This is a genomic window from Flavobacterium psychrolimnae, assembly GCF_003312425.1.
Lineage (GTDB): Bacteria > Bacteroidota > Bacteroidia > Flavobacteriales > Flavobacteriaceae > Flavobacterium > Flavobacterium psychrolimnae.
In genome coordinates this window covers 1-57,671 of the sequence record NZ_QNUX01000014.1, presented here as the reverse complement: position 1 = coordinate 57,671, position 57,671 = coordinate 1, and the positions used below count along the sequence as shown (strand labels likewise).

General features: G+C 34.4%; 36 protein-coding genes (1 of these 36 running past the window's edge). 16 read left to right on the top strand and 20 right to left on the bottom strand.

The genetic code is table 11. The features are described from left to right. On the bottom strand, positions 1-331 hold the 5' portion of the coding sequence (locus tag DR980_RS13805) for a SusC/RagA family TonB-linked outer membrane protein (protein ID WP_113637156.1). Its footprint begins 2,849 nt before the window's first position; only the first 331 of its 3,180 coding nucleotides appear in the window; its start codon is at positions 329-331; its stop codon lies beyond the left edge, outside the window. 319 nt (positions 332-650) lie between these two features. Next, entirely contained in the window at positions 651-1,529 is an 879-nt protein-coding gene (locus DR980_RS13800) for a helix-turn-helix domain-containing protein (protein ID WP_113637154.1), read from the bottom strand. 262 nt (positions 1,530-1,791) lie between these two features. On the opposite strand from DR980_RS13800, the gene DR980_RS13795 reads away from it, so the two are divergent. The 6 genes from DR980_RS13795 (at position 1,792) to DR980_RS13770 (ending at position 9,444) form a co-directional block, all read left to right on the top strand. Then, the gene (locus DR980_RS13795) at positions 1,792-2,937 is read left to right on the top strand and encodes a glycoside hydrolase family 26 protein (RefSeq protein ID WP_113637151.1); all 1,146 of its coding nucleotides are present in this window, start codon (positions 1,792-1,794) and stop codon (positions 2,935-2,937) included. Positions 2,938-2,969: 32 nt separating this feature from the next. Further along, entirely contained in the window at positions 2,970-4,361 is a 1,392-nt protein-coding gene (locus DR980_RS13790; protein ID WP_113637148.1) for an MFS transporter, read from the top strand. Between the two features lie 24 nt (positions 4,362-4,385). Further along, positions 4,386-5,579, top strand: coding sequence for a glycoside hydrolase family 130 protein (locus tag DR980_RS13785; protein WP_113637146.1), 1,194 nt, complete (start codon positions 4,386-4,388; stop codon positions 5,577-5,579). Between the two features lie 2 nt (positions 5,580-5,581). Continuing rightward, the gene (locus DR980_RS13780) at positions 5,582-6,784 is read left to right on the top strand and encodes an AGE family epimerase/isomerase (protein WP_113637143.1); all 1,203 of its coding nucleotides are present in this window, start codon (positions 5,582-5,584) and stop codon (positions 6,782-6,784) included. Then, positions 6,777-8,018, top strand: a complete 1,242-nt coding sequence (locus DR980_RS13775; protein ID WP_113637141.1) for a glycoside hydrolase family 26 protein — start codon at positions 6,777-6,779, stop codon at positions 8,016-8,018. The genes DR980_RS13780 and DR980_RS13775 overlap by 8 nt, the downstream gene beginning before the upstream one ends. Before the next feature lie 136 nt (positions 8,019-8,154). Further along, entirely contained in the window at positions 8,155-9,444 is a 1,290-nt protein-coding gene (locus DR980_RS13770) for a glycoside hydrolase 5 family protein (RefSeq protein WP_113637139.1), read from the top strand. Positions 9,445-9,878: 434 nt separating this feature from the next. Here the strand turns inward: DR980_RS13770 and DR980_RS13765 are convergent, their stop codons facing one another. The 16 genes from DR980_RS13765 to DR980_RS13685 form a co-directional block, all read right to left on the bottom strand. After that, the gene (locus DR980_RS13765; protein WP_113637136.1) at positions 9,879-11,021 is read right to left on the bottom strand and encodes a glycoside hydrolase family 26 protein; all 1,143 of its coding nucleotides are present in this window, start codon (positions 11,019-11,021) and stop codon (positions 9,879-9,881) included. A gap of 552 nt (positions 11,022-11,573) precedes the next feature. Beyond that, the gene (locus DR980_RS13760; protein ID WP_113637134.1) at positions 11,574-12,530 is read right to left on the bottom strand and encodes an aldo/keto reductase; all 957 of its coding nucleotides are present in this window, start codon (positions 12,528-12,530) and stop codon (positions 11,574-11,576) included. Between the two features lie 125 nt (positions 12,531-12,655). Further along, on the bottom strand, positions 12,656-14,950 hold the full coding sequence (gene bglX / locus DR980_RS13755; protein WP_113637131.1) for a beta-glucosidase BglX: 2,295 nt from the start codon (positions 14,948-14,950) through the stop codon (positions 12,656-12,658). 139 nt (positions 14,951-15,089) lie between these two features. Beyond that, the gene (locus tag DR980_RS13750; RefSeq protein ID WP_113637129.1) at positions 15,090-16,469 is read right to left on the bottom strand and encodes a sialate O-acetylesterase; all 1,380 of its coding nucleotides are present in this window, start codon (positions 16,467-16,469) and stop codon (positions 15,090-15,092) included. After that, positions 16,459-17,553: an SGNH/GDSL hydrolase family protein gene (locus DR980_RS13745; protein ID WP_113637127.1), complete on the bottom strand. Its 1,095-nt coding sequence runs from the start codon at positions 17,551-17,553 to the stop codon at positions 16,459-16,461. Before DR980_RS13745 ends, DR980_RS13750 begins: the two co-directional genes overlap by 11 nt. A gap of 1,244 nt (positions 17,554-18,797) precedes the next feature. After that, a complete protein-coding gene (locus DR980_RS13735; RefSeq protein WP_113637257.1) occupies positions 18,798-20,864 on the bottom strand; it encodes a glycoside hydrolase domain-containing protein in 2,067 nt (688 codons plus the stop codon). A 9-nt stretch (positions 20,865-20,873) separates the two neighbouring features. Next, positions 20,874-22,136, bottom strand: coding sequence for a YdcF family protein (locus tag DR980_RS13730; protein WP_113637122.1), 1,263 nt, complete (start codon positions 22,134-22,136; stop codon positions 20,874-20,876). Positions 22,137-22,191: 55 nt separating this feature from the next. After that, on the bottom strand, positions 22,192-23,856 hold the full coding sequence (locus DR980_RS13725) for a RagB/SusD family nutrient uptake outer membrane protein (protein WP_113637255.1): 1,665 nt from the start codon (positions 23,854-23,856) through the stop codon (positions 22,192-22,194). Between the two features lie 11 nt (positions 23,857-23,867). Next, positions 23,868-27,269, bottom strand: a complete 3,402-nt coding sequence (locus tag DR980_RS13720; protein WP_113637120.1) for a SusC/RagA family TonB-linked outer membrane protein — start codon at positions 27,267-27,269, stop codon at positions 23,868-23,870. Between the two features lie 76 nt (positions 27,270-27,345). After that, positions 27,346-27,954, bottom strand: a complete 609-nt coding sequence (locus DR980_RS13715) for a sigma-70 family RNA polymerase sigma factor (RefSeq protein ID WP_113637118.1) — start codon at positions 27,952-27,954, stop codon at positions 27,346-27,348. After that, on the bottom strand, positions 27,944-28,867 hold the full coding sequence (locus DR980_RS13710) for a FecR family protein (protein ID WP_167400568.1): 924 nt from the start codon (positions 28,865-28,867) through the stop codon (positions 27,944-27,946). Before DR980_RS13710 ends, DR980_RS13715 begins: the two co-directional genes overlap by 11 nt. 475 nt (positions 28,868-29,342) lie before the next feature. After that, entirely contained in the window at positions 29,343-30,650 is a 1,308-nt protein-coding gene (locus DR980_RS13705) for a serine hydrolase domain-containing protein (protein ID WP_113637113.1), read from the bottom strand. A gap of 6 nt (positions 30,651-30,656) precedes the next feature. Next, positions 30,657-33,161, bottom strand: a complete 2,505-nt coding sequence (locus DR980_RS13700; protein ID WP_113637111.1) for a beta-N-acetylhexosaminidase — start codon at positions 33,159-33,161, stop codon at positions 30,657-30,659. A gap of 446 nt (positions 33,162-33,607) precedes the next feature. Next, the gene (locus tag DR980_RS13695) at positions 33,608-36,523 is read right to left on the bottom strand and encodes an FAD-binding and (Fe-S)-binding domain-containing protein (RefSeq protein ID WP_113637109.1); all 2,916 of its coding nucleotides are present in this window, start codon (positions 36,521-36,523) and stop codon (positions 33,608-33,610) included. Positions 36,524-36,694: 171 nt separating this feature from the next. Next, on the bottom strand, positions 36,695-38,620 hold the full coding sequence (gene nagB / locus DR980_RS13690; RefSeq protein ID WP_113637107.1) for a glucosamine-6-phosphate deaminase: 1,926 nt from the start codon (positions 38,618-38,620) through the stop codon (positions 36,695-36,697). Positions 38,621-38,753: 133 nt separating this feature from the next. After that, positions 38,754-39,503: a DeoR/GlpR family DNA-binding transcription regulator gene (locus DR980_RS13685; RefSeq protein WP_113637105.1), complete on the bottom strand. Its 750-nt coding sequence runs from the start codon at positions 39,501-39,503 to the stop codon at positions 38,754-38,756. A gap of 244 nt (positions 39,504-39,747) precedes the next feature. Here DR980_RS13685 and DR980_RS13680 point away from each other — a divergent pair, with 244 nt between their 5' ends. From DR980_RS13680 to DR980_RS13635, 10 genes are all read left to right on the top strand, one after another. Next, on the top strand, positions 39,748-42,816 hold the full coding sequence (locus DR980_RS13680; RefSeq protein ID WP_113637103.1) for a SusC/RagA family TonB-linked outer membrane protein: 3,069 nt from the start codon (positions 39,748-39,750) through the stop codon (positions 42,814-42,816). Between the two features lie 12 nt (positions 42,817-42,828). Continuing rightward, a complete protein-coding gene (locus DR980_RS13675) occupies positions 42,829-44,427 on the top strand; it encodes a SusD/RagB family nutrient-binding outer membrane lipoprotein (RefSeq protein ID WP_113637101.1) in 1,599 nt (532 codons plus the stop codon). 26 nt (positions 44,428-44,453) lie between these two features. Continuing rightward, the gene (locus tag DR980_RS13670) at positions 44,454-45,389 is read left to right on the top strand and encodes a DUF4397 domain-containing protein (RefSeq protein WP_113637099.1); all 936 of its coding nucleotides are present in this window, start codon (positions 44,454-44,456) and stop codon (positions 45,387-45,389) included. Between the two features lie 201 nt (positions 45,390-45,590). Next, positions 45,591-46,787, top strand: coding sequence for an exo-beta-N-acetylmuramidase NamZ family protein (locus DR980_RS13665; protein ID WP_167400567.1), 1,197 nt, complete (start codon positions 45,591-45,593; stop codon positions 46,785-46,787). A gap of 102 nt (positions 46,788-46,889) precedes the next feature. Next, a complete protein-coding gene (gene murQ, locus DR980_RS13660) occupies positions 46,890-47,717 on the top strand; it encodes an N-acetylmuramic acid 6-phosphate etherase (protein WP_113637097.1) in 828 nt (275 codons plus the stop codon). 64 nt (positions 47,718-47,781) lie between these two features. Next, entirely contained in the window at positions 47,782-49,290 is a 1,509-nt protein-coding gene (locus DR980_RS13655) for a sodium:solute symporter (RefSeq protein ID WP_113637094.1), read from the top strand. Positions 49,291-49,344: 54 nt separating this feature from the next. Then, the gene (locus tag DR980_RS13650) at positions 49,345-52,344 is read left to right on the top strand and encodes a glycoside hydrolase family 3 N-terminal domain-containing protein (protein ID WP_113637092.1); all 3,000 of its coding nucleotides are present in this window, start codon (positions 49,345-49,347) and stop codon (positions 52,342-52,344) included. Positions 52,345-52,428: 84 nt separating this feature from the next. After that, positions 52,429-53,700: an acyltransferase family protein gene (locus DR980_RS13645; protein WP_113637250.1), complete on the top strand. Its 1,272-nt coding sequence runs from the start codon at positions 52,429-52,431 to the stop codon at positions 53,698-53,700. Between the two features lie 197 nt (positions 53,701-53,897). Then, the gene (locus DR980_RS13640) at positions 53,898-54,728 is read left to right on the top strand and encodes an SDR family NAD(P)-dependent oxidoreductase (protein ID WP_113637089.1); all 831 of its coding nucleotides are present in this window, start codon (positions 53,898-53,900) and stop codon (positions 54,726-54,728) included. 9 nt (positions 54,729-54,737) lie between these two features. Continuing rightward, positions 54,738-55,649 (top strand): helix-turn-helix domain-containing protein, encoded by a 912-nt coding sequence (locus tag DR980_RS13635; protein WP_113637087.1) that lies wholly within the window; start codon positions 54,738-54,740, stop codon positions 55,647-55,649. A 249-nt stretch (positions 55,650-55,898) separates the two neighbouring features. Here the strand turns inward: DR980_RS13635 and DR980_RS13630 are convergent, their stop codons facing one another. Both DR980_RS13630 and DR980_RS16540 read right to left on the bottom strand, forming a co-directional pair. Next, positions 55,899-56,723 carry an IS3 family transposase gene (locus DR980_RS13630; protein WP_244199314.1) on the bottom strand — a complete coding sequence of 275 codons (825 nt, stop codon included), beginning with the start codon at positions 56,721-56,723 and terminating at the stop codon, positions 55,899-55,901. Next, positions 56,681-56,926, bottom strand: a complete 246-nt coding sequence (locus DR980_RS16540) for a transposase (protein WP_244199313.1) — start codon at positions 56,924-56,926, stop codon at positions 56,681-56,683. Before DR980_RS16540 ends, DR980_RS13630 begins: the two co-directional genes overlap by 43 nt. Positions 56,927-57,671: the final 745 nt, after the last annotated feature.

Here is a 57,671-nt window from a genome sequence, read left to right as displayed (position 1 = left end):
TTTGCGAAGTTGACTTTAATGACACATTGATTTTAGATTTCCCTTTTACTGCAATATTTTGGGTTTCAAATCCAATAAAAGAAAATGACAAAGTAGCATCCACGGGAGCATCAATTTCATATTTACCATCAATATCTGTCGATGCAGATTTGCTTGACCCGATGACTAATACATTCACACCAGGTATGGTAAGACCCTTTTCATCAGTTACAACACCTTGAACTTTTGTTTGGGCTGTAATAAAATTGCTTGTAAGCAGTAAAAATAATACCAAAGGAATTGCTCTGTGATTGCCGTTCCAATGAATTAAATTAGACAATAGTTTTTTCATAATAAATGTTTAGTTAGTTAAGATTGTTTATTTCTGAAAAGCATATTTCAGAAATAAAATGCATATTAATTATTTTGATTTATAATTAACAAATCTATAACACATGTAAACATTAAATTAATAGTATTATATCATTTAATGATAATATTTTTACTTTAGAGACAAATAGTAAAACATATCAAAATAATAACCCAAATAAATTATACATAACGTAATTTTATTGACTAAAAAATGACATAAAAGAAATTAATAGATGAGCAACAGTAACATATATTTCAATTTCAAACGAAGTAGTAATAGGAAAACAAGAACAAATTACTTATAGAATTCTTTTCAAACCAGAAAAATCCTCTCTATACTGACTTGGAGTACATTTTTTTATAGACTTAAAGCTTCTATTGAAATTTGCAATATTATTAAAGCCTGATTTAAAAGCTATTTCTGAAATACTAAGATCTTTTTCTACCAACCATCTGGCAGCATAACCAATTCGAATATCATTGATGTAATTAACAAACGTTTTTCCAGTTCTCTTCTTAATAAATCGATTGAACGATATACTAGTCATACTCGCTACATTCGATACATCATCCAGAGATATTTTCTCCGCAAAGTTTTTTTGAACATACTCATACACTAATTTCATTTTATCATAATCGTCGAAAGTGTCGTAATCGACAGTAAATGTTGACAATAACCTTTGATTTCTTGAATTTGCTAAATCATAAAGTATTGATGTGATTTCAAGAAAATAATCCATACCATCTAACTTTGAAATTTTAATCAATCTTGAAGAAAGCTCTTCTGCAGTTTTTTTTGAAAATAAAATACCATGAATAGATCGATTAAACATGTCTTTTATGGGATTCATTATACGTCTTGACAATAAAGTCTCATCAAACAAATCATTATGAAATTGTATGGTAATTTCATGAATTTGCTTGTTTGTACACTTATGTAATTCCCATCCATGGTATAAATTGGGGCCAATTAATACCAATTCAATATTATCAATTTCTTCTATATTATCACCCACAACTCTTTTAACTCCTTTACCATTTTGTATGAAATTTATCTCAAATTCAGGATGATAATGAACCGGAAAGTCAAAATTGTCTTTTACTCTGTCAAATACCAAAAAACTATCGCCTGACGATAATGGTGGAATTTCTCGGTAAAAATTCTTTAAATTGCTCATATCGTTCTTTTTTACCTGCAATAATATGATATATAATTGATAAAATAATATTAATTAAATGCGAGTCTTGCAATTATCTTTGAAAATACAATTATCATTTTTTTTAAAAGAATATGAATATTAAATATGAATCATTTTTATTACACACTATTTTTATAGTTTTAGCAGTTAAAGTACTAAAAATAATTTTTACATATTTTAGCGCTGATTGTATTGTAAAAAACCAAGTATCTAAAAAAACAACCCTCCCAACTGACTACTAATGAAAAAAATATTTTATTTGATTCTTATCTGCACTAGCATTGCGACATCCTGTTCTTCAAAAGTGCAAAATATTGATACAAAATCGTCTCTCACTGATAGAAATGCGACAGCAGAAACCAAAATACTATACAAAAAATTGATATTAAATGTAGAAAAAGGAATTCTTTTTGGGCATCAAGACGACCTAGCTTATGGAGTAAACTGGAAATACAAAACGAAAAGAAGTGATGTAAAAGATGTTACCGGAGATTATCCTGCAGTTTACGGATGGGATCTGGGCGGCTTGGAAAAAAAATCTACAACTAATATTGACGGTGTTCCTTTTGACAAAATGAGGCAATTTATAAAAGATGCTCACACAAGAGGCGGCGTTGTAACACTAAGTTGGCATTTAGACAATCCTTTAACTGGAAATAACGCATGGGATACCACTCCAAAATCCTTAGTCTCTGCTTTACCAGGAGGAGAAAGCCATGAAAAATTCAAATCTTGGCTTGATGAAGCTGCAAAATACATTTTAACGTTAAAAGATAGGAAGGGTAAACAAATTCCAATCTTGTATCGTCCTTACCATGAATTAACAGGAAATTGGTTTTGGTGGTGTAAGAACAACGGGAATCCTGATGAATTCAAACTTTTATGGAGATTCACCATTGATTATTTACAAAAAAAAGGAGTACATAATTTAATTTATGTCTACAATACTGCTGATTTTAAAACGAAGGATGAATTTTTAGAATATTATCCAGGTTCTAATTATGCCGATATCTTGAGCTTTGACAAATACCAATACACTAATCCTAACAGAGATAACTCCTTTGTTGAAAATTGTCAAAATCAATTTAAAATAATGAATGAAGTTGCGAAAGAGCAAAATAAAATAATGGCATTTGCTGAAACTGGTTATGAAGCGATTCCTTATGATAAGTGGTGGACTAATACGCTCATGAAAGCCATAGGTGACTACAAAATTTCCTATGTCTTAGTATGGAGAAACCACGGATGGCAGGAAAAAGAACAAAAAATGCACTACTATGCACCTTATAAAGGACAGATTAGCGAAAAAGACTTCGTAGATTTTTATAATCTTGATCGAACTTTCTTTGAAAAAGAAGCTGCAAAACAAAACCTGTATCAAAAATAAATTATTAAAACTAGACCTATAAACCCTAAAAAATGCACAATAAAATTAGTATAAAAGAAAAAGTTGGTTACGGCTTAGGAGATGCTGCTTCCTCCATGTTCTGGAAAATATTCAGTATGTATCTCATGTTTTTTTACACTGATGTTTTTGGTTTGGCACCAGCAGTTGTAGGAACTATGTTTCTGATAACTAGAATATGGGATTCTTGTTTTGATCCACTAGTAGGAATAATTGCTGACCGTACAAAAACGCGATGGGGAAAATTCAGACCCTATCTTTTATGGACTGCAATCCCTTTTGCAGTAATCGGAGTTCTAACTTTTTATACACCTGATTTTGATGAAAAAGGAAAAATAATCTACGCCTACATTACCTATTCACTAATGATGATGGTTTATTCTATTATAAATGTACCATATGCCTCATTACTTGGAGTACTTTCATCCGATAGAAAAGAACGAACTACTCTTTCATCGTATAGAATGGTTTTTGCTTTCGCAGGAAGTTTATTAGCGTTATGGCTCATCGAACCTTTGGTGAATTATTTTGGTGGCAACATGAATTCAGAAAAAGGGTGGTTGTACACCATTATAATCTTTGGAATTATCACTACTTTCTTTTTCTGGGGTTGCTTTTTTTTAACCAAAGAAAGAGTCCAACCAATTTCAGATGAAAAAACTGACTTAAAAGAAGACCTAAGAGATCTTTGGAAAAATAAACCTTGGTGGATTCTTCTTGGTGCAGGAATTGGGGCATTAATCTTTAATTCTATCCGTGATGGTGCAGCAGTTTATTATTTCAAATACTATGTCAGCAATACGGTAAATTATAGTTTTAATCTCTTTGGAGAAACCTTTGCGATGACACCAACTTCTCTTTACTTGGTTTTGGGACAAGCAGCAAATATAATTGGAGTAATTGCAGCAACGCCAATTGCTAATAGAATTGGCAAAAAGAACACCTTTTTGGGAGCAATGTCTTTGGCTGCGATTTTGAGTGTGATTTTTTACTTTTTTGGAAAAGAAGAAGTTTTACTAATTATGATTTTCCAAGTATTAATAAGCATTTGTGCGGGCTGTATCTTTCCTTTGATATGGTCAATGTATGCCGATAGTGCTGATTATTCAGAATGGAAACAAGGAAGACGCGCTACAGGACTTGTATTTTCAGCTTCTTCGATGTCTCAAAAATTTGGATGGACCATCGGAGGTGCAGCGACAGGATGGCTACTGGCATACTACGGATTCCAAGCAAATATTGAACAAACTGCGGTTACACAAAACGGAATCCAACTCATGCTTAGTATACTTCCAGCGTTAGCCGCTGTGATTTCAGTACTATTTATTGTGTTTTACCCACTAACAGAAAAAAAATTACAGATTATTGAACAGGAACTTAACAGCAAAAGAAATTTAACTAATTAATACTTTATTCTAGCACTTTCAACTATGAATACAAAAACAGTAATTACCCGTTTCCAAAAAAGAAAAGCTGAAATTGAAAATGAATTTCAGCAGCTTATCGAGCAAAAAAACGAATCTCAGTCATCTGTTGGCAACGGTATATTCGTTCGTTATAAAAATCCCATCATTACAGCAAGCCATACTCCTATTGAATGGCGATATGATTTAAATGAGAATACAAATCCATTATTACTAGAACGAATTGGCATTAATGCTGCGTTCAATTCTGGTGCTATAAAATGGGAAAATAAATTTATTCTTGCCGTTCGCGTAGAAGGTTTCGATCGAAAATCTTTTATTGCAATCGCCGAAAGTCCAAACGGATTAGATAATTTTAAATTCTGGGAGAAACCATGTGTTTTACCCCAAACCGAGGAACCAGATACTAATGTGTACGATATGCGTTTGGTCAACCATGAAGATGGTTGGATTTACGGCATTTTTTGTACTGAGAGAAAAGATCCAAAAGCCCCCGCTGGAGATACTAGTTCCGCTATTGCCAATGCAGGAATTGTTCGCACCAAAGATTTAATTAATTTTGAAAGATTACCAGATCTAATTTCAAATACAGGACAACAACGAAATGTAGTTTTACATCCTGAGTTTGTCAATGGAAAGTATGCTTTATACACACGTCCACAAGACGGTTTTATTGACATAGGAAACGGTGGCGGTGTAGGATTAGGATATGTTGACGATATGACAAATCCAATTGTACAAAACGAAGCTATCATCTACGGAAAACAATACCATACTGTTTATGAACTTAAAAATGGCTTAGGACCAGCTCCAATAAAAACAGAAAAAGGTTGGTTGCATTTAGCACATGGCGTAAGAAATACTGCTGCAGGATTGCGTTATACACTATATATGTTCATGACAGATTTAAATGATATTTCAAAAGTAATCTATAAACCTGCAGGACACTTTATGGCTCCTGAAGGAATAGAAAGAATTGGCGATGTCTCAAATGTAGTGTTTTCTAATGGTTGGATTGAAGACAGCGACGGAACTGTATATATCTATTATGCCTCTTCAGATACAAGAATGCATGTTGCCGTTTCATCCGTTGATAAATTGATTGATTATGTCATAAACACGCCCGAAGATACTTTTACATCAGCAGGTTCTGTGAATACTATTATTCGACTAGTAGATAAAAACAAAGCAATTTCATAAACGTGTCGACACCTATAAATCAATTACAGTCAGAACTTACTACTGAACTCGATTCTATCCTTTGGTATTGGTCGAAGTTTACTATGGATACCAAAAATGGAGGTTTCATTGGTCAAATTGATTCTAATGAAATTATTAATATCGATGCCGAAAAAGGCTCTGTTTTAAATGCACGAATCCTATGGACATTTTCATCAGCTTTTAAAATAACCAAAAACGAAGAACATAAAATAATAGCAAAAAGAGCTTTTGATTATATATTATCACATTTTTATGATACGGAATTTGGTGGAACTTTTTGGAGTCTTCATTCCGATGGAACTCCAAAAGACACCAAAAACCAAATCTATGCAATAGCATTTGTTATCTATGGTATGACTGAATATTATGCTGTTTCCAAAGAGGAGAAAGCACTAGAAGTAGCCATTGATTTGTACAAAAAGATTCAAGAGCACAGTTATGATCCAATAAACAAAGGATATCTAGAAGCTTTTACACGGGATTGGAAAATCATTACTGATTTACGCTTGAGCGATAAAGATGCTAACGAAAAGAAAACAATGAACACCCATTTGCATATCGTCGAAGCATATGCTAATTTGTACAAAGTGTGGAAAGATGAGACCTTACAAAAAGATATCATCGAAATATTACAGGTTATCGACACTCATTTTATAAACGAAGAAACGGGGCATTTAAAGCTATTTTTTGATGAAAACTGGATAGAAAAACCCGATGTAATTTCTTATGGCCATGACATTGAAGCTGCCTGGCTCCTATTACAATGTGCCGAGATTTCAGAAGACGCTACAATGATTGCACGTTACAAAATACACGCTATTCAACTCACTAACAGTACAAAAGAAGGAATTGATGTAGATGGCGGTTTATGGTATGAATTAGACCCAGAAAGCAATCAATTAATTGCCGAAAAACACTGGTGGCCACAAGCAGAACTGATGATAGGTTTTTTTAATACTTATCAATTAACAAGTGATAAAGCCTATTTAGATATTGTATTAAAAAATTGGGATTTTGTTAAAACATACATTCTTGATACCCTAAATGGAGAATGGTATTGGGGGATTAATGCTGATTATTCAGTAATAAAAAAAGACAAAGCTGGTTTCTGGAAATGCCCGTATCACAATGGTCGTGCTTGCATAGAAATCATTAACCGCATTAAAACAATTAAAAATGAATAAATTATATCTTTTAATCCCAGTACTTTGCTTTACATTCTTTATTTCAGGCTGCTCTTCAGGTCTTGATACTCCTGATACGATTGTATCGCCACCAGTCAATACACCAGTTTCTGATACAGATGCTTTAACTACCGTGAATGTAAAAACATATATGGTTGATGCTAGCGCTACAGCAGAAACGATTGCTTTATTTTACAATCTAAAGAAACTTGCTAAAACTAAATTTGCCATTGGACAACAAGATGCATTCAATTCTTTTTACAACAATGGCTCATCGTCAATGTCCGACATCAAAAAAACAACCGGAAATGATCCTGCACTATTAGGTTCTGACTTCATGTTTATTACCGACAAAAATAATACGGGTCAAAACGACAACTGGTTTTACCAACAAGAAAAAATGATTACGGAAGATGCCAAACAAGCTTACGCAAAAGGTATGATTAATGTTTTCTGCTGGCATTTGAGAGAGCCAAACAAAGAGGACAGTTTCTATGCTAATGACATGAGTGCAGCCGAAAAAGCTACTGCTTTCAAAAGTATTTTGCCGGGAGGCTCAAAGCATGATTGGTATAAATTAAAACTCGATAAAATAGCATCGGTAATTTCTAATTTAAAAGGAAGCAATGGTGAGTTAATCCCTGTCATCTTTAGACCTTTTCATGAGTTTGACGGAAATTGGTTTTGGTGGGGTGCTGATTATTGCTCACCCGAGGATTACAAAACTGGTTTTCAGTTTACTGTCAATTATCTTAAAAACAGTAAAGGCCTGCACAATGTATTGTATGCATTTTCTCCTGACAATACATACACAACATCAGCTAATTATTTGAGTCGCTATCCAGGCGATGCTTTTGTTGATGTTTTAGGTATGGATAATTATGGTGATTTTAACAATCAAGGACAACCCGGTTCAGACAGAGCCAATTCAAAATTGAAAATGGTCTCCGATTTAGCTAAAAGCAAGGTAAAAATTGCCGCATTGACCGAAACTGGTTACCAAGTAACAACTACAAATACTCCTATATCTGGATGGTTCTCTAATTATTTATATAATGCTCTAACTGTAAACAATGTCGAGATTAGTTTTGTAATGTTTTGGAACAATACTCGAGATGGTTATTATGTGCCAACTCCTTCTTTGTCAAATGCACCTGACTTCACAAGTTTTACCAGTAAACCAAAGTCGGTATTAGTAAATACATTGCCTAAAATGTATGTATTACCAAATTAGGCATACAAAGGAACCTATAAATATTTGACGACAACAATTGCCCTAGCCCAGATAGCAGTGTAAATCCTTTTATTTTTTTCTTTAAAAAATAAAAGATTAAAAAGTATAGCTGGAAATATCCCCTAAATAAAAAAATATGAGGAATTTAGTTTTAAAAATAATGCTACTCGCTATTTGTGCTTCTGCAACTGTTTGTTCAGCACAAAAACAAGCGCCAATAACCGTAAAAGGGACGCAATTTTTCAAAGGTGACAAACCGTATTCGTATGTGGGTGCTAATTATTGGTATGGCAGTTTACTAGGTTCCAAAAAAGTGGGTGATCGTAAACGATTACTTCGCGAACTGGATTTAATGAAGAAAAATGGTATTGACAATTTAAGAATCTTAGTGGGTGCTGATGGTGGAACCTATGATTATACCGTTAGTCCGGCTTTGCAATACGAACAAGGAAAATACAATGCCGATTTGCTGGATGGTTTGGATTTCCTGATTGCTGAAATGGGAAAACGCAACATGTATGCGGTTTTATACCTCAACAACAACTGGGAATGGTCAGGTGGTATGTCGCAATATTTAGAATGGAACGGCTTCGGCAAAATTCCGAATCCAAACATTAAACCCAACTCTTGGCCTCAATTCATGGATTATGTGAAACAGTACCACAGTTGTGAGCCTTGTATGGTGGCTTTTGAAAATCATATAAAATATATTTTGGGCCGAATAAATGCCTATACTAACAAGAAATATACTGAAGACAATGCGATTATGGCTTGGCAAATAGGCAATGAACCCCGTGTTCTTAGTATCGAAAACGAAAAAAAATTTACTGCTTGGTTGAACAAAACTGTTGATTTGATTGATAGTTTAGATTTCAATCATTTGATTTCGACAGGTTCTGAAGGTAAAGCGGGATCAAATGATGATTTGGCTACCTATGAACGCACGCATATGAATCCGAAAATTGATTATTTAACTATGCATATCTGGCCAAAAAACTGGGGTTGGTTCAACGCTGAAGACGCAAAAACTACTTTGCCAATTGCGATTGAAAAAGCTACAGCATACATAAACGAGCATGTCGAAGTAGCCAAAAAATTAGGTCGCCCCATTGTTATTGAAGAATTTGGATTACCAAGAGCCAATGAAAGCCTACTAACAAATTCCTCGGTATTGGATAGAAACGCATTTTACAATGCTTTATTTGAAAAATTAGTTTTAAGTCGCAGCAATAATGAGACTTTGCAGGGTGTTAATTTTTGGGGTTTTGGCGGCGAAGGAAAAGCTGTTAATACTTCAGGAAAATGGAATGTTGGTGACCCTTTTACTACTGATCCACCGCAAGAACCACAAGGTTTGAATACTGTTTTCTCGACAGACAAATTAACACTGGAATTGGTAAAAGAATATAATTTGAAACTTAAATAGAAAGGTAGCCCACTATTTTAAATTCATAAAATAAAAACATAGGTTTTAATGTCGTCCTTCTTATTTTTTAGCACTTCCGATTTTTAATGAAACTATAAATTATCGACCGCTATTGGCAAAAACACCTATTGCTTTTTTTAATATCTCTCGCTCCAACTCAACATTTTGAGTCTTTTCCAGTTCATGAATTTTTTATTGTTCCGGACATAGTTTTAAATTTACTTTTGCAGCAAGAATTCTTTCTCCAAAATCATTAATAAAAAGAAATATTTTTCGAATTATGACCAATGGGTTAATTTTAAAATCAAAATAAGAACTTATAACACAAAAAAACAGTAGTTAACGTTGGTTTACTACTGTTTAAAAAATTATGCTTTTTATTTTTTATTAGTCCACTATCCCTCTTTCAGCTCTGGACAGTGTATTTTGAAAAATTAGAATATTCCTAAAAATTTACGCTTGTATATTTTCTTTAAATCTTTTTCAAAAATAGTAAAGGGGTCATTATAAAATTTCAAGAAATCAGGAGCACTATCTTGCCCGGGAAATGGCGCATAATAATGTGTTGGACTTTGTGTATCATTTCTCCAAACTAACACATATGACAATTGCATGTTTTCAGACTTCAATACTTTTAGCAAAGTTTCTGTCCACCATATTGGATTTGGAATCGATTCTAATCCAGTTTCTGTTAACGCCGCTAATTTATTATTCTTAATACCGTAGTCTGAAACTATTTTAAGCTTCTTTATAGCTCTTTCAATATTATAATTCCCATCTCTTCCAAAATCACCATAATTATCCATCCCTACCATATCCACATAATCATTACCAGGAAAACGCTCTAAAAACTCCTCTTCCGTATTAAATTTGTTATCGGGTGAAAATGCGTATATGAAATTATGAATCTTTAAAGTATCTCTTAAGTAAGAAACTGTGAACTGCCAGACGGCGATAAAATCTTCACGAGAGGTATACGGTTTTCCCCACCAAAACCATTCTCCGTCAAATTCATGATAAGGCCTAAAGATTATAGGAGCCAACTTGCCATTACTCCCTTTTACAGAATTAGCAAAATCTGCAATATTCTTTAGAATTTTTTTATACTCTTCGTGTTTTGAACCTCCAGGCTTGATCAATGACATTGAAGCTAAAGATACCCCCTCTTTCCAATAAAACCCATCTTTAGAAGCTGGATTTGAAAAATGCCATGCAGCTGTAGTTACACCACCTCTATTGTAGGTATCTACAACATTTTTTCTTAAGTCTTCTTTAGTTTTTTCGATATCTGCTTCTGATCTCCCAGATAATCCGCTAAAATCGATACCTACCATTGCAGGAAATGATCCCGTAACCGATTTTACATCAGAGCGATTGGCATCACCACTCCAACCATGGCCATATTCAGTAGCATGTTGATGTGCAAAAAGTATGCTCCTTTTAGAGATATCTTTCAGGTTTTTGTATAAGGCTTTGGTTTCTTTAGTTGCATCTTTGTCGATCTGACCAGAAACAAAATTTCCTACCAATAAAAAGGTTACTGTGCATAGAATATTATAAAATACTTTTTTATTCATAATTATAAATATTTATTTGAATTGTGAAAATTAAGCTTATAAACATAAATATAATGATACTTTTTTTATCAATTGATTCTCAGATAATATCACACCTGTGGATATTATTTTTCATCTAGAATTTTTACCAATCTTACAAGCATATTACTCAAGTTAACAAGCCTGTGATACAGTCAAAAAATACAAATTTTTGGCTTTTATTTGTTTTATTTTTACTCCATTTATAAATGAGTGATAGGTAACCAAAGAAGCAATCACCGCCCCTAAATCGACAACATATTTAACTCAACTCCATACGAGGTGAAAAAAGAAAAAAACATTTAAAAACCAATCCATAATTTTTAAAACCAACTCTAATTCACATTTAAAATAAATTACCAAAATGCACTTTTTTAAAGACTAATTTTCAACTAATACAGTTGATTAGACATTAACTCAAAATTAGGTATCGTTTTAAATCAATTTACCCTAAAATTTAAAAAAGGCTCCAATTCTAAAAAACGGAGCCTTAGTTTTTGATCTTACATCTGGTAATTACGGGATAGCGTTTGTTTATTTTAAAATTTGCTCAATTTCATTCAACTCATCTGGAGTAAAAGCAAGATTTTGCAAACTATCAATATTGTTGTTTAACTGCCCTACTGAACTCGCTCCAATTAGGACCGAAGTGATTCGGTTATCTTTTAACAACCAAGCCAAAGCCATTTGTGCCAAAGATTGATTTCTGTTTTTTGCAATTTCATTCAAAGCCACTATTTTGAAAACTTTCGCATCAGATACTTCATCTAATTGTAAATGACCATTAGGATTAAAAGCACGAGAATTTTCTGGAATTCCTTTCAAATACTTATCGGTCAGTAATCCTTGTGCCAATGGTGAAAAAGCAATACATCCTACTCCTTTATCTTCTAAAACGTCCAGTAAACCTTCCTCACAGGTACGCACAAACATGGAGTATTTTTCTTGATGAATTAAACAAGGTGTCCCTAATTGTTGCAAAATTTCAGTAGCTTGTTTCGTTTGTTCTGCTGGATAATTAGAAATCCCCGCATACAACGCTTTTCCGCTTCGTACTGCATAGTCTAATGCATTCATAGTCTCTTCTAAAGGCGTATTTGGGTCATAACGATGCGAATAAAAGATATCTACATAATCGAGGTTCATTCGCTTTAAACTTTGATTCAAACTCGTTACTAAGTATTTTCTTGATCCCCATTCTCCATAAGGACCTTCCCACATTTTATAGCCTGCCTTTGTAGCAATCACCATTTCATCACGCAAATTGCCTTGGAAATTATTCTTTAAAATTTTACCAAAATTAGTCTCTGCTGAACCTGGTATTGGTCCGTAATTGTTGGCTAAATCAAAATGTGTTATTCCTTTATCAAAAGCTTCTTTGACAATATTTTCCCCATTTTCAAAATTATCTACTGAACCGAAGTTATGCCATAATCCTAAAGAAATTTGTGGCAATAATAATCCACTTTTTCCGCATCTATTGTATTCCATTGTATTAATTTAAAGATTTGCTTTTCAATTTTCTCATTCGTAAAATTCGCATTCATAAGTTTATAATACAAATAAACCCGACCTGTTTCTTAAGCTGTCGGGTTTAAATATTAAATTATATAAAATTATTTTATCTCAAAACGACTTTCTAAACCTTTGTCTGAGCTTCCACCTACCATGATTTTAAAAGTCCCTGGTTCTACAAGGTAATTTCCATTATTATCAAAGAATCCTAATTCTTTGTCTGTCAATGTTAATGTTATCGTTTTAGTTTCCCCTTTTTTCAATTCAACTAATTCAAAACCTTTCAGTTCTTTTACCGGACGAGCTAAACTTGCTACCTCATCATGAATATATAATTGAACGACCTCTTTACCATCATACTTTCCTGTATTAGTAACATCTACAGATGCTTTTACCGCTTCTCCCAAAGCAATAGCAGTTTTATCTAATTTTAAGTTTTTGTACTCAAAAGTTGTATAGCTTAATCCAAAACCAAAAGGAAATTGTGGCGTTTTCTCAACATCCGTATAGTGAGACCAAAACACATTTCCTTCTCCATTAGTTGGCCTTCCTGTACTGTAATTGTTATAGTAAATTGGTACTTGCCCTACATTTCTTGGGAATGACATTGGTAATTTACCACTTGGATTATAATCCCCATATAAAACTTGAGCTACCGCATTTCCAGTTTGAGTCCCTAAGTGCCAAGCTTCAACAATAGTAGGGATATGCGCTGCTGCCCAAGGTAAAGCTAAGGGTCTTCCGTTGTTTAAAACCAAAACAATATTTGGATTTACTTTATAAATTTCTTCTAATAATTCTTGTTGCAAACCTGGTAAATCAAGATTTGTTCTACTTCGTCCCTCCCCTGATTGAAATCCATGTTCTCCTAATACCATAACTACCACATCAGCACTAGCTGCCGCTTTTTTAGCTGAAGCAAAACCAGTTCTATCAGTTGTATTGAAAACCAATTCTTCGATAAATGCAGTTTTACCTATAGTCAAATCAGCTCCTTTTTCAAAAGTCAACTGATTCCCTTTGTATTTTTGCATTCCTTCTAATACCGAAACTGCAGTATTATCATCAGAAGCAATTCTCCAGCTTCCTAATGGACTGTTTTTATCATTTGCCAAAGGACCAATTAAAGCAATTTTTTGTCCTGATTTTTTTAACGGAAGTAAATTAGACTCATTCTTCAATAACACGATCGATTTTTTGGCCATGTCCAAAACTCCTTCATTATTGGCTTTATTACCAATTGTAGCTTTTTCACGTTTCTCGTCACAATATTTATACGGATCATCAAATAATCCCAATTCAAATTTCACTCTTAAAATTCTACGAACGGCATCATCAACTAATGATTCTTTTACTTTTCCTTCTTGAACTAATTTTGCCAATTCAACTACATACATAGAGGATTCCATATCCATATCAGATCCTGCTGTTACGGCTTTTTGTGTGGCATCTGCACCATCTTTTGCATAACCATGAATTATCATTTCACGAACCGAAGCCCAATCTGAAACCACAAATCCGTCAAAGTTCCATTTTACTTTTAAAATATCTCTTTGCAAAAAAGCATTTCCTGTAGCAGGAACCCCGTTTAAGATATTAAATGAGTTCATAAAAGTACGAACACCTGCTTCCTTAGCAGCATAAAATGGAGGCAATACTTCATTATACAATCTAGAATTACTAATATCCACAGTATTATATTCCTTCCCTGCTTCGGCAAAACCGTAAGCTGCAAAGTGTTTGGCACATGCCACAATCGTATTTACTTTTAGCAAATCAGCTCGAGTATCACCTTGAAAACCGGTAACCCTAGCTATTGCAACTTTACTTCCTAAATACGCATCTTCACCCGCTCCTTCCATTACTCGACCCCAACGTGCATCATGTGATACATCAACATTAGGTCCAAAAGTCCAGTTAATTCCCACTGCCGATGCTTCGGCTGCAGCAACCTGAGCCGATTTCTTAATCGCTTCCATATCCCAACTCGCTGCTTCGGCAAGCGGAATTGGACTCAAGGTTTTATAGCCGTGAATTACGTCAAACCCTATGATTAATGGAATCCCTAAACGGGTTTCTTCTACAGCAATTTTTTGTACCGCTTTTACTTCCTTCACTCCACGAACAGATAACATGGATCCAACTAATCCAGCGCGCAATTGTTTGTATTTCAATTCAGTATTTCCTCCCGTTGGAGCCGGTCCAGTTACTTCCCAAAAACCGTTGTATTGATTCATTTGCCCCACTTTTTCTTCTAAGGTCATTTGTTTCATCAACAAATCGATACGTTCTTCAGTAGGCTTTGTTTTATCTAAATAAGATTTATTCTGTGCATTCATAGTTCCAATGGTAATCAGGGTAAAAATCCCCGTGGTAATTAATTTTTTTGTGTTCATTATTTATTTTAGTTTGGTTTGGTTTTTTTATTGGCGTGACCCTTCGTGAAAACTTCGGGTCGGGCTATACAGCTTTATCTCTTCACTCCGTTACGGGGATATCGCCTAATATCCCTCACGCACTCATAATTTCCTATTACTATTCTGTTATAAAAGACGATGCAGGCAAATTTGCTTTATTGAATAAATCAGATTGTGCTTTGTTCTTCCATGAAAAACGAACTTTTAATGGATTTGGAACTTTGTTAGAGTTCAATAAAACAGCATTGTTTTTTATACTTGCATCTGCAACATAAAAGACATTATCAGCACCTGCAATTTCAAATTGATTTGATTTTCTATTTGAAAAATGCAATCCCTCAGCATAATCAAAAGCAATAATTACTTTATTCTTTTCTATTTTAATGCCTTTATAGAGTGGTCCATTAACTAAGTCTGAGTTGGTTTTGTATATTTTTACTAACGCTAAATTAGCCAATCGAGTTCCTACCGTTTTCTTATCTTTAGGATGTATGTCATCAATTGGTGAAATATCAGTAGTAAGTACCATTCCGGTATTAGGAATTTCTTGCAACACTTTACGTTGTGCATTTCTAATTTCTACTCCGCCAAAATGATCATCACCATATTGATAAGGAGCAATTTGTACATAATAAAAAGGAAACTCGTAATTCCATAATTTTCTCCACGAAGCAATTAAAGCCGAAAATGTTTTATCGTAAACTACAGATCCAACATTTGATTCCCCTTGATACCAAATCACACCTGCAATTTTATACCCTATTAGCGGATAAATCATTGCATTAAAAGCGCGTCCCGGTTGGTTGGGACCATAAGTTTCTTCTTTTCTTGTTTTGGCACTTTCTAGTAAAACAGCATCATTTTGAATTACTTCTTCTGGTGTCCAAATCTCTGCCGGCGTTCCTCCCCAGTTGGATGATATCAAACCAATTGGTACATTTTTTAATTCTTCTTGTAATCGCGTTGCAAAAAAGTAACCAGCAGCACTAAAATTTCTCATGGTTTCAGGAGTACTTTCGGTCCAACTTCCTGGCACATTATTTTGTGGTGATGTTGCTGTTAATTTTGGAACCGTAAAAAATCGGATGTTGGGATTCATTGCCATTTTTACTGCTTCATCTCCATTCTCAATTCCCCAAGCTGCTGACATCTCCATATTAGATTGTCCTGAACAGATCCATACTTCACCAATTAGGATGTTTTTTAATATGATTTCGTTATACCCTTTTACAATTAGAGTGTAAGGCCCTCCTTCTTTTGGAGTTGGAATTTTAATTTCCCATTTGGCTTGATTGTTGGCTTTAATTTTATATTCTTGATAATTCCAACTTGGCGTGACCACCACCTCTTCCTGTGGATTTGCCCAACCCCAAATAGTAACTTCGGTATTGCGCTGTAACACCATATTATCTGAAAACACATTTGGAAGCGTCACATTTGAGAAAACAGTATTTGACAACAGTACTATAAGAGTTAGGGCAAGAAGATTATTTTTCATCAAGTAATTTTTTAAAGTAAGGAATTAATTGGTCGGCCATTATTTTGTCATCGGCAATATCAGGATGAAAGCCACAACCGTTTGGTTTCATCGATTGAAATTCAAATAATGCAATCGTTTTATGCTGTGTGTCATGCTCAAAAGCCTCAATTACTTTTTTCAAACAACGTACTAAAACTACATTTCTATCTCCAGAAACCATAGGACTATTCAATAGAACAATTCTAGCTCTAGGTGCATGTTTGTATACCGTTTTGATAAAAGCAATATAATTTGATACGTATTTTTCTTCATTAAAAGGCAATCTTTCTTTTTTTCCATCTCCATCAGAAAGGTCATTTGTTCCCAAACAAATGCTCACTAAATCCGGCTGAAAAGCAAAATTGTACGGTTTAGAATTGTCTTTATTTAAATATAAATTTTCATAAACATCAGGAATAATAGCTTCGTCGTTATGCTCATCATTCCAGTTGCGATACATCCCAAATCCTGATACAGCACTCAATACATAATCAACATCTAAACTTCGTGACGCTATAGGTCCGTATGCCCAATACCCATTATGTTGATCATACCATTCCCCAGTTCCACATGGAATTTCAGCCGTATCATTGCCAAAACCACAAGTAATAGAATCACCTATAAATTCAATTTTCTTTTTCTTTGGCGCTATACTTTCTACTAATTTAGCGGTAGTTCCAATGAATAATACGGCTCCATTTGCCGCTTCAGTAGCTTTATATATGGTTAAATGATGCTTTTTATTTTTGTTTGTAATAGTTATAGGAATTTTTTGGGCTGTCCCTTTTTCAATTCGAACTCTTCCTATATATTCACCATCTAATTCTAATGAAACAAAATTATGATGCTCATAAGTATCGACACTTTGCAAGTTTATAATACAAGTACTTCCTTCAAATTCAAAAGAAACTGAGGAAGCAGAAGCTATTAATAATACTTTGTTATTCTCTTGTAACTCTACTCTTCCAGCATAATGAAAAGTATCGTTTATATTATCTTTTTGGGAAGAGCAGGATAAACCAAAGTATAGAAAAAAAAGTAACAAAAAATTTTTTAGTATCATTCAAAAAAAATTAAATTAAAATAAAGTAAAAATAACTTTTTAATATTTTTAGAATTGATAGTATAATAACAATTTACAATCTAATAATTGCGTATAAGTATATTAAATTCTTTCTATTTAAAACATAGCAACCACTGATACAGGCTCGCCGCCCCGAAATCGCACCGTACTGCGTCGGACTCTTTTCGAGGCGCTTTTGCTTGAATCAATTTCTATTATAACGAATATTTTTGTAAAATAATACGCAGACTGCTTCAATACATACACTTCTAATTATCCGATTTTTTTCACCGACTATTTACTTTTTATAATTACAATATTTAATGGAACGTCTGAAGCTTTAAAGTGAAGACCAGCCAAAAGTTTAAAACCGTGCAAAAGATTGCTATCGAATTTACTATACAGATCTGTAAAATGCTAGAGTGTTATTCGTCTTTATTTTTTATTTGACAAACTAAAAGCGATCATAATAATTGACACCTCGCAAATATTTCCCCTTAAGTCTTAAGAATAAAAAGTTTGAAATCAAGCAACTGCACAACGATGATTGAATAAATTTCCCATAATTAAGTTCCTAAATTCTTATACCTATTGTAGAATCAAAAATTTAAATATAGTCCAAAAAAAACTAGACTAATTAATTCAACTTCTTAGCTCACAAAATTACTCTTGCTTCTTTTAATGAAGGTGTGGCTTATGTAAAAACATAAAAAAAATTTGCGATACAATAGCCATACTAAAAATAGTATTGACTATTTATTTAAATCTCTTAATGCAAATAAATTTTCGCCTCTGAATCAAAGATCTTATTTAATACCTATATGCCTTGTACGAACACTAGTTAAAAGGATTTAAAGTTATAAAAGTCAAAAAAAAATCTATCAATAGAGTATGAAAACCCAAAACAAGAGATTGTGCATCTACCCTAAAGATCTAAAATCTATAACCAGGAAAAATTATCGTCAATGCATTAGACTACTCCAAATAATAAGAAAGGACCTAAATAAGCTGCAAAATGAGTTTGTGTCAATCGAGGAATTTTGTCAATACACTTGCCTAAAAATCAAACAGGTTAAACCATTGATAATTGGATGAAAATTGTTTTAAACCAGTCAAAAATAATTAGTTTTAATAGCTATTGCAACTAATAAATAAATGCGAGAAGCCTCTCTTTCAACTAAGCTTCTCACCTTATGGCTAGTGAATCTTTAAAAAAACTGACAAGAATTTATTAATCCATTTTATTACTCGGTTGCTGAAATCCACTGATTCTCTTTTCCCCACTTTTCATTTGGTAATGCTCCCGTTTCAATGACTAGGGTTCCACCATTGCTGATTTCTTCCTGCGTCAACCAATTTCTATTTAAAGACTGACCGTTTAATTGAACCGATTGAACATAGAAATGTTCTTTATTGTAATTGCTCACTCGAATATGAAATGATTTTCCGTTTTCCCAATTTAATTGTACAGACTCAAAGACCGGAGCTGTCAAATAGTAAATCGGGCTTCCTATGTTTGCCGGAGACAGCCCTATACTTCGAAGTACAAACCAAGAGGACATGGTTCCAGCATCATCATCCATAGTGCGGACATAAGCTTGAGACTCATTTTTATAGATCCTTCCAATATAGGAATCTATGCCTTTGCTATTGTCATTAAAATAAGTCTGAACCACGGTGTCCAACATAATATTCCGAAATAATTTTTGTGATTTCCAAGGTTGGGAACTTGCATTATATAATCCGGGAACTTGTAAATCCGGCTGATTCGCATGGTTGTAATTGTCCTCGGCAAAAAATTGATCCAATTGTTTTAAAAAAGAAACTTCTCCGCCTGTTAATTTTTTCAGTCCTAATACATCAAAAGGAACAAACCAGCGATATTGCCAAACCGTACCCTGATACATCCCGCGAGCGGGCATTTTATCAATATCTTTTTGGGATAAATCGGCAAAATCTTTTTCCCAATAGCGCTTATAGTCTTTTGCTTTATTCAAATATTTGGTACTCAATACAGAGTCTTTGGTAATTTTCAGTATTTCCGAAAGTGCCCAACTGTCATACGAAGACTCCAAAGCCTTATCAGGTGAGGTGTATTCCAGTCGGTCCACTTCTGCTATTAAGGAATCTTTGATGGTATTAAAATCTACAGGATATCCTTTTTTATAGCCGTCCAATAAAACGACAATCGCATGTTCCGTTCGCACAGTGGGTGAGGATTCGTATTTTGTGGCCCAATTATTTTTCCCATAAGGATATAAATTAGCAATAGATTTTACAATGGGACCAAAACGCTCCGGATAAGCCAGCGAAAGCATGGGTAATTGCTCGCGATAATTATCCCAAATGGCCCAACCGTTGTATATAGGACTTGTAGCTTTTTGAATGGAACCATCAATAGCTTTGTAAGTTCCATCAGTTTCCGAAACTAAAAACGGAGCTTGTAATCCTCGATATAAGAGCGAATAGAATAAATCTTCCCGATCTTTTTCGCCATTAACTTCAATTCTGTTCAAATGGTGATTCCATGCTGCAGTGGTTTGCACAGACAAGTCGTTTATGGATATCGTTTCTATTTTTGCTTTGGCTAAATCCGTACTCACGGAAGAAAAACCAACACGAACTTCCATTTCAGTTGCATCTTCAATGGCTGCAATACGATACTGATGATCTGCAGTTTTTGTTATTGTTGCTAAATTAGAGAATTCCAACTCATAATAAATACGGTATACTCCCTTATCACAAGTAGTTTGGGTATCAATCCAACCGCTGATGCTTTTGGTGCCAATTTCGTGCGCTTCGGCAACAAATCGATTGACGAAAGCGTGGGATAAATCAATATGAAGGCCTGCTCCTTTTCTTGGAAATTTGTACTGATGAATGCCAAAATTATGTTTGACACTCATTTGAGCCTGAATTCCATTTTCGAATGCAACCTGATAAAAACCTGGGCTAGCTGATTCTTGTTTTTTGAGCAATAGCGTTTCGGCATCGCTGTCCAAAATAGGTTTGATCAACAGATTGCCTCCACTTCCCATACAGCCCACTCCTTCAATACGGCTGTGGGTAAACCCCAGGAATTTCTTTGCCAGATACTCGTAACCCGAATGAATGTGAGGATAAGTTTGTGGCCCAATACTCATCATATTGAAGGGTGAAGATGCAGATGGGGACATTTGGCCATGATCGCCAGAAGTACCCAAAAAGACATTCACTTTTTCCACTGCCGACCTTTCATTGGCAACATTATTTTTTAAAGTCTGGCAGGCTGCAGCTAAGATTGCAAGTCCCAAAATAAATATTTTTTTCATGGTACACATTTACGGATCTAAGGGATCAATTGGATTTTGATGCAAGGAATTCACATTGGGAAGGAATTCTAATGCTGTCGAATTTAGTCTTTTTAAAATAATTGCTGGCAAATAACCCAATTCCTCCATACAACGCGCATTAAAATTTGGATTTCCTACATAGTCGCTATGGCTCACATTCGTAACGACTATACTTTTTTTGTCAAGTGGCATTTTATACTCAATCATCAATCTGGTTGCATTGCGCAAATTGGTTGTGGTATGCCGGGCAAAAGGATCAATCAGGATATTTTCTTCAGGAATATTGTAGATGTTCATTAATTCTTTTTTCATTTCAATAGCCTCACAATACGCCGCTCTAAAAGGATGGGCATGACCTCCAGAAACAATAATTAACGGGGCTTTCTTAGCTTCATATTCCAATACTCCCAATTGTAAGTTTAATTTTCCAATAGCGGACAATCGGTCTTGATAATTTTCCGGACCGTTACCCAAAATTAGAATAGACGCATACTCAAAAGCATTAAAATTGATTTTTTTTATAAGGGCAATTGCTTTTTTATTCTCCTTTTCCTCCAAAGGTTCATAGCGAGCCACCTCATCGCGATGGTTCATGTACAAAAGCGATAAACTGAAATCCAGGCTTTCCTGAAAAAACAACGCATTTATTTTAGGCTTTTTATTATGTAAAAAATCTGACCACATAAAAACAGAACCTTTATAAAACTGAGACTGAACATCATAAGAAACAGAATCTATTGTTGCATATTGGGCCCTTTCGCCAAGACCATAAACCTTCATAATGCGATTCATTCCTTGAGCACAAAGTTGCCATGCTTTTACGAGCAATTCGGTATCGGTACTGTTTTTAAAATTCTCGTATTTTCCAGACGGACGCAAATTGTTTTTTACAAAATTTTGCAACTCCTTTTTATCTTTCATCAAAATCCGAAGTTCCTCTTCAATACTAACGAGTTCATTTTCCTTAAATTGATACCCATTAACCAAGCAGGAAAGACTGTCTTTGCAAGACTTTAGTTTGGAACCAATCTCTTGTTGCTGATTCTTAAAAATGGTTTTGAAAACAACATTGTTCTCCATTAATTCAGTGACGGCTTTTTCATTTTGAATAGCCGTCAACAAATAAAAATTCTTGTCCTGAATCAACGAACCTGATTTAGAAGAGGAATAATCCAGTTCAAACCCATTCCCTTTTTGGCTATAGCTTGAAACAAATACAAGCGCAATTAGTATGTAAATTATTCTTTTCATCTTTTTTTAATAAAAAATTGGGCAACCATTTCGATTGCCCAATTTAGTTTAATTTCTAAAAGCCACTGTTTTGGGTTACTGTACCCGCCGGCAAAGCGTCAATATAACGTTGTGGTATTGGAAAATATTCGTTTTTGCCTTTGGTAAATACGGCATTGGTTAAGTGGGTTCTTCTCGTTTTTTCTGTGTTGAGATAGGTATTGATGACTGTATCTGCTTCTCCCCATCGAACTAAATTAAAGAAACGGTGACCTTCCATAGCCAATTCCAGACGGGTTTCTAAATGCACCGCTGCTTTTGCAGCAGTTTTATCAGTCCAAATAGCAGTATATGGTTTAATATTGTAATTCGCTGCATTTGCGCTTCCATCTAGCGTTTTTACATAAAGAGAGTTTGCGGCACGGTTCCTAATTTGGTTCACTAACGTTCGAGCTTCATCAATTTTTCCAATTTCGACTGCTGCTTCTGCTCTCCATAAAACAACCTCAGCATATCGAATAATATAATAATTTAGAGCATTTACATACGGCCAAACGGTAACATGGAAAGCAGATTTAGCGGAAACAATTCGCTTTTTAGGAGCAAAGGCGCCATAAGTTGCCAAATCTCGCGCCCAGCTGTCTTGGTATAAAATACCTAAATCTTTATAAGGAATTCCGGGACGGCCTATCGTGATATCAATACGTGGATCTACATTATCACTGGATACAACATTGATGTTATTTTCTAACGGCAAACCGTTAGCGTCAGTTTTAAAGGCATTTACAAGATTCTGTGTCGGACGATGGAAACCATATTGAGAATAAAATGGGCCTCCAGGTGCTGACAAACGATCTCCTATACTACCGTTGTAGGAACTAGGTTGGCCATCTTTTACAGATAGTTGTATTGCAAAAATCACTTCCTTATTGTTGTCATTTTCCGGTAAAAATATTTGTTGAAAATCAGCCAATAAGCCATAATTACTATTCATTATTTCAGTCGTAGCATCATAAGCCAATTGCCATTTGTTTTGAAAAACATAACATTTAGCCAAATAGGATTTAGCTGCAATCTTGGTTGGTCGTCCTAATTCTGATTGTGTAGCCGGCAAATCAGCATACGCCAATTGAAAATCAGCTTCGATTTTTGTCCACAATTCGTCTGAGCTTAAAGTCGTATTTGATTTAGCATAATCAGCCACTGTAGCTGCCGTTTCATCAATATACGGAATACGATTGTATATCTTTTTCAACTCAAAATAAAAATGACCTCTCAAAAATCGTAATTCTGCCATTCGTTTGGATTTTAAACTGGCTTCAAAATCTGCAGAGGCATTTAATAATCGCATAGCTTCATTTGCACGTTTCACGCCTTCATAAAGTGCCACCCATTTGCGTTCTATATCAAGCGTCGTTGAGTTCGCATTGTAAATTTCCATTTGGTGAATGTTGTTCTGATCTCCAGTTCCGCCTCCGCCTTTGTAACTATCGTCCGAGGTGACATCTCCAAAACTCCAATTCGAACTTGGAGAATTAAGAGCGTTTGTGGCTCCGTCAATTTGTCCGTTTAAAACGCTGTAAGCGGATATAATGGCGCGTTCTACATTAGCTGGCTTTGTCATCTCAGATGGATCCACCTCGCCATAGGTAACCTCCTCTAGAAATGTATCAGAACATGAACTTATTTGAAGTCCTAAAGCTAAAAAAGCTACTATTTTTATTGTGTTTTTTATTCGCATCATTTTTAAATTTAAAAGTTTAAATTACAACCAAAAGTAAATGTTCGTGAAGTGGGATAAATTCCTCTATCGATACCTATGTCAAGATTTCGGTTGCTTGAAGTGTAACTCTGTAATCCTATTTGGGGTGTTAAACCACTATATTTAGTAATAGTAAATACATTACTCGCTTGTCCATACAAACGCAATTTCATTCCAGCGAGAATATCTGGATTAAAAGTATACCCCAACTGTAAATTATTTAATTTAAAATAAGAACCATCTTCAACATAATAGGATGAAGGTCGGATATTATTATTTCTATCATCTAAGGACAATCTTGGAATAGAAGAATTAGGATTATCAACCGTCCAAGCACCTAATAATGTACTGTCTTTATTGTAAGCCGCTTGATTGAAGAAATTAGTTTTGTATTTTGTCAGATTGTAAATATCGTTTCCAAAACTTCCATTAAAAAACATTCCCATATCAAACTGTTTGTATTTCAAATTGATATTAAAACCTAACATAACATCTGGATGCGGAGAACCTATAAAGGTTCTGTCACTACTATTGATTACTCCGTCACCGTTAATGTCTTTAAATTTGAGATCTCCAGCTTGCGCACTGGGCTGCATTCCATAATCCGTAACTTCTTGTTGACTTCGAAACAGACCTTCCGAAACAAATCCATAAAAAGATCCAATAGGCTGTCCAACGGCACTTCTGGATATTTCCTGACCAAAATTGACAGTATGCAAGGACGAACTAGGAATTCCTAAATAAGCCACACTATTCAAAGCAGTCAATTCATTTTTGTATCCCGTCAAATTTAAAGCAAGATCATAAGAGAAATCACTGATTTTATCGGCATAATTTAAATCCAATTCAAATCCACGGTTTTTCATTTGTCCGTCATTAATCCACTGTCCGTCATTTGTACCTCCATAGGTTAATGGAATAACATTATAGACCAGAATATCATTGGTCTCTTTGTTGTAATATTCTGCCGTTACATTCAATTTATTATTGAAAAAACCAAGATCCAAGCCAATTGTTTGCTGAGTAGTAGTCTCCCAAGATAAATTTGCATTCGAAACTCGCGTTTGTGTTAATCCTGTTGAAATCACATTCTGACCTCCAATGGCATAATCAGAGTAATTATTGTTGTTGGAATAACTATCAACTGTAGAATACGAAGGTAATTGTTGGTTTCCTGTTTGTCCCCAACTGGCACGAAGTAAAAAGGAAGTAAACGTATTTCCAAAATCAAAAAATTCTTCCTTATCTACTCTCCATCCTGCAGAAACTGCTGGAAAAGTGCCCCAGTTATTATTGGCTAATCTTGAAGTTCCATCTCTTCTCACCGTAGCACTTAGAATATATTTCTGATTGAAATTGTAATTTACTCTACCAAAATAGGAGTTTAAAGCCCATTCATTTGCAGTCCCCGTGTTTAATTGATTTTCAGTTCCGTAACTTAAATATCTGAAATTGGGATCTTCATAAAGGAAATTTTGACGAGAAGCACCAAAACCTTCGTAATAATATTTAATGGCTTCTTGTCCTAAAAGCAGATCCAGATTGTGTTGACCTAATTGCTTTTGATAATTTAAAGTATTAGAGATCGTAAGCTGATAATTAAAATTGTTGCTAGTAGTTAACGCATTTTTTACGTTTTGCGAAAGAATCTCATTATAAACAGGTGAGAAATCTCTGAAATTAAAACTTTGAAAGTCCAATCCTAAAGAAGTTTTAAAAGTAAAATCACTAATTTTTGCACTGGCAAATACATTTCCTAAAGCCTGAATCCGTTTTTGTATATTGTCTTTGGCACGCGTTAAACTTCCTAATGGATTCGAAATATCATTGATTGGGTTTCCCGCAAAATTTCCGTTTATATCATACACCGGAACAATCGAAGGAAATTGTAGGGCATTGTAAACAATACTTCCCAGAGAGCTATTAGTTCCAGTTGCAACTTGCTCCGAATAAGAAGCCGTAAAGTTTTCGCCAATAGTCAGAAAATCTTTTATCTTGTAACTAGAATTAAATCGTGCCGAATAACGCTCAAATCCAGTGTGTTTTATAATTCCTTCCTGATTAAAATAGCCAAGTGTAAAAGCATGTTGACTATTTTCATCTCCTTTTGACAAGGACAAATTATAAGAATGAACCGCTGCAGGTCGCATAATTTCATCAATCCATTTTACATCACCACTAGGAATTGTATTGCCAGCATTAAGAAACGCAGGAATTGTAGGGGAATCGGGGTTATTGCCATAAATACCACTCGATGGAACTTTACCATCATTCTTTGTGGCTTGCCAAAGTAAATCTCCATATTGCTGTGCATTCAACATTGTAGGTAAATTAAAGGCTGATTGAACACCGGAATACCCATCAAATTGCATTTCAGTTTTACCACTTTTGCCTCCTTTTTTAGTAGTTATAACAACAACTCCATTTGCGGCTCGTGAACCATAAATTGAAGACGAAGCAGCATCCTTTAACACTTGAAGAGTTTCTATGTCAGATGGATTGATCCCATTTAAACCATTCGACGCAGGAACTCCATCAATAATCACTAACGGATCATTGTTGTTAATTGTACTAAAACCGCGTACACGAATTGAAGATCCACCTCCCGGGCTGTTATCACTCATGATTTGAACCCCTGGCAAACGACCTTCCAGCATTTCGGTCACATTTGCTTTAGGTTGTGACACAATCTCTTTCATTTTTACCGACGATACAGAACCGGTAACATTTCGTCTTTGCTCAGTTCCATAACCCACAACTACAACTTCGTCTAATTGAGAAGCGGATTCAGAAAGCATTACTTTAATTTCAGTCTGGTTTTCAATGTTGATTATTTTAGTCTCAAATCCGATATAACTCACTGATAAAACCATTGTATTTTCAGGAACATTAATCGTAAATTTTCCTTCAAAATCAGTTGTTGCAGCTATCGTGGTACCTGCTACAAAAACGGAAGCCCCAGGAATAGGCAAATTAGATTCGTCTAAAACTACACCAGTGATTTTTCGATTTTGTTGATCCTTTTTAACACCGCTTTTTGTAGTAACCCCAATCAGTTCTTTTACTAAAACTCCATTTTTAGTAATCTTAAAATCAAGACTCACTTTAGTTTTCAAAACGGCTAGTACTTGATTTAACTCTTGGTTATTTATTGTAATAGAAATTTTCTTTTGAAGAAAATTTTGGTCCGACCTATAGATAAATTTGCTGTTTATTTGTCGTTCTATAAACGTAAAGGTTTGCTTAATGGAAACGTCTTTTAGGTTTAAATTGATTTTCTCTTTTTTAGCAACATTTACTTCAACAGCAGTCATTTTTGAAGGATTCGAATACGATATCCCATTACCTAACAGGAGCAAGAGGGACGCCGTTAACATGATTTTTTGTTTCATTTTATGTGTGTTTATTTATTGATTGTTTTAACAAACTAAAGCTGATTTTAAAAAAGTTGATTTTTTCTACAACTATTTAAATAGAGTTAAGAACTCCTTCTTTTTTATAGGATTCCAGAGCTTTACTAATATACTTGAGTGCGAGTGCTATGTGGTTTTCCACTGTTTTAGGTGTGACGTTTAAAATTTCTGCAATTTCTTTGTATTTTAATCCGTCAATTCTGCTGAGTTCAAAAGCTTGACGTGATTTTTTAGGAATAATATCTAATATTTCACGGATCAAATTGGTTTTCATTTCTTTTTGTTCATTTTCAATAATTTCTTGTTCTCGACTCGGCGAAAACATAAAATTTATAGGTTTAGTTTCATCAATTTGTTGGTAAAACTGTTCTGATTTACGTGCTGTTTTTAAACTGTTTTTCACTATTACATAGATATAAGATTTAGGGTTTTTAATTTTATCAAGAATATTTCTATTGGTCCACAACTGAATAAAAATATCAGCCACTTTTTCTTCGACAAGACAAGAGTTCGATTCATAACTCATTCCAAAACGACACAAAGGCGTATAATACCTATTAAAGAAAAGTTCCATTGCCTCGTATTGTCCATTTCGAATTTGCTGAAATAAATAATCGTCTGAAAAACAATCACTACTGCCCATTTTTGTTTGGTTAATTTTCATGATACTTGGTTATTTCGATGTTATTTAGAATGGTTTTTCTTATACTTACATCTGAAATAAACTCTAAAGAAGTTATAAATTCATCAATTGTCTGGCTTTTAAAAGCACCTTTTATACGCTGATTAGCAATGGCAGAATCCTTGATAATAAAATTCACTCCATAAAATTGATTAATCTTTGGAAGTACATCTTGAAATTTCTCATCATCTAAAAGGAGAATATTATCTTTCCATGCAGATACCTTATTCACATCAAAATTTCGCTTGATCACTAAATTGGTTTTAGAATTCCATACTAACTCTTCATTTGGCACCAGATTTATTTCATCCTTACTCTCTTTAAGCAATACATTTACTTTTCCTTTTGCTAAAGAAACAGTTTGATTGATAGTAGTACTATTAACATTAAATTCTGTTCCTAATACCTTTACATCAAAATCATTAGTCTGGACAACAAAAGGAGAATTGATATTTTTCGTAACTTTAAAAAAAGCTTCTCCTTTCAACCAAATACTTCTTTGTTCTCCAAAATCACTTGAATATTTAACTTCGCTGCCCGCATTTAAAGTAACAGTACTACTATCCGGTAAAATGAAAGTAAGCCGCTGTCCTTTTGGTGCAATTCTATGATTGGTGTATTCAGATTGTGTGTTTCCGATGAAATAAAAACCTAAACAAAAAACCACTAGGAATGCTGTAGAAAGAACTGCCTTTCTTTTTATGGAAAATTTTACAGATTTAACTCTCTCTGATTTCCTCGATCTAGCAAGAATTTCTTCAAAACAAATAGTTTGATTTGGTAATTCATTATTGGGATAACTAATCCAAATTTTTTGAAAATTTTCAAAAGCAGCAAATAAATTATCGTCTAAAGACAATTCGATTTCAAATACAGATCGTTCTGCTTTTGTCATTTCATTGGCAAGGTACCTCACACATTTTTTTTCCTTCTGACTTACATTAGACATAAAAATTCTCTTTACTAATAGGAGTCAAAATAATAGAAATACCCCTAGTTTTCAATACCATCAAATCGACACGATATTGTTATAGAATTGTTAATAGACATTTTTATGGAAATTGAATATGCTAAGTTGAAGTGGATCTAGGGTTAAGAATAAACTTAATGGGATAGTTAGTTTGAATCAACAAATGATAACATTCTCAAAAGCTTCAAATCATCTAAAAAGTGGTTCGAAAATTGTTTCGGAAGGGTCACTTTTAAAGCCTTTTTTAACACTTAACAAAGGTATTAGCATACCAACTTGAAAAATTGAAGATTAAAACCTTTTTTTTTCGAAATTATTAGAACTAAAAAGAATAAATTCAGATCAATATTAAATCTGTGAAGTGATAAAATTAAGTAGTAAAAAAAGGAGATTTATATTTCTAGTAATTGTTTATTTGTTTCCAAATTTTTTGGAAAAAATTATCTTTATACAGAAGTATGTTAGTTCGAGAAGGATTTACACGATTGGTAAGAATAATCAAAAACTTATTGTTATTGGAATCCAAAAAGAAAAAAGTCCCTGTATAACCCGTATGCCCAAAATCACTTTTTTTATAAAAGGCATCAGGTTTTCGTTTATCAAAACCAAGCCCACGATAAATTCCTTTTTTGGCAAGGGGTGATTTTGTAAACGCTGCAACAACCTTTGCTTTTAGAATTTGTTTTCCCTGATACTTCCCATTGTTTAGTAACAACTGACAAATTACCGAGATGGATGCTGCGTTAGCAAATAAGCCAGCGTTTCCAGAAACTCCTCCTAAAATGGCAGCAGCCTCATCGTGTACAAATCCCTTAATGGTATCTTTTCTAAAAAAATTGTCAATTTCGGTGGGTATTACATTTTCCTCAGAAGTCCATTTCAACGGATTGTATCCAATTTTTGAAATGCCTAATTCGCTATAAATTTCTTTCGCCAGTTGATCCAGTGTTATACCAGTTTTTGCCTCCATCATTTGTTGTACAAGAATCAAATTCAAATCACTATACAAGTAGTTGCCACGAGGATTGGTATTAGCCAAAGCTACTCTTCCATAAACCGTTTTATAAAACTCAGGATTTAACCACATATTTTTATAAATCTGAACATAATTCTCCTTTGGTTCAAAAACAAGGTATTTTGTATCGTAAACAATGTTTTTATTTACATACATAACATCAAATGAATTAGGATAACCAGCCGATTGTTGATTGCTTAACAAAGGTGACCCATCGGTTGTAGACAGCAAGCTTTGATAAAAAGAAATCCCAGATTTTAGTCCACTAGTATGGGTTAGTAATTCAAAAAGGGTTAAATCGGCAATAGCCGTATTTTTGTAAACAGCGACTACCTCTCCTAATTTATCTTTCAAATTTATTTTATCCTCGGCAACCAAACGCATTGCTACAAGGGTGGCTCCTAAAACTTTAGACATAGAAGCCAAATCATATACATTATCTGTTTTTACTAATTGCTTTTTTGAGGTGTCATGATAGCCATAATTTTTTAATATAAAAACAGAATCTTTACTCCCCACTACAATCTGAGCTCCCGGAAAAAATCCTTTTTCCAGCGCATTATTCATCATTGAATCGATGTAAACTTCCTTTTCTTTTGTATCGAAATATTTGTTTTTATTCTTTAGGGAGCGACAACCGATTCCCAAAGAAATCAAAAAAACAAGTGTGAGTCTAACTGTTATCTTTTTCATTATTTTTTAAGGATTAATTCTCAAATCCTGGGCAGCCATAAGAGATTCGTTGTTTGTCCCTGTGATCATGATCCTAACTGCCTTTACTGGTTGTTTTGGATAAATTGATGCATTTCCGTAATCAAAAACATCTCCTTTTTCAAAATCTAAACCGTTATATGAATATTCAACATGACCATCATTAACAATAAATCTTGGGTGGTACGGAATTCCAGTTAACACATCAATTTTAGAAGAAGCAACAGGTTTTGTGAAAGTGTATAAAATCCAGTCACCACTTACACATGGAACATCGGTACGCAAATAAGTCTCTATGTTATAATCCTCTAATCTTGAAAGTGGAAATTTAGGATTTTCAGCCATTGAGGAAGTAACTTTTACCTCTGGTTCCTGATACGGTGAACAATTGAAATTTACCGTAGCAGAAGACTCCTTTGCTACTTTATTATCAATAATAAAATCCAAACGATAGTTATTTGTTTCGTTGTAATTTTCAATCAAAAACCGCAGGCGTGGTTTTGATTTCACTGTTTTTTCTTCTGGATATGTTTGTATCAATTTATCATTTTCAAAAAGTGAAACTGTTCTAACGATCCCACTAGTGGCTGCGTCAGTTGTAGGATTAAAAGTTAGGTACCAAATCCCATTTTTATCAACATTTTCGGAAATATTCTCCGAAATAGTCAAAGTTTCAACTTGAGATGTATTCCAGCTTGCAACTGGTAGTTTCTCTACTTTTACAGCAGGACTTGCTGAATCTTCATTAAAAAAAGTACGAAACCTGTATTTCTCGTAACTCTTTGTTTGAATTGGGTTTGTATATAACGGTGAAAGTATTGTAGGTTCGTTTCCTCCCGCATCATAGCGTACAACAGCCCTTTCATAAGGCTGTGTCACAGTAATGATCCCGCTTTTATAAGTTGCGGAAGGTGGAAAATCCCTAAAAGCAATTCCCATATTAACCAAACGTTGTAAATGACTATTTGTTAATCTTCCATAAAAATCTTCCCAGTTTTTATCTTCTTTTTTAGACCAAGCAATTTCTGATAAAGCACTAATTCTTGGATAACTCTGGTATTCCATAAATCGTGTCGGACGGTCTAGATACTCACTCCACAAAGCACCTTGAACTCCTTTTATCAATTTTTGCTGCTCGGATGTTAAATCGTTTTCAGGAATGGGTTCAAACGAGTAGACTCTTTTTGTATCTATAATGGCAGCCCAGCGGTGACCACGTTCATTTTCAGATTGGGCCATGTCAAAATATGTGTATTGTCCCGGAATCATGACTGTTGGATGTCCTTTTTTAGCAGATTCTATTCCGTAACTCACGCCTTGCCATGCAAAAACTTGTGTATTCGGATTCATTTCTCCACCTTTAAGAATTTCGTTCCAACCCGCTGTTTTTCTTTTGTATTTTTCTACAATTTTTTCAACACGCTTAAAGAAATAATTCTGAAGTTGAAAAGTATCTGTATATCCTTCTTTTCCCATCAAAGCTTTACATTTTTCACATTGTTCCCAATTAGCTCTGTTAACCTCGTCTCCTGCAACATGGATGTATTCAAAAGGAAACATTTCCGTAAATTCTCTAATAATAGAATCTAAAATTTGATAGTTTTCTTCACGACCTACACACCATACATTTTTCACTTCTCCTTGAACACTTTTTGTTTCCTGAGTTGTAACACAACCAATTTCTGGATAAGCGGCCGTTACTGCACGAGAATGTCCCGGGATTTCAATTTCGGGCATAATAGAAACTCCACGATCTGAGGCATAGGCCACCACTTCTTTGATGTCGTCTTGAGTATAATAACCACCATACCGCTTATTTCCGGAACCGTATGATGGTAACAATACTTCTCCTGTGCCTCTCCAAGCTCCTTTTAGAGTCAAATCTGGCATTGATTTGATTTCAGCCCTCCAACCATTATCATCTGTAAGATGCCAATGAAAAATATTCATTTTATGTGCTGCCAGCCAGTCAATATAATTTTTGACCGTTTGTTTATCAAAAAACTGTCTTGAAACGTCAAGCATCATTCCACGCCATTCAAAACGAGGATAATCCTCTATTTTTACGACTGGAATTGTTCCTTTTTGCACCCCTTTTGCGGAGCAGATTTGTAATAAGGTTTGAAAACCATTCAGAACTCCGTTTGGAGATTTCCCTTTTAGACGAACTCCTTTTTTAGTTACGATCAATTCATAACCATCATTTGGAATATCTATTTTTTCATCTACCCCAAATACTATTGCATTTTTTTTATGCTTGTTTCCAATAGAGACTATCGGAACAATACCTGTATTTTTTAAAAAATTGCTTACTATATAATCGGTACTTTTCTGTAATTTTTTATCAACAATAATTTGCACCGATGGAGGAATTACAAACACTTCTTCTTTTTGTTCTATTTTTACGGGCTTTGGAATTATATCCAGTTTCTGAGCTTGTAACGCATTCAAGGAACTCAAGAAAACTGCAAGTAGTAGCATACTTTTTTTCATCTTTTTAACTTTATTATTTTGTTATAAATTCTACTGCGATGCTTTCGGTTTGTGTTTGACTCAAAGCTGTAATGTCATAAATGCTATTTTTAAATTTGCCTGTAAAAGAAACTAATTCATCGATTGTATACCTTTCATATTTAAAATTCGTATCGATTATACTAACAAATTACGAACCTGTATAATTTCTGTCAATACTACTCTCTGTAAAACTATATTTATCAACCAGTTCTCAAACCCCTCTAAAAATTTTTATCCCAGTTGAATAATTTCCGCTAGAACCAAGAATGAAATAAACTACTAATGTTTTTCTTGCCTTGTATATTTATCGGGAACTATTAAACACTCCTATATTTTTTTTTTAAAAAACGTAGCATGGCTCACGTAAAACACTTAAAAAAACCACACAAAATAGTCAAGACAAAATCAAATTAAATTCGAAAAACTTATTTCAAAAAACTCCTTAAAATGGTCACTGGATGCAATGCTTTTCTGCTCGTTCCATCAAAAATCTGGTGGCGACAACTGGTTCCTGCTGCGGCAATAGCTACGGATGGATCAGTTGTTCTAATTTTTGGAAACAAAGTATCTTCTCCCATTTGCATGCTGATTTCATAATGTTCTTTTTCATATCCAAAAGAACCTGCCATACCACAACAACCCGAATTATAAATGGTAACCGAACTGTTTTTTGGCACATTCAACATCGCAAAAGTCGCTCCCATTGTACTTAATGATTTTTGATGGCAATGTCCGTGAATTTTTATTATTTTTTCCTTTTCAGAAAATTGTTCTGCATGAATTTTTCCTTTTGTAATCTCATTTTTGAAAAACTCTTCAACCGTAAATACATTTTTGGCTAATTTTTCGGCACCTTCTTTATCATCTGCCAATCGAATGTATTCATCTCTAAAAGTCAATATTGCTGAGGGTTCGATTCCTATCAAAGGAAAATCTGCAGTAACGTAATTCGAAAAAATTTCAACATTTATATTCGCAATTGCTTTTGCTTCTTCGAGAAAACCTTTCGAAATAAAAGCTCTTCCACTTTCTTCATGATCCACCAGAATCACTTCGTATCCTAACGCTGTCAACAATTCATACGCATCAATTCCAACCGAAACATCATAGAAATTAGTGAATTCATCACAAAACAAACATACTTTTCCGTTTACAAAAGAATCACTTGGCGCCTGATTCCAGTTTTTCTCATACCATTTTCGAAATGTCTTTGGAGCCAAAAGCGGTACTTCTCTTTTGGGAGCAATTCCCATACTTTTTTTCACCAAAGGCAAATTCACCATGAAGTTCGTAAACTTTGGTGTAATACTTCCCAGTCCATTCAATTTCGCATTAAAAGCAAACACTTTATTACGCCATGAAAATCCATTTGCTTTTTGGTATTGGTACAAAAACTCCGATTTCAAAGCGGCTACATCCACATTACTGGGGCATTCGCTGGCACAAGCCTTGCAACTCACACACAACTCAAATACTTTATACAATTCTTCGTGGTCGAACTTATTGTTTTTCTCTGAATGTGTCAAATATTCTCTCAGCGCATTAGCTCTGGCACGCGTAGTGTCTTTTTCATTCCGGGTAGCTCGGTAACTTGGACATAAAGTCCCGCCTGCCGAAGGTAATTTTCTGCAATCACCCGAGCCATTGCATTTTTCGGCGGCACGCAAAATCCCCATACTATCCGAGAAATCCTGAATTGTTTGTATATTTGGTTCCACTCTGCCCGCTTCTACCCTCAGATTTTCATCCATTTTGAAAGCATTCACAATTTTCCCCACATTTAAGATTGTATTGGGATCAAAAGCATGTTTGATTCGTTTCAACAATTCATAATTCTGGTCTCCAATCATGAATGGCAAAAACTCGCCACGTACAATTCCATCTCCATGTTCCCCGCTTAGCGATCCTCTGTATTTTTTGACCAAAATAGCCACTTCGGTTGCGATGTTTCTAAATTGATATAATCCTTCTTTTGTTTTTAAATTTAAAACTGGACGCAAATGCAATTCTCCGGCACCGGCATGTGCATAATAAATAGCGCTCTGACCGTGGCGCTCCATCATGGCGGAGAATTCTGCAATATAATTGGGTAAATCACTCAACTCAACTGCGGTATCTTCAATAGAATCCGCCGCTTTATTATCACCCACAATACTTCCTAAAAGTCCGAGACCTGCTTTTCGCAACTCATTTATTTTATCAATATCAGCTCCATAAATTTTTGGCAAAGCATACCCAAAATTATTTCTTTCCAAATCGGCTATTAAATCATTGGCTTGCGATTCAGCGTCTTCCATACTTATATGTGAAGCTACTTCGAGCATGATAACTGCTTTTGGTTCGCCTTGAATGAAAAATCTGTTTTTGGCTTGTTCTCGGTTGGTTTTGGTACAATCCAATATTGTGTCATCCATCATTTCACAGGTGTACAAATGATGTTTCATCGCCGTAACCACAGCTTCTAAACTTTCCTGAATGGTATGAAAATGCGCCACTACCATAACATTATTCGTTGGTGGTAAATCATCAACTTTCAATGTGATTTCGGTAGTAAAAGCTAATGTTCCTTCGCTTCCGCAGAGGAGTACTCCTAAATTTATGGTATTTTCTGTTCCTCCAAAAAGTTCCGATTTCAATAATAAATCAATCGCATATCCGGTATTTCTTCTGTGGATTTCAGGTTTGGGAAATTCTTTTATGATCTCTTTTTGGTTTTCTGTATTCGAAAGTTCCTCGTAAATGGTCTTGTAAATAGAACTTTCGAGCGTGTTTCCTTTGGTTTTCTCAATGAATTCAGCCGAAGTCAGTTCTTTAAATACTGCCAAAGTGCCATCACTCAAGACCGCTTTAATTTCCACTATTTTATCGCGGGTCACTCCGTACCTAATCGAGGTAGTTCCAGATGAATTATTGCCTACCATCCCTCCTATCATACAACGATTTGAGGTCGAAGTATTGGGTCCAAAAAACAAACCGTGTTCTTTTAAATATAAATTCAGTTCATCCCGAATTACTCCCGGCTGTACTGTAACCGTTTTTTTTACGGAATCAAAAGAGACAATCTTGGTGAAATGTTTCGAAACATCTACAATTATTCCGTTACCCACTGTTTGACCGGCTAACGAAGTTCCAGCAGTTCTGGGCGTAATTGAAATTTTATTTTTTGCTCCAAAGCGAATAATTTTCACAATATCGTCCTCTGATTTTGGAATCGCTACAGCAACCGGCATAATTCGATACGCTGAAGCATCTGTGGCATACAGTGTTTTATAAAGATCATCATGTAAAAGTGTTCCTTCTAATGACTGAGATAATTCTTGTAATTGAGGCGTAATTGACATGTGGTGGCGTAAATTGCTGTTGTTTATAAAGAATAAAATATCACACATTCTGATTGACACTTTTCGCAAGAGTCTTCAGTCTACTAAAAATTTACTTAAACTGAAGACTCCTGCAAAAAATGAATACCAAATTTAAATCCATCATTGTAAAATTTAGAATATTCAAATTTTCTAATAATCAAAACGTTTAAATGCCTCAATTGCCTCATACTCGGCTAGACCTAAATCATCATAAAGTTTTGCGGTATTTTTATTACGCTCTTCTGCTCTTACCCAAAATTCTCTGGAATCGTTTCCTTGAAACATCACTCTGTCTTTTTGAGATTGATGGTACAAAATAGCATGTCTTTTAATCGTTACTTCGTCTGGACTCAAAGGTACAGCCATGTCTATCTGGTGAATATCCCATTCATGCCAAGCACCTCTATACAACCACAACCAACAATCATTCATGTAAGATTCTGATTTTAACTGTTTCATTGCCTCGAATATAGCATTCAAACACACTTCATGAGTACCGTGTGGATCTGCCAAATCTCCAGCAGCAAAAACTTGATGAGGCTTTATTTTGGCAATAATATCTTTGACGATAGCAATATCATCCAGACTTAAAGGGTTTTTCTTTATTTGCCCGGTTTCATAAAAAGGTAGGTCTAAAAAATGCGTTTTTTCATCTTTTAAACCTATGTATCTGGTAGCAGCATACGATTCACGTCGTCTTATAAGCCCTTTTAATTTTCGAACTTCCAAAGAATCAATTTGGTTTTCAGTCTTATTATTTAGAAAATTGATAACCGATGAGAAATTAATTTCACTGTTCTCTTTTCCGATAAAATCACGGCATACTTCAGCAAATTTCAATGCTTCATCATCCGTAACTGCAATGTTTCCAGAAGTTTGATACACAACATGTACGTCATGTCCTTGCTTTATTAATTTAGAAAATGTCCCTCCCATAGAAATTACATCATCATCAGGATGTGGACTAAAAAGAATAACTCTTTTTTTTGCAGGATTAGCTCTTTCGGGTCTGTAAGAATCATCAGTATTGGGTTTTCCTCCGGGCCAACCGGTTATGGTATGCTGTAAAACATTAAACATATTAATATTCAAATCATAAGCAGAACCTTCTTGAGCTAAAAGATCTGACATACCATTATTATTATAATCTCTATCGGTAAGTTTTAATATGGATTGTTTTGTTTCTTTGCAAAGCCAAATAATTGCTTTACTTTTTAATTCTTGTGTCCAAACACATTCACCAACGAGCCAAGGCGTTTCAAATCGTGTTAATTCAGAAGCCGCAAATTGGTCTAAAACAAAAGTAGCATTGGAATGATTCTGTAAAAAAGTAGCAGGAACTTCTGATGTGATTTCGCCTTGGATTGTCTTTTTAATAACAGCTGCTTTATTTTGACCCCAAGCCATTAAAACAATTCTTTTAGACTTAAGAATAGTTGAAACTCCCATGGTAATCGCTCTTTTAGGAACATTATCAATACCATTAAAATCAGAAGAAGCATCAACTCTGGTTATGTGGTCTAATGTTATAATTCTGGTTCCGGAATTAATATGAGAACCAGGTTCATTAAAACCAACGTGTCCAGTACGACCAATTCCTAAAAGCTGAAAATCAATTCCTCCTGCATTTTTTATTTTTGCTTCGTAATCAATGCAATATTGATTCAGTTCCTCTAATACAACTGTTCCATCCGGAATGTTGATATTTTCAGGTTTAATATCAACATGATTAAACAAATGCTGATGCATAAAGTAATGATAGCTCTGGCGGTTTTCTTTAGTCATCGGATAATACTCGTCCAGATTAAAAGTGATAACATTATGAAAACTGAGGCCATCCTCTTTGTGCATCCGAACCAATTCCTCATATACTTTAATAGGTGAAGAACCTGTAGCCAATCCAAGCACGCAAGGTTGATTTTGGGTTTGTTTCGATTTGATTAATGCTGCTATTTCATGAGCAACGACTTTTGAAGCTTCAATAGCGCTATTAAAAATCACATTATGATTTTTTTCAAAGCGCGTTTCTTCAAATTTTCCAGGTATGTCGTAAATCAAAGAAGTATTTGTTTTCATACTATATTTTTTGGTTAAATAATTAGTTTAACAAATATAACTAAAAAACAAAACGAAATATTTTATTTTGCGTTATTTAATAAAATTAAATTAAAATAACGCAAAATAACGCATTTTTAAGTTGCGATTAAAATTACAATATAGAAACTCCTAGTTTTCTATATTCTTCCAAGCTTGCATCTTCTGGATCTAAGTCCGTAACAATGGTATCTAACTGATTGATATCACATACAATGTGTGGCATTTTAGTATTTAATTTATTAGAAGAAAACATAGAAACCACTTTGTCAGAGGAATCAATCATTGCCTTTTTGACGATAGAAACCTCATAGCCCACTTCTGTCAAACCCTGTTTTACATTAATACTACTAGCGCCAATAAAGCAAATGTCTGCTTTTATCTTTGACAAAACTTGAATCACATCCATTCCTATGGTAACCATTGCATTTTTTTGCATTTTTCCACCAATAAATATTAAATCTATATTAGGATGCTGCGATAATTGCATTGCTATAGGTAAACTATAGGTATATATAGTAGCTTTTAACTCCGAAGGAATCAATTTAGCGAAAACCAAATTCGTACTTCCTCCACTCATTATAATTACCTGTCCATCATGTAACAAAGACAATGCTTTAGAAACAATTTTTCTCTTTTCTTCCTCAGCCGTTATGACAATATCGAAAACATCACTAGGTTTTTCGACTGTCTGTATCGCCCCTCCATAAACCTTCTTGAGTAAATTCTTGTCATCTAAATCATTTAAATCTCTTCGTATGGTATCTTCTGACAAATCTAGATCTAAAGCCAAATCAGCCGTAATGACCTTCTGATCTTCAATAAGTTTAGTCATTATGTATTTATGTCGTTCGGCTTTCAGCATCTTTTTAAATTAAAAATTCAGGGCAAATATATCAATTAATTCCATTTAAAAGTACAGCAACACCACCAACTGCAATTGAGCACCTCATCAAAATCATTAATTTATAAACATATAGCCTGTTTTTAAACAAAATATGCATTTTTTTGCGTCATTTAGTTTATTTTAAAAAAAAATAAGACTAAATATTGCATTTATATGCATTAAATAAATATATTTGTTCAACAACCATAAAACCAAAATAATTATGAAGAAATTATTCCTTATTTCATTATTGGTTTTGTTCGTTCAAGTTACATTTGGACAAACGAAAACAATTACAGGAACTGTTAAAAACAAAGCGGACGGAATTCCTATACCCGGAGCTACAGTACTCATTAAAGGTACTACTAAAAGTAGCACCACTGACTTTGATGGTAATTTCAGTATTGCTGCATCATCAGAACAAATACTGAGCTTCAGTTATATTGGTTTTGAAACCAAAGAAATACAGGTAACAGGCTCGTCAATGAATGTAGCTTTAACTGAAAGTGTTGAAAGCTTAAAAGAAGTCGTAATAATAGGATCGCTGGGTAGAACTTTAGATAAGTCTTCCTTAGGATATTCCGCACAAGCGGTTAAAGGTCAGGAAATCGCAGATACACAACGTGCGAATTTTGCCAACGCACTGCAAGGTCGTATTGCTGGTCTTACAGTGACAAGCACTACTGGAGCTCCTGGAGCTTCTGCTGCTATCCAATTAAGAGGTGTAAACTCCTTAAGTGGTAACAATTCACCTTTATATATTGTAGACGGTTTGCCGGTAAGTAATGAAACTTTGGACCAAGGTTTGATGATCTCAAATGCTCCCAATAGAAATCAAGACTACACTAATAGAGGTGCTGATATCAATCCTGAAGATATTGAATCAATAACGATTCTTAAAGGTCCGGAAGCTGCTGCGCTTTATGGTATGCAAGCAGGTAACGGGGCTATCGTAATTACAACTAAAAAAGGGAAAAAAGGAGTGGGAAGAGTTACTTACTCCACCAATACAAGACTAGATCAAGTCTACCGATTCCCTGAAACTCAGTCAGTATATCAAAGAGGTGCTGACGGAATAACAAATACTGATTACAGAAGACAACTAGGAGAAGCATTTGCCCCAGACACGAAGTTTTATGACAATGTGGCTAATTTTTTCAGAGTAGGAACATCTACAACACATAACTTGTCGCTTGAAGCAGGTTCAGAAACTACTTCCTACAGATTGTCGTTGAGTAATTTAGATCAAGAAGGCGTTACACCTAACACGTCATATAACCGATTAAACGCTAGCTTAAATGCTACAGCAAAAATTTCACCTAAATTTAAATCAGAAGGTACCTTTAGTTTTACAAAATCGGAAAATCAAAAAGCATCCAAAGGTGGGTCAGGTTCACTAACTGGTAGTAATGGGTATTTATTAACACTATTGGGTTGGCCTCAAAATGATGATGTACGTAATTATTTGAATACTGATGGATCAAGAAGGAAAATTACTTCCGGAGCATTGGATACTGAAACTGACAACCCATTTTGGGACGTAAACAAGAACTTGGCTGAAGATTTCAACAACCGTTTTGTTACCAATGTTGGATTAATATATGATCCAACAGAATGGTTAAATTTTACAGCTCGTGCAGGTTGGGATGTAAATTCAGGTCAAGGATACAGAGCAATTCATCCAGAATCAGCTGGTGGAATAGCAACAGGAGGTTTCATAGAAACGTACTATAACAGCACTAGTAACTTGAATACGACTTTCTTGGCAACTGCCCAAAAATCTTTCGGAAAATTCAATACTAAAATTTTGCTTGGTAATGCTATTAATGATAACTATTTTAGAATTTTATCTACATCCGGAAATAAGTATTTTGATCCAAATTTTAATTCTATTAATAATACCGAAGCTACAACACAAAGATCACAAGAAAGAATCATTCAAAGTCGAATCGTAGGTTTCTTTACAGAGGTAAATTTTGATTATGACAAGATTTTATATTTATCGTTGACAGGACGTAAAGACTGGGTTTCTGTCTTGCCTGATCCTTTCTTTTATCCTTCTGCCTCAACTAGTTTTATGTTCTCTAATTTGCCGGGCTTAAAAGATAAAGGAATATTGTCTTATGGAAAAATAAGAGCCTCGTATGCTGAGGCAGCAAACATCCCTTCTCCTTATTCTGCAGTACCTATTTATCAACCACAGTTAACTACAAATGGCGGATATGCATACGGAGTAACAGGTGCTAATCCAAATTTAGTTCCTGAGTTTCGCAAGTCTGTTGAGTTTGGTACAGAAATTAAATTTTTTGACGATCGTATAGGGCTAGACGTAACCGTATATAGCACCAAAACAGTTGATCCAATCTTGAAAAATATGCGTTTGAGTTACGGTACAGGGTTCGTTTTAACATCTGCTAATTTTGGAGACTTAAGAAATGAAGGTTTAGAAATCACCTTGAACGCCACTCCAGTAAAAACATCCAATTTTTCTTGGGATTTGAATGCCAATTTTAATAAAACGCGTTCAGAACTACTGAATCTTCCGACAGTAGTGACAGAATATTATTTATCTGATACTTGGCTTTATGGAAATGTTCGAGGTGGTGTAAAAGTAGGTGGTCCATTAACTACAATAACAGCTGTAGATTATTTAAGAAATAATGCAGGACAAATACTAATAGATCCAAGCACAGGTTATCCTCTTAAAAATCCAAACTTTGTTATCGCGGGTGATAGAAATCCGGATTTTGTACTTGGTTTTCAAAACACTTTCAAATACAAGAATTTAAGTTTATCAATGTTACTAGACCTTCGTAAAGGAGGAGATATTTTCAATGGAACCGAATTTTGGATGTACCAAAATGGAATCTCCACAAGAACTTTAGACAGAGAACAACCTCGCGTTGTACAAGGTATATTGAGAGATGGACTAGAGAACTCAGCTACTCCTACACAGAATAACGTGATGGTAACGCCATATTATCAAAATGAATATTACCGATCTGGTGCCGTTGATGCTGACTTTATTGAAAAAAATATTAACTGGTTGCGCATGAGAGACATTACCATTAGTTACAGAATGTCTCCCGAAAAATTAGAAAAAACAGCTATAAAATCGCTGTCTTTAAACTTAACCTTAACAGACGCTTTTATGATAACTAATTATACCGGGGCAGATCCTGCAGTTAATGGATTAAATGCCTCGTCTGGAGGAGCCGGAGGAGCTGGTTTTGACTTTGGGACGCTTTCCACACCACGAGGTTTGAACATGGGAGTAAAATTAGGATTTTAATACTTATAGAAAATGAAAAATATAAAAAAATTTATAGCTGCGATAGGTCTGTTGACCATTGTAGTTTCGTGTGACAACTTGCAAGATTTGAATGAAAACCCAAGTTTCCCAGTTGATGTTTCTGCCCAAGCTTTAATGCCGCCAATTGAGCAACAAATGGCTGTGGGTTTGCAGTTTGACAATCGCTATTTAGGAAGATACGTGCAATATTTCAGTAATGCGACCACTGGAAACGATTGGGATAGATACGGCTATACAGCAAATAATGATGCAGGTGGTGAAATTTGGAAGATGGCTTATTTTTCTATCGGCTTAAATTTGACCCGAATGCAAGAAAAAGCAGTTGCAGAAGAACGTCATGACATTACCGGTATTTCAAAAGTGATTAGAGCTTGGTCCTGGCAAGTTGCCACAGATTATCATTCAGAATTGATTGATTTTGATCAAGCATTTACGCAGCGTATGTCTTTTGACTATGTAGGACAAGAACAAGTGTATGCTGAAGTGTTGCGTTTGATAAACGAAGGTGTTGTTGACTTAGCTCGCACAGATGGTAAAGTCTCTAGTACCTACACAGCCGTGGGAGATAAAATGTATAACGGCGATAGAGCTAAATGGACCAAATTTGCTTGGGGTGTAGTAGCGCGTAATTTGAATAACCAAATAAATAAAGCTAGTTACAACCCAACAGCTGTGATTGAAGCCTGCGACAAATCTTTGGCATCAAATGCAGATAATGCCTTAATTAGTTACAACGGCTCCGTGTCAGCTGATAGCAATTTCAATGGGCCGGGTAGAAACAACATTTCAACATTCCGCCAAACTGATTTTATGGTCAGAGTAATGAACGGATCTGTATTCACAGGCGCAGTAGACCCCCGCATGTCAAGAATTTTAGCTCCTTCCATTGGAACATCTGAAACAGCTCCGGCATCAGCGGCAAATCCAGACCCGACCAAATATACTTTTATAGGTAATCCATTAAATACTACGGCTTCTTCGACTGCGGGACCAAGTAGAATACCTAACCTTTGGGGTACATTCTTGGCAGGAAGTATTACAACACCCGGCAGATATATTTTTAGAGATAAAGCACCGTTTCCTATCATGACTTATGCTGAAATTCAATTTATCAAGGCAGAAGCGGCTTTCATTAAAGGAGATAAAGTTATGGCTTTAGCAGCATACAAAAAAGGAATAGAAGCTAGTATCGATTTTGTAAATGCAAATACTATTAGTAGTACAACATATCCAATCACAACTGCTATATCTACGTCAGAAAAATCAGTTTTTCTTGCTAATGCAAATGTAGTTCCTGCGGAAGCTGACTTGACGATGAGTCACATAATCCTGCAAAAATATATCTCTCTTTTTGGTTTCGGTAATTTAGAAGCGTGGACAGATATGCGAAAATACCGCTATGACAACGTAAATATTTACAAAACCATGGCTTTCCCAACTAGCTTATTTGTTGATAATAATGGAAAATTGCCATACCGAGTTCGTCCAAGATTCAACTCAGAGTATGTATGGAATTTTACGGCTTTACAAGCAATTGGCGCAGACAAAGTAGATTACCATACTGTAGAAATGTGGTTCTCTAAACCGTAATTTATCAAACCTATAAAACTTATTAAATGAAAAATATATTTAACACAATTGTAAAATCCATAGTACCGATTCTAGGAATGGTAATGTTCGCCTCTTGTGGAGAGGAACACGATTTTACTCCTTATGCAACAAGTGCGTCTGAAAACACTTCAAATGTGAAATTTATTCACGCCGCTGTTGGTGCAAACGGAACAAATTTTCAAGTGAATTATTTTTTGGGAGCAGAGAAAATCTCCTCTGTTGGGATTAGTGTTGGTCTTCCTGTTGGAACTTCTTACGGATTGCAATATCCGGGATCTATCAATTATGCTTTGGTAAAATCAGGTGACCAGACCATAAGCGCGGTATCTCCAATAATTGCCGCCACTGCAACAGTTCCTCAAATTCCGGCAGTAGAACGTTTTGTGGGTAAACTAGTAACCGAAAAAGGTAAATCCTATACCAATTTCCTAATTGGCTCACTCCCAACTGTTGCACCTGTTACGTATTCAATGTTTCAAGTCAATGATGATTTATCAGTAGCCGATCTTGACAAAACAAAAGCTTATATTCGTTTTATAAATGTTATTTCGAACGCTCCTGTAGTTGGTTACGACTTAGGCGTTATCAAAACAACTTCAATAAGTGGAATTACTCCTGTAATTACAAAAGAGATTCAAACCTACAAGAATATAACTTTCAAAGGTGGAGACGAAAAATTCATTCCTATAGAGCCACAAGATCCTACTGATACCAGAGGTTATCAATTGCAATTGCGTGTTGCAGGATCCGCATCAAACAACCCAACTCTAACCGCTCCAGCTCTTGTAGCTAATCAAGCTAATTCAGGAACTGGTATTTTTGTTCCAAGAGCAGGTAGAATTTATACCGTTTATTGCAGAGGTTATGCTGGAGGATTATCTGCAGGAGCACCTAGTACAACTATCAACATTCCTGTAATAACATTTTACACCAATAAATAAGATTTACCAAAAACCACTTCAGAAAATTCTAAAGTGGTTTTTGTTTACCAATTTCAGTCGGCCTATAGTGCAAATATGTTTTTACCTTTAAATAATAGATTTTCTATTTAAACTAAAAAGCTATTTCATTTATGGCACACTTCCTTATGTACTTAAATCAACAGCAATTTTATTAATTCGTCACTTTTAAAGAACACTACAATGTATTTTATTTTAAAAAAAAATATTTATTTTTTAATGCTAATGGTTACTATCAGTTGCTATTCTCATTCAGAAGATAACAGTGCAAAGAAAAGAATCGCAAGTGATTCTGTAAAAATTAAAACAGGTGCTGATAATTATATAAAATACCTCCCTTTGTTACAAAACAAAAAGGTTGGAATTGTTACCAATCAGACTGGGATTCTGACAAACAAAATACATCTGGTAGATTTTTTATTAGAAAAAAAAATAGCCATCAAAACCATTTTTGCTCCTGAACACGGGTTTAGAGGAACTGCTGATGCCGGTGAACATGTCGTTGATGGAAAAGATGCCAAAACCGGACTCTCAATTATTTCTCTTTATGGTGATAATAAAAAGCCAAAAGCAGCACAATTAGTTGGAATTGACATCATGTTATTTGATTTACAAGATGTTGGAGCACGTTTCTACACCTACATTTCATCTTTGCATTATGTCATGGAAGCCTGCGCAGAAAACGGAATTCCTCTTGTAATTCTAGACAGACCAAACCCTAATGGGAGTATCATAGATGGTCCACTTTTAGAAAAAGAATTTACCAGTTTTGTAGGCATGCACCCTATTCCACTCCTTCACGGAATGACAATCGGGGAATATGCGCAAATGATAAATGGAGAAAAATGGCTTAAAAACGCTGCACAATGCAAATTAACCGTTATTCCTTGCCTTGATTATAATCGAACAATGGAATATAGTTTACCCCTAAAACCATCTCCAAATTTACCAAATGACCAATCCATAAATCTGTACGCGAGTTTGTGCTTGTTTGAAGGGACTAATGTGAGTGTGGGCCGCGGAACCGAAAAACAATTTCAAATTTATGGTTCTCCTTTTTTAACGATAAGCACTTTTACTTTTACTCCAAAACCAAATTTCGGAGCAAAAGACCCACTTTATAATGGAAAAGAGTGTTTTGGTGAAGATTTAGCGGCTTACCCTAAACTAACTCGATTAGAACTAAAATGGTTAATTAAAGCCTATCAAAATACCAGTGACAAAACTAAATTCTTCAATCCTTTTTTTACAAAACTTGCTGGGACAAAAAAATTACAGCAGCAAATTGAAAGCGGAATTTCAGAAAATAAAATAAGAAAAAGTTGGAAAAATGGATTAACAGCATTTAAAAAAATGCGCATGAAGTATGTAATCTATTAAATACTTGTTTATTGTCAAATAAAACTAGGACCCTGTTTTAATAAAATACAAACATTGAATCTGGCCTACAAAAAAAAATCCCTAATCAGTAAAAAATAAGAAATGGTAAAAATTAATCCCGATACAGAACAGGAATCGCTCTATTCGAACTTAGATAAAATGAGTACTAATGAACTACTCTGTAGCATAAATAATGAAGATAAAAAAGTAGCAGATATAATAGAAAAACAAATTCCCAATATTGAAAAATTAGTTGATATTATTGTGTCTAAAATGAAACTTGGTGGAAGACTATTTTATATCGGCGCGGGTACATCCGGCAGAATAGGTATTCTTGATGCTTCAGAATGTCCGCCAACTTTTGGAGTTCCGGACAATTGGATTATTGGCATCATTGCAGGTGGCGACTCCGCTATTAGAAAAGCAGTAGAAAATGCCGAGGATGACATTGATCAAGCCTGGAGAGATTTATCAGCCTACGACATTTCGAGTTTAGATGTGGTTATAGGAATTGCTGCTTCGGGAAATACTCCTTATGTTATTGGCGGATTAAAAAAAGCGAAAGAAAACAATATCGTAACTGGAAGTATTTCCTGTAATAGTGATAGTCTAATTTCGAAACAAGCCGACTACCCTATTGAATTGATAGTAGGTCCAGAATTCCTTACCGGAAGTACGAGGATGAAAGCTGGAACATCTCAAAAATTAGTATTAAACATGATATCAACATCTGTTATGATTAAACTAGGGCGTATTTATGGCAACAAAATGATTGACATGCAATTGTCTAATAAAAAACTAGTACAAAGAGGTGTTGAAATGATTATAGAAGAACTGCACATTGACGAGAAATTAGCTTCTGAATTACTAAAAAAACACAAAAGTGTCAGAGCTGTTTTACTGGCTGAAAATAAAAATCTAGAAATTTAATCAACAAACTATTTTAAAGTCTGTTACAGATTCATAAAAAACAATAAACCTATAAAGATACAAAATGACTCCAAGTGCAATTCTAATCCTTATCATAGTTTATTTCGCTACATTATTCTACATCTCACATAGAGTCAGCAAAAAGGATGATGGGAATGATGCTTTTTTCACCGCCAATAAAAATTCAAAATGGTATTTAGTTGCTTTTGGGATGATAGGAACCGCTCTTTCGGGAGTAACTTTTATATCTGTTCCAGGAGAAGTAGGCGCCGCGAGTGGCGAACAATTCAAATATTTTCAGTTTGTGTTGGGTAATGCTATCGGATTTATAATAATTACAAAGTTATTATTACCACTGTATTATAGAATGAATCTAACCTCGATTTATGGTTATATAGAACAGAGAATGGGGCTTTACAGCTACAAAACAGCAGCCACTATTTTCTTGATTAGCAGAACGGTAAGCTCTGCATTCAGACTCTATTTAGTGGTAATAGTATTACAGCGTTTTGTATTTGATTATTATAATATTCCGTTTGCATTAACTGTATTAATCTCCTTGCTGCTCATTTTTTCTTACACCTACAGAGGTGGATTGAAAACAATTATTATTACGGATACCTTACAGACTTTTTTCCTTGTGACATCGGTTTTCCTTACGATCTATTTTATTTGCGACAGTATGAATTTAAGTGCCGTTAGTGCTTTCAATGAAGTTAAAAATAGTAATTATTCACAAATATTTTTCTTTGATGATTTCCTAGGAAGTAAATTTCATTTTGTAAAACAAATATTAGGAGGAATGTTTGTAACTATAGCCATGACTGGGCTGGATCAAGATTTAATGCAAAAAAATCTGAGCTGCAAAAACATTGGTGATGCACAAAAAAACATGTTTACCTTTACGGGAATCTTCGTTATTATCAATATTTTCTTTTTAAGTGTTGGTGCCTTACTATATATTTATGCTGATAAAAACGGAATTGCAATCCCTGTCGATTTAATTACAGGCAAACCAAGAACCGATTTGCTTTTTCCTGAAATCGCATTGAATCATTTATCAACAATTCCGGCAATTGTATTTTTATTGGGAATTATTGCTGCCACTTTCGCCACTACCGATTCAGCTCTGACGGCTTTAACTACCTCTTTTTGCGTCGATTTTTTGGGAATGGGTAAAGCCGAAAATAGCCATAAACAAAATACCGTCCGTAAAAGGCATATCGTTCATATCAGTTTTTCAGCATTAATCTTCTTAGTAATACTCATTTTTAATTCAATCAATGATAGTTCTGTTGTTGGGATGATATTCAAGGTTGCTTCTTATACTTATGGCCCATTATTAGGATTATATGCTTTTGGTCTGTTTCAAAAATCAAGAAACGTAAATGATAAATTAGTCCCCTTTATCTGTCTATTAGCTCCTTTCTTCACGTATATAATAAATGAAAACTCTAAAATATTGTTTTCGGGTTATGTATTTGATAATGAATTAATAGTACTAAACGGACTCTTAACTTACTTAGGATTGTTCCTGACAAGTTCCCATAGCATTAAAAAAATTAGTTTTTAAATCACATTAAAAACACAAATAATTGACCAATCAATTGTCCCAAAAAATAATTAGATGAAAAATTACTTTATAAAGATTAGCCTCTACGCCGCATTTATATTTTTGATTACCAATTGTGCTGTTTCTAAAAAAACCAATACAATTACCGCTTTAAAAAAAGCTTCCTTTTCAGAAGAAATAGACATTTATGTTCCTAAAAGTAAATCAGAAAGAAAGACTTTTTTTAAAAATTCTGAAAGTGAAACGAATTGGGTTGACAGTATTTACAACAAAATGTCTAGTCGAGAAAAAATAGGCCAATTGTATATGATTTCAGCTTATTCTAATAAAGATTCTGTTCACGAAAATGAAGTTAAAGCCCTAATCGAAGAATACAAAGTTGGTGGAATCCTTTTTTTTCAAGGTGGACCAATGCGTCAAGCGAAATTAACTAATGCGTATCAGTCTAAATCTGATGTCCCATTATTTATTGCAATAGATGCCGAATGGGGATTGAGCATGCGATTAGATTCTACCTATCGGTATCCTTGGAACATGACTTTGGGAGCGATCGAAGATCTAAGTTTAATTGAGAAAGTTGGTAAAAACATGGGGAATGAAAACAAGCGAATGGGAATCCATTTTAATTTTGCTCCAGTTCTTGACATCAACACCAATCCAAAAAACCCAATTATTGGCAACCGTTCTTTTGGTGAAGATAAAACTAATGTTAGCAATAAAGCCATCGCCTACATGAAAGGCGTTCAAGGTCAAGGTGTTTTCAGTACCGGAAAACATTTTCCAGGACACGGAGATACGGCTGCCGATTCGCATCATACATTGCCTTTGGTTGATTTTTCAAAAGAACGAATCGATTTGGTGGAACTGTTTCCTTACAAAAGAATATTCGATGAAGGTTTGGTCTCCGTTATGGTTGGACACCTTGAAATTCCAAGCTTAGATCCTAGAAAAAATCTTCCTTCTTCCGCTTCGTATAATGTAGTAACCAACTTGCTTCAAAAGCAACTGGGTTTTGAAGGATTAATTTTTACAGATGGTTTAGCCATGAAAGGCGCCACAGATTTCCTAGGTCCTGGTGATCTTGAATTAGCTGTAATTCTTGCTGGAAATGACATTTTACTTGGTCCAGTAGACGTACAGGCAGGTTTCGAAAAACTAGAAACAGCCTACAAAAATGGAACTCTTACCGAAGAACGTTTGGCTTATTCGGTAAAAAAAATATTGCGTTATAAGTACAAAGCGGGATTGAATAAATATAAGCCTATTGCTTTAGAAAACTTAGTTCAAGACATCAATCCTTCAGAAAATGATGCTTTACATTATAAATTGTATGAAAATGCAATCACTGTTTTAAAAAATGAAAAGAAAATACTTCCTATCAAAAATTTAGATCAGAAAATTGCATACGTAAAACTGGGAGATGATGTCAACAGCACTTTTGTCACTACATTAAAAAAATATACCGAAGTAACGGAAATATCTAACACCAATATTGATAGTCTAAACACCGAATTAAAAAAATACAATACTGTTATCATTAGTTTCCATAAATTAAACAAAACTTGGGAAAAACAGAATTTTACGGAAACTGAATTGCTATGGTTACAAAAAATTGCAAAGCACAACAAAGTGATTTTGGATATTTTTACAAAGCCTTATTCCCTATTGCCAATCACTAATTTTGATGATATTGAAGGATTAGTAGTTTCCTACCAAAACTCTGATATAAGTCAGGTGGTTTCAGCAGAATTACTATTTGGAGCTATAGAGGCCAAAGGAAAATTACCCGTATCCATTAATTCATCCTTCCATATAAATGAGGGCTTATCAACCAAAAAATTAAACCGTTTGGGTTTTACAACCCCAGAAAATGAAGGAATGAATCCACTCATTTTATCTAAAATCGATGCTATAGTTCAAAAAGCAATTGAAGGTAAAATGACTCCTGGAATGCAAGTGCTTGTTGCTCGAAAAGGAAATGTAATTTTCCAGAAATCCTATGGTTATCACACTTATGACAATACCACGAAAGTTTCCAATTCAGACTTATACGATGTAGCCTCGATTTCAAAAATGATTTCGACTCTGCCTAACGTGATGCAATTATACGATCAAAATAAAGTGAACCTGGATACCAAATTAAAAAAAATGGTTCCCCTTTTTTCTAAAACAAATAAAGAAAACATCAGCTTCAAGGATTTACTGACTCACTATGCTGGTCTTCAGGCTTGGATTCCATTTTACAAAGCAACTTTAGACACTGAAAACAAACCTTTGGAAAAATACTATCATAAAATAGCTGACTCGCAATTTTCCACAAAAGTAGCCGACGGTCTTTTTATTAGAAATGATTATCACGATACCATAATGAAAATCATTGCCAATAGCCCATTGTCAATTAAAAGAGAATACAAATACAGCGATTTCACCTTCATTATCCTGAAAGAATACCTCGAAAGAAAAACTAAAAAGAAATTAGAAGTTTTAAGTCAGAAAAATTTTTATAGTTCACTTGGAATGAATAATACTCTCTACAATCCCTTAGAAAAATTTGATAAAAATAAAATTGCACCGACTGAAGTTGATAATTATTTTAGACACCAAGTTGTTCAGGGATACGTTCATGATATGGCAGCGGCAATGGAAGGTGGAATAGCCGGTCATGCCGGAATTTTTTCTAACGCTATGGATGTTGCCAAAATGATGCAGCTGTTTTTACAAAAAGGAAATTACGGCAATAAGCAATATTTTTCCGAAAAAACATTCGATGCCTTCAACACTTCCTATTACAGTTCTGAAGGAGTTCATAGAGGTTTAGGTTTTGATAAAAGAATAGGGAAAGACGGATCTACCTGCGCATGCGTTTCTGAATCCAGTTTTGGTCATACCGGCTTCACGGGAAACATAGCTTGGGTCGATCCCAAAACAGAAATTGTATATGTTTTCCTATCCAATAGAACCTATCCCGAAGTATCCAATGAAGGAAATAAATTATCTAAAGAAAAAATTCGAGAAGACATTCAGCAAATAATTCAGGAAGCTATTATCAAATAAAAGTGTTGACAACATTTTCATAAGACTGAAAAAAGTAGGTTAAAATAATTGAATTCAGCAATGAAAGAATCTAAATTTAAAAAAATGACAAAAGAGCGTTTAATTTCACTAGATGTATTTCGAGGATTAACCATTTTATTAATGACTATTGTCAACAACCCTGGAAGTTGGGCTGCGATTTATCCGCCTTTGGCACATGCAGAATGGCACGGCTGTACTCCTACCGATTTAGTTTTTCCCTTTTTTATTTTTATAATGGGTAGCGCAATCCCTTTTGCAATGCCAACGAAACAATTTGACTCTGTAGTTTTTAATAAAATTATTGTCCGATCCTTACGAATTTTCTGTTTAGGATTATTTTTAAATTATTTCAGTAGAATTGAATTATTAGACTTAGAGGGGATCTCCTTGTTACTTCTCAGGCTAATTATAACCTTTGCAGTCGCTTATGCACTTTTAGGAAACTTTAGTTTAAAAATTAAAACCTATCTCGTTATTGGAATTTTAGCGATATTACTAATCTTAGCATACAGTCAAATTGAAGCATTTAAGGATGTACGAATGCCAGGAGTTTTACAGCGAATAGGAATTGTATATTTTTTGGTCTCTCTTTTATATTTAAAAACAAATCTGAAAACACAACTTATGGTTGCTGCATCAATTTTATTGGGTTACTGGATTGTAATGGCTTTTGTTCCAGTTCCGGGATTTGGTGCCGCAAATTTTGAAAAAGGGACCAACTTAGCTGCGTGGTTGGATAATTTAGTACTAAAAGGACATCTATGGAGCTATTCCAAAACTTGGGATCCAGAAGGAATTTTGAGCACTGTTCCGGCTGTAGCTACAGGAATTCTTGGAATGTTCATAGGCCAAATATTAAATTTAAAAATCCAACAAACTGAAATTCTAAAAAAAATAGCAGTCATTGGATTTGGTTTAATAATTGCAGGCTTACTTTGGAGTATCCTATTTCCTATAAACAAATCACTTTGGACAAGTTCCTATGTACTATATTCTGCTGGCATCGCCACCTTATGCCTAACATTATTATACTTCCTAATAGATGTTGCAAACTATAAAAAATTTACAAAATTATTTTTAATTTGGGGTGTGAATCCTATGATTGTGTTTTTCTTTTCGGGAATTATTCCAAGAGTTTTGAGCTCAATTACAATTCAAAACCCAGAGAAAAGTACTGAACAAATCAATCTTCAGAGTTATTTTTATAAATTTTGTATTGTTCCTATTTTCAGTAATCCTATGAATGCTTCATTAACTTTTGCGGTCATCTATGCTATTTTTTGGTCTCTAATCTTGTGGGTGTTCTATAAAAATAAATTAATATTTAAAGTATAGCCCCTAAAAATTATCGTAATAAGTTTCTCTATTTTTTGTTTGCACATCCAAGATTCTTATAGATGAAAAAATTGGGTTTTGGTTAGTTGTTATAAGATGTTTGCAAGTCAAAAGTTTGTTGGATTTAAATACGTTTATCCTTGATTTGAAAACTTTTAAAATCTGTATGCCTTGTAATTTTGTAAAAAAATAAAATTATGCGTACAGAAAAAGTTTGGCTTATTACAGGAGCCTCTAAAGGAATGGGACTTGAAATTACAAAAGCAGTTTTGAGCAATGGCGATAAAGTCATTGCAATGTCTAGAAATACGGACACGCTTCTGGAAAAAATTCAAGAACACAAGGGAAATTTGCTTCCAATAAAATTAGACATCACCAATGAGAAAGAGGTTAAAAATGCTATCTTACTTGGTATAGAAAATTTCGGTAAAATAGACGTTATAGTCAATAATGCAGGCTATAACCTTTTGGGAAATATTGAAGAGTTAAGTGATGATGAATTTAGAAAAACAATGGATGTAAATGTTTTTGCAATTGCCAATATCGTCAGAAATGTCTTGCCGCACCTACGCAAACAAAATTCAGGACATATCATCAACACTGCATCTATGATGGGTTATATGAGCTATTCTGGTAATGGAAGCTACAGCGCTTCGAAATACGCAGTGATAGGGTTGTCGGAAGCATTGGCACAAGAAGTTACGCCATTTGGAATTAAAGTAACTATTTTGGCTCCAGGAACTTTCCGAACAAATTTTATGAATGAGGAAACGCTCAGTGTTGCAAAAAATAAAATTGACGTCTATAATTTAGATGCACAGATAGCGCAGTTTACTGGATTCGATGGCAAACAGTTAGGTAATCCTGAAAAATTAGCAGAGGTTGTACTTAAGCTTGCAGAAATGCCAAGTCCGCCCTTACACCTTCCTTTGGGTTCAGATAGCTATAATGCCATTTTGGGGGCTCGAAAAAATGAAAAAAAAGAATTGGAACAATGGAAAACTTTATCTTTATTTACTGATTTTTAGAAAATTACCATGAAAAAAACTGCTCCATATAAAATTGAGTCGATATCTGAACTTCACAGGTTATTAAATTTGCCAAAACCAATTCATCCTTTGATAAGCGTGATTGATTTTGAGCATTTAAAATTTGATTCTAATGAAATTTGGAGCAGCTTTTATTATGACTTCTTTTGTGTGGCGATTAAAAAAGCTGCCTCAGGCAAGTTTAGGTACGGACAAGGTCGATATGATTTTGATGAAGGAGTAATGAGTTTTACCAAACCAGGTCAAATTTTTTCTGTCACACATCCTATCGATAACCCTGTGTCAGGATTTATGATGGTTTTTAAACCAGACCTTATACGGCATTATGAATTAGGGAAGATTATTGGTGATTTTGGATTCTTCTCTTATTCTACAGCAGAAGCACTTCACCTTTCTGAAAAAGAGGATAATATCATTATGTCTCTGATGCATCAAATGCAAGATGAATTAAAAAATAATATTGATCATTATAGTCAGGATTTAATAGTTTCGCATATTGACCTGCTTCTCAATTATGCAAAACGTTTTCACAATAGGCAATTTATAACGCGAAGTTCTGTGAATAATGACATAGTCGCAAAAGTGGAAGAATTAATGGATGCATACCTAAAAAGTGATGCTAAACTAGCTGGTATTCCAACGGTCAACTACTTTGCAGGAAAACTCAATATCTCTCCCAATTATTTAAGTGATTTATTGAAAAATGCTACAGGCAGAAATGCGCAAACACATATTCAAGAATCCATGGTTGAAAGAGCAAAAGAACTGCTTTCTACAACTAATTTGAGCATAAAGGAAATCGCTTATGATTTGGGATTTGAATATCCCCAATCATTCAGTACCATGTTTAAAAAAAACACACAGCAAACACCTTTGCAATTCAGAACATCATTTAATTGAATAATTACAACTGCCAATATCATTTATACATTGGTTTGACCTTAGTTAATTTTTGTAAATACTTGTCGCATTTTTAACTATTTGTTTTATATTCGTTGTAGACATTTATTGATCTCAAGATACTACTGGATATGCAAATAAAAACTGCACATTAAGTTAAGCTACATTTTTATAATTAATTTGATTGTTAAATTCTTCAATGGTTGCATAATTCAAAGCAGAATGTCTGCGTTTTCTGTTGTACCAAATTTAAATGTATTCAAAAATTTCGGGTTTCATTTGTTCTTTAGTAATCAGTTTGTTTCCGTAAATCAATTCGGTTTTCAAGGATTTAAAAAAGCTTTCCGCCACTGCATTGTCCCAACAATTTCCTTTACGACTCATACTGCGAGTTATTTTTTTATAGGAATCAAGAACACTGACAAACTTTTTGCTTGCATATTGAACACCTCCGTCAGAATGAAAAATCAAACCCTTTTCAATATTTCGGTTTTTAACTGCCATTTTCAATGCTAGAAGAGTAGTTTCATCAGTACTCATTCCGTCACTCAAACTCCAACCTATAATTTTACTGTCATGTAAATCCATAATGGTAGTGAGGTAGATAAATACCTCTTTAGTTTGGATATAGGTGATATCTGAAACCCAAACTTTTGAAGGCATTTTAACAATAAACTCTCTGTTTAATATATTTTCGAAGATTAAATAATTATGATTCAAGTTGGTTGTTACCTTGAATTTCTTGCTTAATTTACTACGCAAACCTAGCTCTTTCATATATTTTGCTACAGCAATTCTTGAAATTTTATATCCAAAACTCTGAAGTTCTAACGTTATTCTAGGACTGCCATATCGTTGCTTGGATTCAAAATAAATCAATGTTATCTGTTCTTTTATAGCAATTTTTAGTTGCTGCCTTGCGGTGATTATTAGTTTTTTCCATCGGTAATAACTTCCACTTCTCACTTGTAGAACTTTGCACATTTTTTCAATCGGGAATAGTTGTTCATTGTTTTTAATGAAACCATAAATCATCGACAGCTCTTGGAAAAAATGCCGATTGCTTTTTTTAATATGTCTCGCTCTAACTCGGCATCTTTGAGTCTTTTCTCCAGTTCGTGGATTTTTTCTTGCTCGGAAGTTAGTTTTAATTTTCCTTTCCCAGGAAAGCTTTTTTCTCCAAACTCTTCGAACTCTTTTCTCCATTTATACAACTGTGGTGCTGTTATTCCTAACTCTCTGGCGAACTCTGAAATGTTGGTTCTATCATAACTCAATTGGACTGCTTTCTCTTTAAAAGCTTTGTCATAAATTTTTTGCGGACTTGTTTCATAAGCTAAAAATAAGTTTATTTCTTAACTTTCTGTGATGGCTAAGTTAGCATATCCAGTTCAAGAATTGTCCCGACAGTGTCAATTAAAATATAAAACAATTATTGGTCCATAAGGGGTTCGAACCATATTGCCTATGGACTTAAAAATATCTTATAAAACCATTAAAAAATATTATAAATGAATACAAAATTTTATACTTTTGTAATAACCACTGGATTAATGTGTTCTTAGAAATTTAGTACTTCAAAATCTACAAAGCTATATTTTATTTGAAATTTGATAAAGGTTTGTTTGTTGTTTTTGACTCGTTATTTTGTTCAGATTAGTACCTTATTTGTACCTCGAGATCTGTAACCCCCAGTAAATACAGGGCTGTTAATTTCTGCATCGGAAAATAGGTTTCACAAAACATCACAAAATAAAACAAAGAATCCCAGTTAAAATGTCATAAAACGGCATTTTAACTGGGATTCTTCTTTCTGTTTATTTAGCTTTATTTGCAGATAGTTTGTTCCTTTTTGTACCATTATTGTACCACGAAAATAATTTTCCTTGTTGGATTTTTTTTTGGCGAAATTATGACACACAGTGCAAATTCCAGTGATATTGACCACCCAATTCCAATTTAAAGTGAGCACCTGATTCCAATTCAAAATGACCACCCAATTCCGGGGCAAAATGACCACCC

Excerpts from the sequence above, each read along its gene's own strand:
- DR980_RS13800 (WP_113637154.1), bottom strand. The coding sequence starts at position 1,529 with ATGAGCAATTTAAAGAATTTTTACCGAGAAATTCCACCATTATCGTCA.
- DR980_RS13795 (WP_113637151.1), top strand. The coding sequence starts at position 1,792 with ATGAAAAAAATATTTTATTTGATTCTTATCTGCACTAGCATTGCGACA.
- DR980_RS13790 (WP_113637148.1), top strand. The coding sequence starts at position 2,970 with ATGCACAATAAAATTAGTATAAAAGAAAAAGTTGGTTACGGCTTAGGA.
- DR980_RS13785 (WP_113637146.1), top strand. The coding sequence starts at position 4,386 with ATGAATACAAAAACAGTAATTACCCGTTTCCAAAAAAGAAAAGCTGAA.
- DR980_RS13775 (WP_113637141.1), top strand. The coding sequence starts at position 6,777 with ATGAATAAATTATATCTTTTAATCCCAGTACTTTGCTTTACATTCTTT.
- DR980_RS13770 (WP_113637139.1), top strand. The coding sequence starts at position 8,155 with ATGAGGAATTTAGTTTTAAAAATAATGCTACTCGCTATTTGTGCTTCT.
- DR980_RS13765 (WP_113637136.1), bottom strand. The coding sequence starts at position 11,021 with ATGAATAAAAAAGTATTTTATAATATTCTATGCACAGTAACCTTTTTA.
- DR980_RS13760 (WP_113637134.1), bottom strand. The coding sequence starts at position 12,530 with ATGGAATACAATAGATGCGGAAAAAGTGGATTATTATTGCCACAAATT.
- bglX (WP_113637131.1), bottom strand. The coding sequence starts at position 14,950 with ATGAACACAAAAAAATTAATTACCACGGGGATTTTTACCCTGATTACC.
- DR980_RS13750 (WP_113637129.1), bottom strand. The coding sequence starts at position 16,469 with ATGAAAAATAATCTTCTTGCCCTAACTCTTATAGTACTGTTGTCAAAT.
- DR980_RS13745 (WP_113637127.1), bottom strand. The coding sequence starts at position 17,553 with ATGATACTAAAAAATTTTTTGTTACTTTTTTTTCTATACTTTGGTTTA.
- DR980_RS13735 (WP_113637257.1), bottom strand. The coding sequence starts at position 20,864 with ATGAAAAAAATATTTATTTTGGGACTTGCAATCTTAGCTGCAGCCTGC.
- DR980_RS13730 (WP_113637122.1), bottom strand. The coding sequence starts at position 22,136 with ATGAAAAGAATAATTTACATACTAATTGCGCTTGTATTTGTTTCAAGC.
- DR980_RS13725 (WP_113637255.1), bottom strand. The coding sequence starts at position 23,856 with ATGCGAATAAAAAACACAATAAAAATAGTAGCTTTTTTAGCTTTAGGA.
- DR980_RS13720 (WP_113637120.1), bottom strand. The coding sequence starts at position 27,269 with ATGAAACAAAAAATCATGTTAACGGCGTCCCTCTTGCTCCTGTTAGGT.
- DR980_RS13715 (WP_113637118.1), bottom strand. The coding sequence starts at position 27,954 with ATGAAAATTAACCAAACAAAAATGGGCAGTAGTGATTGTTTTTCAGAC.
- DR980_RS13710 (WP_167400568.1), bottom strand. The coding sequence starts at position 28,867 with ATGACAAAAGCAGAACGATCTGTATTTGAAATCGAATTGTCTTTAGAC.
- DR980_RS13705 (WP_113637113.1), bottom strand. The coding sequence starts at position 30,650 with ATGAAAAAGATAACAGTTAGACTCACACTTGTTTTTTTGATTTCTTTG.
- DR980_RS13700 (WP_113637111.1), bottom strand. The coding sequence starts at position 33,161 with ATGAAAAAAAGTATGCTACTACTTGCAGTTTTCTTGAGTTCCTTGAAT.
- DR980_RS13695 (WP_113637109.1), bottom strand. The coding sequence starts at position 36,523 with ATGTCAATTACGCCTCAATTACAAGAATTATCTCAGTCATTAGAAGGA.
- nagB (WP_113637107.1), bottom strand. The coding sequence starts at position 38,620 with ATGAAAACAAATACTTCTTTGATTTACGACATACCTGGAAAATTTGAA.
- DR980_RS13685 (WP_113637105.1), bottom strand. The coding sequence starts at position 39,503 with ATGCTGAAAGCCGAACGACATAAATACATAATGACTAAACTTATTGAA.
- DR980_RS13680 (WP_113637103.1), top strand. The coding sequence starts at position 39,748 with ATGAAGAAATTATTCCTTATTTCATTATTGGTTTTGTTCGTTCAAGTT.
- DR980_RS13675 (WP_113637101.1), top strand. The coding sequence starts at position 42,829 with ATGAAAAATATAAAAAAATTTATAGCTGCGATAGGTCTGTTGACCATT.
- DR980_RS13670 (WP_113637099.1), top strand. The coding sequence starts at position 44,454 with ATGAAAAATATATTTAACACAATTGTAAAATCCATAGTACCGATTCTA.
- DR980_RS13665 (WP_167400567.1), top strand. The coding sequence starts at position 45,591 with ATGTATTTTATTTTAAAAAAAAATATTTATTTTTTAATGCTAATGGTT.
- murQ (WP_113637097.1), top strand. The coding sequence starts at position 46,890 with ATGGTAAAAATTAATCCCGATACAGAACAGGAATCGCTCTATTCGAAC.
- DR980_RS13655 (WP_113637094.1), top strand. The coding sequence starts at position 47,782 with ATGACTCCAAGTGCAATTCTAATCCTTATCATAGTTTATTTCGCTACA.
- DR980_RS13650 (WP_113637092.1), top strand. The coding sequence starts at position 49,345 with ATGAAAAATTACTTTATAAAGATTAGCCTCTACGCCGCATTTATATTT.
- DR980_RS13645 (WP_113637250.1), top strand. The coding sequence starts at position 52,429 with ATGACAAAAGAGCGTTTAATTTCACTAGATGTATTTCGAGGATTAACC.
- DR980_RS13640 (WP_113637089.1), top strand. The coding sequence starts at position 53,898 with ATGCGTACAGAAAAAGTTTGGCTTATTACAGGAGCCTCTAAAGGAATG.
- DR980_RS13635 (WP_113637087.1), top strand. The coding sequence starts at position 54,738 with ATGAAAAAAACTGCTCCATATAAAATTGAGTCGATATCTGAACTTCAC.